55 protein-coding genes, 2 tRNA genes and 1 CRISPR repeat array (1 of these 58 running past the window's edge) are annotated in these 57,671 nt (G+C 40.8%); of the genes, 26 read left to right on the top strand and 31 right to left on the bottom strand.

The features are described 5' to 3' along the window. Nucleotides 1-873, bottom strand: partial view of a glycoside hydrolase family 15 protein gene (locus I8751_RS07330; RefSeq protein ID WP_214438514.1) — the start only. It extends 2,340 nt beyond the left edge of the window; only the first 873 of its 3,213 coding nucleotides appear in the window; it begins with the start codon at nt 871-873; the stop codon falls past the left edge of the window. 229 nt (nt 874-1,102) lie between these two features. Then, nucleotides 1,103-2,018: direct repeats of the CRISPR family, unit length 37 nt; unit sequence GTTTCAATCCCTGATAGGGATTTTAGTTAATTGGAAC. Nucleotides 2,019-2,406: 388 nt separating this feature from the next. Here I8751_RS07330 and I8751_RS07325 point away from each other — a divergent pair. The 3 genes from I8751_RS07325 to I8751_RS07315 all read left to right on the top strand — a co-directional run bounded on the left by I8751_RS07325 (nt 2,407) and on the right by I8751_RS07315 (nt 5,233). Then, complete coding sequence (locus I8751_RS07325; RefSeq protein ID WP_214438513.1) at nt 2,407-4,464, top strand: FAD-dependent oxidoreductase; 2,058 nt, start codon at nt 2,407-2,409, stop codon at nt 4,462-4,464. Between the two features lie 116 nt (nt 4,465-4,580). After that, entirely contained in the window at nt 4,581-4,904 is a 324-nt protein-coding gene (gene clpS, locus I8751_RS07320) for an ATP-dependent Clp protease adapter ClpS (protein WP_214438512.1), read from the top strand. Nucleotides 4,905-4,909: 5 nt separating this feature from the next. Further along, nucleotides 4,910-5,233: a DUF2103 domain-containing protein gene (locus I8751_RS07315; protein WP_214438511.1), complete on the top strand. Its 324-nt coding sequence runs from the start codon at nt 4,910-4,912 to the stop codon at nt 5,231-5,233. Nucleotides 5,234-5,253: 20 nt separating this feature from the next. On the opposite strand, the gene I8751_RS07310 is transcribed toward I8751_RS07315, so the two are convergent. From I8751_RS07310 to I8751_RS07295, 4 genes are all read right to left on the bottom strand, one after another. Beyond that, nucleotides 5,254-5,574 carry a hypothetical protein gene (locus tag I8751_RS07310; RefSeq protein WP_214438510.1) on the bottom strand — a complete coding sequence of 107 codons (321 nt, stop codon included), beginning with the start codon at nt 5,572-5,574 and terminating at the stop codon, nt 5,254-5,256. Between the two features lie 335 nt (nt 5,575-5,909). Next, nucleotides 5,910-6,992, bottom strand: coding sequence for a photosystem II q(b) protein (psbA, locus tag I8751_RS07305; protein WP_214438509.1), 1,083 nt, complete (start codon nt 6,990-6,992; stop codon nt 5,910-5,912). Between the two features lie 156 nt (nt 6,993-7,148). Beyond that, nucleotides 7,149-8,648, bottom strand: coding sequence for an MBOAT family O-acyltransferase (locus I8751_RS07300; protein ID WP_214438508.1), 1,500 nt, complete (start codon nt 8,646-8,648; stop codon nt 7,149-7,151). Between the two features lie 32 nt (nt 8,649-8,680). Further along, nucleotides 8,681-11,686, bottom strand: a complete 3,006-nt coding sequence (locus tag I8751_RS07295; RefSeq protein ID WP_214438507.1) for a DUF1574 family protein — start codon at nt 11,684-11,686, stop codon at nt 8,681-8,683. Between the two features lie 212 nt (nt 11,687-11,898). Between I8751_RS07295 and I8751_RS07290 the strand changes: the two genes are divergently transcribed. The 3 genes from I8751_RS07290 to I8751_RS07280 all read left to right on the top strand — a co-directional run bounded on the left by I8751_RS07290 (nt 11,899) and on the right by I8751_RS07280 (nt 15,705). Next, nucleotides 11,899-12,129, top strand: a complete 231-nt coding sequence (locus I8751_RS07290; protein ID WP_214438506.1) for a hypothetical protein — start codon at nt 11,899-11,901, stop codon at nt 12,127-12,129. Between the two features lie 109 nt (nt 12,130-12,238). Then, nucleotides 12,239-15,319: a phosphoenolpyruvate carboxylase gene (ppc, locus tag I8751_RS07285; protein ID WP_214438505.1), complete on the top strand. Its 3,081-nt coding sequence runs from the start codon at nt 12,239-12,241 to the stop codon at nt 15,317-15,319. A 131-nt stretch (nt 15,320-15,450) separates the two neighbouring features. Then, nucleotides 15,451-15,705 carry a hypothetical protein gene (locus I8751_RS07280; RefSeq protein ID WP_214438504.1) on the top strand — a complete coding sequence of 85 codons (255 nt, stop codon included), beginning with the start codon at nt 15,451-15,453 and terminating at the stop codon, nt 15,703-15,705. Between the two features lie 79 nt (nt 15,706-15,784). On the opposite strand, the gene I8751_RS07275 is transcribed toward I8751_RS07280, so the two are convergent. Next, nucleotides 15,785-16,171: a hypothetical protein gene (locus I8751_RS07275; RefSeq protein ID WP_214438503.1), complete on the bottom strand. Its 387-nt coding sequence runs from the start codon at nt 16,169-16,171 to the stop codon at nt 15,785-15,787. Between the two features lie 187 nt (nt 16,172-16,358). On the opposite strand from I8751_RS07275, the gene I8751_RS07270 reads away from it, so the two are divergent. Then, the gene (locus tag I8751_RS07270; RefSeq protein ID WP_214438502.1) at nt 16,359-16,664 is read left to right on the top strand and encodes a small RNA NsiR4-regulated ssr1528 family protein; all 306 of its coding nucleotides are present in this window, start codon (nt 16,359-16,361) and stop codon (nt 16,662-16,664) included. 76 nt (nt 16,665-16,740) lie between these two features. On the opposite strand, the gene I8751_RS07265 is transcribed toward I8751_RS07270, so the two are convergent. Next, nucleotides 16,741-18,162 (bottom strand): DUF3370 domain-containing protein, encoded by a 1,422-nt coding sequence (locus tag I8751_RS07265; RefSeq protein ID WP_214438501.1) that lies wholly within the window; start codon nt 18,160-18,162, stop codon nt 16,741-16,743. 230 nt (nt 18,163-18,392) lie between these two features. On the opposite strand from I8751_RS07265, the gene I8751_RS07260 reads away from it, so the two are divergent. Continuing rightward, a complete protein-coding gene (locus tag I8751_RS07260) occupies nt 18,393-18,779 on the top strand; it encodes a hypothetical protein (RefSeq protein ID WP_214438500.1) in 387 nt (128 codons plus the stop codon). Beyond that, nucleotides 18,779-19,111 carry a hypothetical protein gene (locus I8751_RS07255; RefSeq protein ID WP_214438499.1) on the top strand — a complete coding sequence of 111 codons (333 nt, stop codon included), beginning with the start codon at nt 18,779-18,781 and terminating at the stop codon, nt 19,109-19,111. The genes I8751_RS07260 and I8751_RS07255 overlap by 1 nt, the downstream gene beginning before the upstream one ends. Before the next feature lie 25 nt (nt 19,112-19,136). Here the strand turns inward: I8751_RS07255 and I8751_RS07250 are convergent, their stop codons facing one another. The 3 genes from I8751_RS07250 to I8751_RS07240 form a co-directional block, all read right to left on the bottom strand. Further along, nucleotides 19,137-19,568, bottom strand: coding sequence for an NUDIX hydrolase (locus I8751_RS07250; RefSeq protein WP_214438498.1), 432 nt, complete (start codon nt 19,566-19,568; stop codon nt 19,137-19,139). A gap of 8 nt (nt 19,569-19,576) precedes the next feature. Continuing rightward, a complete protein-coding gene (locus I8751_RS07245) occupies nt 19,577-20,029 on the bottom strand; it encodes a DUF3531 family protein (RefSeq protein WP_214438497.1) in 453 nt (150 codons plus the stop codon). A gap of 207 nt (nt 20,030-20,236) precedes the next feature. Further along, on the bottom strand, nt 20,237-21,175 hold the full coding sequence (locus tag I8751_RS07240) for a Sll0314/Alr1548 family TPR repeat-containing protein (protein WP_214438496.1): 939 nt from the start codon (nt 21,173-21,175) through the stop codon (nt 20,237-20,239). 306 nt (nt 21,176-21,481) lie between these two features. Here I8751_RS07240 and I8751_RS07235 point away from each other — a divergent pair, with 306 nt between their 5' ends. The 3 genes from I8751_RS07235 to I8751_RS07225 all read left to right on the top strand — a co-directional run bounded on the left by I8751_RS07235 (nt 21,482) and on the right by I8751_RS07225 (nt 23,491). Continuing rightward, nucleotides 21,482-22,156, top strand: a complete 675-nt coding sequence (locus I8751_RS07235; protein ID WP_214438495.1) for an ABC transporter ATP-binding protein — start codon at nt 21,482-21,484, stop codon at nt 22,154-22,156. A 51-nt stretch (nt 22,157-22,207) separates the two neighbouring features. Beyond that, nucleotides 22,208-22,945 (top strand): 16S rRNA (guanine(527)-N(7))-methyltransferase RsmG, encoded by a 738-nt coding sequence (rsmG, locus tag I8751_RS07230; RefSeq protein WP_214438582.1) that lies wholly within the window; start codon nt 22,208-22,210, stop codon nt 22,943-22,945. Between the two features lie 141 nt (nt 22,946-23,086). Beyond that, the gene (locus I8751_RS07225) at nt 23,087-23,491 is read left to right on the top strand and encodes a ChuX/HutX family heme-like substrate-binding protein (protein WP_214438494.1); all 405 of its coding nucleotides are present in this window, start codon (nt 23,087-23,089) and stop codon (nt 23,489-23,491) included. A gap of 15 nt (nt 23,492-23,506) precedes the next feature. On the opposite strand, the gene I8751_RS07220 is transcribed toward I8751_RS07225, so the two are convergent. Next, nucleotides 23,507-24,601: a toll/interleukin-1 receptor domain-containing protein gene (locus I8751_RS07220; RefSeq protein ID WP_214438493.1), complete on the bottom strand. Its 1,095-nt coding sequence runs from the start codon at nt 24,599-24,601 to the stop codon at nt 23,507-23,509. 493 nt (nt 24,602-25,094) lie between these two features. On the opposite strand from I8751_RS07220, the gene I8751_RS07215 reads away from it, so the two are divergent. The 6 genes from I8751_RS07215 (at nt 25,095) to I8751_RS07190 (ending at nt 32,622) form a co-directional block, all read left to right on the top strand. Continuing rightward, complete coding sequence (locus tag I8751_RS07215) at nt 25,095-25,898, top strand: DUF6816 family protein (protein ID WP_214438492.1); 804 nt, start codon at nt 25,095-25,097, stop codon at nt 25,896-25,898. Nucleotides 25,899-25,986: 88 nt separating this feature from the next. Further along, nucleotides 25,987-27,804 carry an ABC transporter ATP-binding protein gene (locus I8751_RS07210; RefSeq protein WP_214438491.1) on the top strand — a complete coding sequence of 606 codons (1,818 nt, stop codon included), beginning with the start codon at nt 25,987-25,989 and terminating at the stop codon, nt 27,802-27,804. 108 nt (nt 27,805-27,912) lie between these two features. After that, nucleotides 27,913-27,995, top strand: a tRNA-Tyr gene (locus tag I8751_RS07205). Nucleotides 27,996-28,056: 61 nt separating this feature from the next. Further along, a tRNA-Thr gene (locus tag I8751_RS07200) sits at nt 28,057-28,128 on the top strand. 208 nt (nt 28,129-28,336) lie between these two features. After that, complete coding sequence (locus tag I8751_RS07195; RefSeq protein WP_214438490.1) at nt 28,337-30,142, top strand: PmeII family type II restriction endonuclease; 1,806 nt, start codon at nt 28,337-28,339, stop codon at nt 30,140-30,142. Between the two features lie 425 nt (nt 30,143-30,567). Further along, entirely contained in the window at nt 30,568-32,622 is a 2,055-nt protein-coding gene (locus I8751_RS07190) for a glycoside hydrolase family 10 protein (RefSeq protein WP_214438489.1), read from the top strand. A gap of 45 nt (nt 32,623-32,667) precedes the next feature. On the opposite strand, the gene I8751_RS07185 is transcribed toward I8751_RS07190, so the two are convergent. After that, the gene (locus tag I8751_RS07185) at nt 32,668-33,063 is read right to left on the bottom strand and encodes a hypothetical protein (RefSeq protein WP_214438488.1); all 396 of its coding nucleotides are present in this window, start codon (nt 33,061-33,063) and stop codon (nt 32,668-32,670) included. Nucleotides 33,064-33,069: 6 nt separating this feature from the next. Beyond that, nucleotides 33,070-33,684 (bottom strand): hypothetical protein, encoded by a 615-nt coding sequence (locus I8751_RS07180; protein ID WP_214438487.1) that lies wholly within the window; start codon nt 33,682-33,684, stop codon nt 33,070-33,072. 646 nt (nt 33,685-34,330) lie between these two features. On the opposite strand from I8751_RS07180, the gene I8751_RS07175 reads away from it, so the two are divergent. Next, nucleotides 34,331-35,182 (top strand): universal stress protein, encoded by an 852-nt coding sequence (locus I8751_RS07175; protein WP_214438486.1) that lies wholly within the window; start codon nt 34,331-34,333, stop codon nt 35,180-35,182. An 82-nt stretch (nt 35,183-35,264) separates the two neighbouring features. On the opposite strand, the gene psbM is transcribed toward I8751_RS07175, so the two are convergent. From psbM to I8751_RS07150, 5 genes are all read right to left on the bottom strand, one after another. Continuing rightward, the gene (gene psbM / locus I8751_RS07170) at nt 35,265-35,381 is read right to left on the bottom strand and encodes a photosystem II reaction center protein PsbM (RefSeq protein ID WP_214438485.1); all 117 of its coding nucleotides are present in this window, start codon (nt 35,379-35,381) and stop codon (nt 35,265-35,267) included. 229 nt (nt 35,382-35,610) lie between these two features. After that, nucleotides 35,611-35,907, bottom strand: a complete 297-nt coding sequence (locus tag I8751_RS07165; protein WP_214438484.1) for a 2Fe-2S iron-sulfur cluster-binding protein — start codon at nt 35,905-35,907, stop codon at nt 35,611-35,613. Between the two features lie 191 nt (nt 35,908-36,098). Further along, a complete protein-coding gene (locus I8751_RS07160) occupies nt 36,099-36,236 on the bottom strand; it encodes a photosystem II reaction center protein K (RefSeq protein ID WP_006195022.1) in 138 nt (45 codons plus the stop codon). Nucleotides 36,237-36,308: 72 nt separating this feature from the next. Continuing rightward, nucleotides 36,309-37,439, bottom strand: a complete 1,131-nt coding sequence (tgt, locus tag I8751_RS07155; protein ID WP_214438483.1) for a tRNA guanosine(34) transglycosylase Tgt — start codon at nt 37,437-37,439, stop codon at nt 36,309-36,311. Nucleotides 37,440-37,705: 266 nt separating this feature from the next. Then, nucleotides 37,706-38,158, bottom strand: a complete 453-nt coding sequence (locus tag I8751_RS07150) for a hypothetical protein (RefSeq protein WP_214438482.1) — start codon at nt 38,156-38,158, stop codon at nt 37,706-37,708. A gap of 472 nt (nt 38,159-38,630) precedes the next feature. Between I8751_RS07150 and cobS the strand changes: the two genes are divergently transcribed. Then, entirely contained in the window at nt 38,631-39,401 is a 771-nt protein-coding gene (gene cobS, locus I8751_RS07145; RefSeq protein ID WP_214438481.1) for an adenosylcobinamide-GDP ribazoletransferase, read from the top strand. A gap of 16 nt (nt 39,402-39,417) precedes the next feature. Here the strand turns inward: cobS and I8751_RS07140 are convergent, their stop codons facing one another. The 5 genes from I8751_RS07140 to acs form a co-directional block, all read right to left on the bottom strand. Beyond that, entirely contained in the window at nt 39,418-39,876 is a 459-nt protein-coding gene (locus tag I8751_RS07140; protein ID WP_214438480.1) for a PPC domain-containing protein, read from the bottom strand. A 70-nt stretch (nt 39,877-39,946) separates the two neighbouring features. Beyond that, the gene (locus tag I8751_RS07135; protein WP_214438479.1) at nt 39,947-40,639 is read right to left on the bottom strand and encodes a ComF family protein; all 693 of its coding nucleotides are present in this window, start codon (nt 40,637-40,639) and stop codon (nt 39,947-39,949) included. 44 nt (nt 40,640-40,683) lie between these two features. Next, on the bottom strand, nt 40,684-41,172 hold the full coding sequence (locus I8751_RS07130; protein WP_214438478.1) for a GNAT family N-acetyltransferase: 489 nt from the start codon (nt 41,170-41,172) through the stop codon (nt 40,684-40,686). A 183-nt stretch (nt 41,173-41,355) separates the two neighbouring features. Then, nucleotides 41,356-42,024, bottom strand: coding sequence for a tetratricopeptide repeat protein (locus tag I8751_RS07125; protein ID WP_214438477.1), 669 nt, complete (start codon nt 42,022-42,024; stop codon nt 41,356-41,358). Nucleotides 42,025-42,148: 124 nt separating this feature from the next. Next, on the bottom strand, nt 42,149-44,122 hold the full coding sequence (gene acs / locus I8751_RS07120; RefSeq protein ID WP_214438476.1) for an acetate--CoA ligase: 1,974 nt from the start codon (nt 44,120-44,122) through the stop codon (nt 42,149-42,151). 237 nt (nt 44,123-44,359) lie between these two features. Between acs and I8751_RS07115 the strand changes: the two genes are divergently transcribed. Together I8751_RS07115 and I8751_RS07110 are read left to right on the top strand one after the other, a co-directional pair. Beyond that, the gene (locus tag I8751_RS07115) at nt 44,360-45,052 is read left to right on the top strand and encodes a hypothetical protein (RefSeq protein WP_214438475.1); all 693 of its coding nucleotides are present in this window, start codon (nt 44,360-44,362) and stop codon (nt 45,050-45,052) included. 69 nt (nt 45,053-45,121) lie between these two features. Continuing rightward, nucleotides 45,122-45,598: an acyl-CoA reductase gene (locus tag I8751_RS07110; RefSeq protein ID WP_214438474.1), complete on the top strand. Its 477-nt coding sequence runs from the start codon at nt 45,122-45,124 to the stop codon at nt 45,596-45,598. Nucleotides 45,599-45,929: 331 nt separating this feature from the next. Here the strand turns inward: I8751_RS07110 and rpsU are convergent, their stop codons facing one another. The 4 genes from rpsU to I8751_RS07090 form a co-directional block, all read right to left on the bottom strand. After that, nucleotides 45,930-46,124 (bottom strand): 30S ribosomal protein S21, encoded by a 195-nt coding sequence (rpsU, locus tag I8751_RS07105; protein ID WP_214438473.1) that lies wholly within the window; start codon nt 46,122-46,124, stop codon nt 45,930-45,932. A gap of 123 nt (nt 46,125-46,247) precedes the next feature. Continuing rightward, on the bottom strand, nt 46,248-46,562 hold the full coding sequence (locus I8751_RS07100) for an RNA recognition motif domain-containing protein (RefSeq protein ID WP_214438472.1): 315 nt from the start codon (nt 46,560-46,562) through the stop codon (nt 46,248-46,250). A 362-nt stretch (nt 46,563-46,924) separates the two neighbouring features. After that, entirely contained in the window at nt 46,925-47,776 is an 852-nt protein-coding gene (locus tag I8751_RS07095; RefSeq protein WP_214438471.1) for a 3'(2'),5'-bisphosphate nucleotidase CysQ family protein, read from the bottom strand. Between the two features lie 51 nt (nt 47,777-47,827). Next, complete coding sequence (locus I8751_RS07090; RefSeq protein ID WP_214438470.1) at nt 47,828-48,700, bottom strand: sugar kinase; 873 nt, start codon at nt 48,698-48,700, stop codon at nt 47,828-47,830. A 320-nt stretch (nt 48,701-49,020) separates the two neighbouring features. Between I8751_RS07090 and rsmI the strand changes: the two genes are divergently transcribed. After that, nucleotides 49,021-49,878 carry a 16S rRNA (cytidine(1402)-2'-O)-methyltransferase gene (gene rsmI / locus I8751_RS07085; RefSeq protein WP_214438469.1) on the top strand — a complete coding sequence of 286 codons (858 nt, stop codon included), beginning with the start codon at nt 49,021-49,023 and terminating at the stop codon, nt 49,876-49,878. Nucleotides 49,879-49,906: 28 nt separating this feature from the next. On the opposite strand, the gene I8751_RS07080 is transcribed toward rsmI, so the two are convergent. The 3 genes from I8751_RS07080 to I8751_RS07070 are packed head-to-tail and all read right to left on the bottom strand — an operon-like array spanning nt 49,907 to nt 51,829. Then, nucleotides 49,907-50,185, bottom strand: coding sequence for a hypothetical protein (locus I8751_RS07080; protein WP_214438468.1), 279 nt, complete (start codon nt 50,183-50,185; stop codon nt 49,907-49,909). 39 nt (nt 50,186-50,224) lie between these two features. Next, complete coding sequence (locus I8751_RS07075; RefSeq protein ID WP_214438467.1) at nt 50,225-51,265, bottom strand: ABC transporter permease; 1,041 nt, start codon at nt 51,263-51,265, stop codon at nt 50,225-50,227. A 45-nt stretch (nt 51,266-51,310) separates the two neighbouring features. Beyond that, the gene (locus I8751_RS07070) at nt 51,311-51,829 is read right to left on the bottom strand and encodes an adenine phosphoribosyltransferase (protein WP_214438466.1); all 519 of its coding nucleotides are present in this window, start codon (nt 51,827-51,829) and stop codon (nt 51,311-51,313) included. Nucleotides 51,830-52,275: 446 nt separating this feature from the next. On the opposite strand from I8751_RS07070, the gene I8751_RS07065 reads away from it, so the two are divergent. Beyond that, nucleotides 52,276-52,902, top strand: coding sequence for a DUF3038 domain-containing protein (locus tag I8751_RS07065; RefSeq protein WP_214438465.1), 627 nt, complete (start codon nt 52,276-52,278; stop codon nt 52,900-52,902). Next, entirely contained in the window at nt 52,899-54,353 is a 1,455-nt protein-coding gene (locus I8751_RS07060; protein ID WP_214438464.1) for a DUF4335 domain-containing protein, read from the top strand. The genes I8751_RS07065 and I8751_RS07060 overlap by 4 nt, the downstream gene beginning before the upstream one ends. Before the next feature lie 60 nt (nt 54,354-54,413). Here the strand turns inward: I8751_RS07060 and I8751_RS07055 are convergent, their stop codons facing one another. Beyond that, entirely contained in the window at nt 54,414-56,684 is a 2,271-nt protein-coding gene (locus I8751_RS07055) for a transglycosylase domain-containing protein (protein WP_214438463.1), read from the bottom strand. 442 nt (nt 56,685-57,126) lie between these two features. On the opposite strand from I8751_RS07055, the gene I8751_RS07050 reads away from it, so the two are divergent. After that, nucleotides 57,127-57,671 (top strand): hypothetical protein (locus I8751_RS07050; RefSeq protein ID WP_214438462.1); only part of this gene is annotated, 545 nt, incomplete at its 3' end.

Below are 57,671 nucleotides of genomic sequence, written 5' to 3'. Positions count from 1 at the left end.
TTGCAGTTTATTGATAATCTTATTGAGAGTGCGATCGCGTAATTGCTCATCTTCAACTGCAAAGGCAGGATAACTAATAATACTCAACAGTGCTGCGTCAATTTCTTTAGAACCAGATTCTCTCGGTAATAGAGATTCTAGGGTAATGCGGGCGCGGGCAACTTCATCTGGCAACACATGAATTACTGATGCTTGACTACCACGCACACCAAATAAATCTAACCCATTAATAGCTTCTAATGCAGCTTTTGCCATGCCTACAGAACTGGCATTTAACTCAGCATTGCCACGATTAATTTTGTTACCTCGTTCCCATATCCCGTAATCTGGTGTGCGATATGCTCGTCCAATGTAATAAACCAGATTTTGGACAAAATTTACTTCATCAAGTGTATAAATTATTTGCAACCCTGAAGCGGTCATTTGTGCCAGCATCAGTAAAAATATAGATGTGGCATCCAGTTGCAAATGTCCCCATTCGTCATCACCAACTACAATATCACCAGTAGCGGTGTTGTATTTAGCATGTAATCCATTCAGTGGCGACTGAGCGTGTTTAAATTGCTCTACTTTATGAGCTTGTCGCATCATGGCAAACAGCAAACCTCGCATCAGCTTGGTGACACTGTGTTCTAGCTCATAAGTGCGTCCCTTGTCTTCGTCAACTTTACGGTATGCCAGTGCTAAACCCCAAACACCTAAGATACTGTAAACGTTGTCTCGTACCCAAGCATCTGTATAATCACCGTGAGCAGTTATCGCCGTACTTGCAGGTAGCAAGCCAGTAATCGGATTCTGACGTGCCAGGATAATTGTCTTGATTTGCTGGTAGTAATGTTCCAGTCGAGCTTGCAATTCTGTGGCTGTTTTCATAATCTCGATTCAAGGCAGCTTGCGAAATTTTACCCTGTAGCTTAGCTGCGAGGTAAATTATCTTATACCGTTTCTTTGTGAAGCTGCAATATATCTACCCCTTGGCTAGCGCCGCCCCTCTCAGGCATTCTACGCAGAAGTAACGGAAAAACGAACCACAGAGGACGCAGAGTACACAGAGAAATGATGTTTTGAGAGATTATTTGCGTTTTTTAGCTTCTTTTTTGCGGTTTCAATCCCTAATAGGGATTTTAGTTAATTGGAACACTTCTTCATTAGCTATTGCGTCTGAAAACTTAGTTTCAATCCCTGATAGGGATTTTAGTTAATTGGAACTTAATATCATTTAAATTATCATTGGGTTGTATTTTGTTTCAATCCCTGATAGGGATTTTAGTTAATTGGAACTTACCGATTTCGTTCTCTAATGCACGTGTATGGTTGTATTTTGTTTCAATCCCTGATAGGGATTTTAGTTAATTGGAACCTAAATTACCTAGAGCAAAAGATTTTGCACCTCTTAAAGTTTCAATCCCTGATAGGGATTTTAGTTAATTGGAACTCGAGAGATTCTATTGCAACTAACTCTGTCAGCAAGTTTCAATCCCTGATAGGGATTTTAGTTAATTGGAACTGGAATGTAGAGTTTTTTATGCCCCATCCTGTCTGTTTCAATCCCTGATAGGGATTTTAGTTAATTGGAACCTGAATCAGCAATTGATGAAAATGGTCACTTCAGTTTCAATCCCTGATAGGGATTTTAGTTAATTGGAACCCCCCAAGCATAACCATTGGTTTGTTAATCCCAGTGGTTTCAATCCCTGATAGGGATTTTAGTTAATTGGAACTCATTTTTTTCATTTCCTACCAACTTTTATATAGTTTTCAATCCCTGATAGGGATTTTAGTTAATTGGAACGGAGCCATTCGCTCGCAAGATATTCGCGCGGTCGATTTTCAATCCCTGATAGGGATTTTAGTTAATTGGAACAAAGGAAAGGGAGAAATATCAAAAGGTTATTTTAGTTTTCAATCCCTGATAGGGATTTTAGTTAATTGGAACTTACTGGTCAGAATATGAATATCCTATGGATTGGGGTTATTTTAGTTTTCAATCCCTGATAGGGATTTTAGTTAATTGGAACAGCCCGGAGTCCAAAGCATTGATATATTTGGTTTTCAAGGTGCAGTTGCGTCAACCTCAAATCAAAATAGCTTTTTAGACATTGGGTTGTCAAGAGTGACATTTATGAAATCACCTCAAAAGCTTACATAGCAAGGTTTAGCGTATTTGCGTCAACCTAAATTTTGGTGTAAGAGATGCAAAACCAGAAGGGGTAAGCTTTTGGAACGCAAAATTTCATCCTTGCTGTAAAACACCTACTGGTTGACGCTAGGCTTAGGCAAAAAATACAACTAAAGTCTAAATCTGGCAGATATTTAGCCTTTATTGTCTGAAATACCCTTGTGATGAACATTTGCTGGATGCTACCGTCTACAAGTTGACATCAGGATTAGAAAGAGTTTTAAATCATGAAGCGCAGACACAAAGTGGCCGGTCTCCAGACATCACTCATCAGTCTCAGCTTAATATCTAATTTATTCATACCTTACTCTACTATTGTTGCCGCGCCACCAAGGAACCCAGACAAAACTGTAGATTGTGAGATTTTGGTTGTAGGTGGTGGACTCTCTGGCGTTGCTACAGCTTACGAGGGGTTACTTGCAGGAAGAAAAGTTTGCTTGACGGAAATTACTGACTGGTTGGGAGGACAAATTTCTTCTCAGGGAACATCAGCATTAGATGAACGACCAACTCAGCGAATGCGTCAATTCTATTCTCGCGGTTATTTGGAACTGCGCGATCGCATTCAACGCAAGTACGGTCAACTCAACCCTGGTGATTGCTGGGTAAGCGATTCATGCTTTCTTCCCCGCGATGCCCACAACATTTTGACTCAAATGCTCAAAGATGCTGAAAGACGAGGCAAAGGTAAGTTGGAATGGTTTCCCAATACAGTAGTTAAGGAATTAGAAATTTCACCCGCTAGTAAAGAAGATAGCAAAGTAGGTGGACAATTAATTAATAGTGCGATCGCCATCCAACACCAACCAGCAAAAAGCGCACCAGCAATTAACACCTTTCCTTTATCTAATACCATTGAAGATGCTTATCGCTACGAAAACTCTTCGCGATTTACCAAAAATATTATCCGTCTCGTTCCCAGGCAAAATAAAGGAAATGCTCCTAAGTGGTACGTTGTAGATGCTAGCGAAACCGGAGAAATAATAGCCCTTGCTGATGTCCCTTACCGATTAGGCATTGATGCTCGTTCTTACCTAGAACCTTCTGCTTCTAGCACCACAAATGACCCCTATTGTACCCAAGGCTTTACTTACACTTTTGCAATGGAGGCAACCAAGGAACCGCAACCGCAGAAAATGCCGCCATTTTATTTACAATATGCCCCATATTTCAGTTATGAATTACAGCGACTAGCTAACTTTGATTTACTTTTTACTTATCGCCGTATTTGGAGTCCCAAGAAAGGGCAAGCAGCAAAATTTGGTGGGGTCAATTTTACTACTCCTACGCCTGGGGATATCTCCATGCAAAACTGGACTTGGGGCAATGATTATCGTCCTGGCACTGCTAAAGATAACTTAGTTTACACTCGCCAGCAGTTGCAAGCCACGGGGCAGTTAAAACCAGGGGGCTGGATGGGGGGACTGCGAACAGCAACCCTAGATAAAGCAGAAGAAAATGCTCTCTCATTTTATTACTGGCTAGTCGCTGGCACTACAGATTCCCAACTGGGAGAGGGTGTGAAACAACAGCAAACAAATAACCGCTTGTTATCAGGTTTAAATTCCCCTATGGGAACGGTGCATGGTTTATCAAAATATCCTTATATGCGGGAAGGAAGGCGGGTCATTGGACGACCCAGTTGGGGACAACCTGGCGGCTTTGGAATTTGGGAAATTGATATTTCTCGCCGTGACTACAATGATGAGTATTATCGCAATACTCTACCCGCAGATATGTATCGCCGATTAAAAGCAGCACTTGCAGGTTTGGAAGCAGTATCGGTAATTGAAGGTAAAGTTTCGCCAGACCAAGCAATGCGGCGGACTCGTTCTACGATTTTCCCCGATGCTGTAGGTATAGGTCACTACGCAATAGACTTTCATCCTTGTATGACACAAAGCCCACCAGAAGCCCCTGGTAACACAGAACGCCCAGGTGAAAGACGCGGTGCTGGTCAAGCTTATCCCTTCCAAATTGCCCTACGGGCAATGATTCCCCAAAAAATTGATAATTTATTGGTGGGAGGTAAAAGCATTGCTACTAGCCATATTGCTGCTGCTGCCTATCGAGTACACTCTTTTGAATGGTCTGCTGGTGCGGCTGCGGGAACTGTTGCAGCTTTTTCTTTGAAAAATGCTGTTGCACCCTATCAACTAGTAGATGATTTACCCAAAGCAGAACCACAATTACAAGCGCTCAAACGTCTGTTAGAACAAAACGGCAACCCTACTGCTTTCCCTGATACGTCAATTTTTAACCAAAACTGGGATGATTGGAAGTAGTTAGTTGTCAGTTGTTAGTAGTCAGTTGTCAGTGGTTAATAGTAACTGGCAACTGACTATGGATTAAACTAGTTATTTGAATGTAATTTTGTAAAATTCTGTTGGTTAAGTGTTTTATGGTTACAAGACTTTCGGCTGTTTATGGGATGGGTACAGCACCAACTGTAGCTCCTGAACGGTCTAATCAAGTTACCCGTAAGCTTTATCCGAACTACAAAGTGATTGTTTTAAACGATGATTTCAACACTTTTCAACACGTCGCTGATTGCTTGACGAAATATATCCCTGGAATGACAAGCGATCGCGCCTGGGAACTAGCAAATCAGGTACACTATGAAGGGCAAGCGATCGTCTGGGTCGGCCCCCAAGAACCCGCAGAACTTTATCATCAACAGCTGCGCCGAGCTGGTTTAACAATGGCTCCTTTAGAAGCAGCTTAATTATCATGGGCAAACCCAAAGCAGAATCTCTCTCAACCGCTTCTCGCAAAGATGGCAGACTAGTCTGGAATCACTCAACTCATATTTCTGGTCTCATCCCCATTTTAGAACGGCTTTGTCAGCAAGACGGCATCCAAACTGTCACGCCAGGAGTGATTGGACGGGTGAGGGGTCATTGTCCAAAAATGCAACTGCGTGTGTCTGTGCCTATTCGGGGTGGTTATAAAGTTATTGCTAGACAAGGTAAAACAGTACAAGAGGTTTTTATCCTGACCACTTTAGATCAGGATAAATTTGAAGATGCTATTGCGATCGCCATGAAAAATTAACTAGTTTAATAGTCTAATGACTATTCTTCAACTTGATGTACTGCAAATTTGTGTAGTGGCAGACTCAGTATGCAAGAAAAAGTTAAAAAATATGACAAAGCTGTAGTTATCTTCAAAGTCATAACTAGATTTTCCCAGTCGGGTAAAATCATCTTCTCCATGCCAAAAGCAACACAATAAACTAACCAGTAAGAAAAGCTCATTCTAAACAGAATCTGTTCCGTTTCTTCTAAATCATCTTTTGACTGTTTGTCATTCCAAAGTAAGACTAAACCTACAATACAGGCAACGAAGGAAACAGCAACTACAAACTCGTGACACAAAACATTTATTGAATGCATTTGCGTTGATCCCAATCTTTTCAATTGAGATTCAGTCTAAAGGAATATTCCTTGGGGTTACACAAAACAGTAACAAACTGCAATAGAAGACTACACTTTATGTTAAAAAATGCAACAAATACGCTATTTTTATCAAGTTAAATATTTTTATAGCGCTTTCCTTGCCTATTGAATATACAAAATTATCTGCCTTGATCTTCTTTTCTCGGCAGTTAATGATTTATTGCTGTACCTCACGAATAAATTCTATGGTGTACACACCAGTTAGTGCTATCAAAACCAAAAAACGCCCCCCGTTACCGGGAGGCGTTTTTAATTTAGCTAGGACTTAAAGATTAGCCGTTGATTGCAGGTGCAGTTAAAGCAACAGGAGCAACATCACCAGCAGCCAAGTCTAAGGGGAAGTTGTGAGCGTTACGCTCGTGCATTACTTCCATACCCAAGTTAGCGCGGTTGATTACATCAGCCCAAGTAGCGATGACGCGACCTTGAGAATCAATTACTGATTGGTTGAAGTTGAAACCGTTGAGGTTGAACGCCATTGTGCTGATGCCCAAAGCGGTGAACCAAATGCCTACTACTGGCCATGCAGCCAAGAAGAAGTGCAGTGAACGGCTGTTGTTGAAGGAAGCGTATTGGAAGATTAAACGACCGAAGTAACCGTGAGCAGCTACGATGTTGTAGGTTTCTTCTTCTTGACCGAACTTGTAACCGTAGTTTTGTGATTCGGTTTCGGTGGTTTCACGTACCAAGGAAGATGTCACCAAAGAACCGTGCATTGCAGAGAACAAAGAACCGCCGAATACACCAGCCACACCTAACATGTGGAAGGGGTGCATTAAGATGTTGTGTTCTGCTTGGAACACGATCATGAAATTGAAGGTTCCGGAGATACCCAAGGGCATACCATCAGAGAATGAACCTTGACCAATTGGGTAGATCAAGAATACTGCGGTAGCTGATGCCAAAGGCGCTGAGTAAGCTACACAGATCCAAGGACGCATTCCCAAGCGGTAGGACAATTCCCACTGACGACCTAGGTAGCAAGCGCAACCGATCAAGAAGTGGAAAATTACCAATTGGTAAGGGCCACCGTTGTACAACCACTCATCTAAGGAAGCTGCTTCCCAGATTGGGTAGAAGTGCAAACCGATAGCGTTGGAGGAAGGTACAACTGCACCAGAGATGATGTTGTTTCCGTAGATCAAAGAACCTGCTACTGGTTCACGGATACCATCGATGTCTACTGGAGGTGCAGCGATGAAGGCAATGATAAAGCAGGTGGTAGCGGCTAGCAAGGTAGGGATCATCAATACGCCGAACCAACCGATATAAATCCGGTTTTCAGTGCTGGTGATCCACTCGCAGAACCGTTCCCATACATTGGCGCTAGAGCGCTGTTGTAAGGTTGTGGTCATTGTTTATAAGTGCGGTAATTTTTTACAAATGAATCAGGAGGATTAACTATCCGCCTGTCTTAATAAACTTAACATGAATTTACGTTTTTTTGGTAACAATTATTTTATGTCTTTTAATTTAGTAATTAGGTTTACTTATAGATTGTGTGCTTTCTGTTAAAAATCAAAATAGATGTAGGGTAAGCTGCCTTCAGGAGCTAATAGCCAAACCGCGTAGAGGCATAGGGGTACGAAGACAAGCTTGAGGGGCCAGTTTAATCCTAACTTCAGCCTACCGTTGAAAGCATAAAGTATACCCATCAGGGCAGCTAACATCAATAGCATCCCAGTAAGTTGGTATTGACTTATATTCAGGGCTTCTACATAGACCTTTTGAGCAAACTGTGCGTCGGCAGCATGACCCCAAAGGTGTTGAATTACTAAAGAAGAGTCTTGGAGGTTCGGTAGACGAAACCAAATCCAAGAAGTAAAAACCATTAATTGAGTCAAAAGCCAAGCTATGACTATACCTAAAGGATTTTGCCAGAAATGTTCTAATTTTTCATGGTGATCGCTCATTGCATCTGTTAGTCTATGCACTGCTAAAGCTAATCCGTGGTACGCACCCCAAACTACAAAGCCCCATGCAGAACCATGCCATATACCAGCTATTAGCATCACAACGAACAAATTCCAGCAAGTACGAGTCAAACCCTGACGAGAACCACCTAAAGGAAAGTAGATATAGTTACGTAGCCAATCTCCTAAAGTCATGTGCCAACGCCGCCAAAATTCTGCAATGCTAGTACTGAAGTAGGGAAAGTCAAAATTCTCAGGTAAAACTAAGCCGAAAAGCAAAGCACTACCACGGGCAATGTCTACATAACCACTAAAATCTAAATACAACTGCAACCCATAAGCAAATGTAGCTAACCAAAGATCAGCACTACCTGCTCTTTGCAAATTGCCAAAACACAAATCTACGAAAATTCCTAAATTATCTGCAAATATACCTTTTTTAACTGCGCCCCTAGCAATTAACCACAGTGCTTCAGCCACCCTGTCAGATGTGGGAAAGTGCATTGTATTAAACTGAGTTACTAAATTGTGGTAGCGAGTAATCGGCCCTGAGATCAGTTTGGCAAAAAATAATTTGTAGGTGGCAAATTTGAGAAATTGTTCAGTAGCAGGCGCACCACGATACACATCTATTAAATAAGCAATGCACTCAAAGGTAAAAAATGAGATTCCCAAAGGTGCAATAAATTTCAATGAACCTTCTGGCGAATTGATTTGCAGATGAAAAACCAACTTTAATATGGCGGGGAGATACTTAAAAATTAGTAACAATAAGACATTTAAAATTATACCCAGCCATAACAGTTTTAGACGGCGACGATTCCAGTCTGCTTGAGCAAACTGCCACTCTTCATTAGAAATTTGCCAGTCAAGAGAGTGTTGTCCTGGTGAAGTGTTGTTGCCAATTTCTCGACCCAAGCGGAAATTAATAAAAGTTAGGGCTAATAGTAAAGGTATATACTGAATACTTAAAGATGCATAAAAAACAAGGCTAGCAATCAGCAAAGTACATAGACGTAACCGCTGACGATCTAAAGACCAATAAATTACTAGTACACTCAGCAAGAACAGTCCGTAAGAAATTGAGATAAAGTTCATGGTTTAGTTAATGAGCATAGGGCATGGGGTGTTTACTTTGTAGACCAAGGAATCATTGGATCTTTAGCTAACTTTTTCGAGACTTCGTAAGCACCGAAACGATTGAGGTGGCTGGGGTCAGAAAAATAGTCATTTTCTTTTGGCCAAAGTTCGCTCAAATCTCGATAGATAAAGTTGGGGCTGGTAGCTAAACGCAACATATATTGCTGGAATTCTTGTTCATGCTTTGTGCGTACTATGTCTAAGTAGTCTGCGGTCAGAGGCATGTTAACAAATACTAGAGAAATTTTTTGAGATTGGGTAAATTGCAGCATTTCTTGGAAGGCTGCCTCTTGTTCTCCTCCTAATTGGAAAGACTTATAATCGTTATCGTAATTTCCTGTAACTCTGGAGTGTTTTTGATAGTATCTAACAGGATTAAAACGTACAGATAAAGGTAAGAAACCATCGAAATCGACTGCTTGTTCAGAAGTTTCTGCTTCTAAACTTTCAGTTTTAGATTGTGTTTGTGATGTCATAGTCTGATGACGATCGCTCACCAAAGGCAAAGATATCAACTGTTTGTACAGTAAATTTTTCAGATGGTCGCGGTTAGGATAGCTGGCAGAAATACCTGCTAATGCCTGATTTAACAACTGATCTAGAGCTTGATAGCTGCTAATCTCTGGCTTTTTATCTGTTTTAGTTTCTTCATCAGAGTTTGCAGGTTTTGGGAGTGAGTCATCACTAGTTGCAGTTGTTTCTGCTTTTTCCAACACTTGTTTATAACCATTTGAAGCAGCGATCGCATTAAATGTGATGTCTTCACGACCGCTATTAAAAGCACGGGAACCATCTGCCCAAATAATTAGTTTCGGTAATTCCGATGGTTTTAAAATCTGGCGAATCAAAAAATCTACAACTTGGGCTGTAGCACCATTAATACCAAAATTAAATACATCAATATTTGGATAACCTTGATTTGCTAAAGCTTTAGAAAGTGCAACCGGGTCAACTCCCCTTAAAGCGCGTGAAGAACCAATAATTAATACTTGTGGAGGATTACCTTTATTAGCTAGCCGCTGTTTATACAATGCTAACTGCTCATCTAATTGCCTAATATTAAAACTAGACCTTTGCGATCGCGCTGCTAACAAAATTGCTGCGGCGTTAGCTTTTTGTTTCAAGGGTGGCGCTGTTAAATTCCGGGGTTGGTTTTCATCATCTTGAGTAAAGCCAGAAGCATTAAATACATTACCTTTACTCTGAGAGGGTCTTGTTCTAGTAGTGCTGGTAAAAAAGACTTCGCTATCACTATGGCTATCTTCAGACCTAGATGATGGGGATGAAGTACTTGTTATCTGTGGTGAACTTGGTGTAGTACGAGCAATAATTCGACCTAAAATCCAATCAGTTTGCAGGGTGAGCAATAATCCCAGCGTTCCCCAAATCAGTGCAACATTCAGTCCTTGAGTATAAAGGTTTTGCTGGGCTGAAGAGTCAGTTGCGGTAAATATCTGGGTTGCTAGCAACCACTTTTTCACTTTGGCTGTTGCAGTTGTTGTCCAATCTCGCGCTACTTCTGTGACAAAATTTTGAACTTCTTCAGAGGTTAAATCAGCGCGGAAAATTGGTTCACTATTCTCAGTACTTAAAAGGTCATTAACGTATTCTGATGTTGCAGCAAATTCTGGGGTAGCTTCTGGAACTAAACGTTGGCGTTGTGACAAATCTACGCCATAATGCCAAAAAGGTTCTTTATTACCAGCACGGCGGCCGTAGACACGCACTCCTGTAATCCCAGGCAGTTTTAACTGGCGTACAAACTGGGTAACTTTATTGGCTACTTGTTTGCGTGTTGGGCAAACAGGGGCATCACACATAATATGCAATAAATCCCCCTTACGAAGCAGAAGTACACGAGTACCGCCTGTTTTCAAACGCCAATCCAAATCAGAATTGAGTAAACGCTCTAGTAAAAAAATAATCGCTGGTTCATCCCCAGTAATTGCTAACTCTAAAGCTGAAGTTGCTAAAGCTGGATGTTCCGCAGCAGGTAAAGATAGCCAGTCAATCCATGCTGGTTCTTTTTCGTCTGTTTTTTGACCGTAAACAGTAGCGGCAAGAATACCTTGAGGAGCGATCGCTTCTAGTTGAGGTAGAATCGCTGCTAAACACCGTGTCTTATCCGGCTCTGGGTTATCTTCTGAGGAGTTGGCTGCTGGGGTACAAAATATATGTAGAGTTGATTCTTTAAGAGAAGCTTGTACAGCCACCTTTAAATTAGACAATACCTCAGTTAATAACCTAGCGATCGCTTGTATATCTCCCCAACGTGCCCATTCCTTGAGCATCAACTCTGGCGGCGTTAAATCTACCCGTAGCAACCAATCGGGTGTGGTTTCGCCATTCACTTGCAAAGCAATTACCGCGTCTTGGTAGCCAGAAAGTTTCAGGTTTCGTAACTGCTGTGCTACTGGTTCTGCTAGCAAAGAGGGATCAGGACTATAGCTAGTCTGGCAAAATATCCATAGGCGATTTATCTCGGTTTGAGTGCCATCTTGAGGTTGAGATGGCTGAATTTTGACATGCACCGACACGCCCAATGGACTGAGAGTTTCGCTGAGATAGCGAGCAATGGCGTTTGGATCGCCTCGGCGTGCCAAACTTTCGTTAGAGATGATCAGCGCCCCGCCCACAGCCGTAGACTTTTCTGAGTCTTGTAAGGCTAGATCTACCTGCTCTATATGACGTTCTAGCTGATTTAAATAAACCCGATGACACCATTTGGGGCGATGTTCCCCTTTCTTCCGTCCATAGACAAATACTTGGTATATTGAGGGTTGTTCGTTACTTGTTAAGACATCCAAGTCTGTTTGCTGTAGGGCGCGAAGCAAGTCAGACAGAGTGCGCCAGCGTTGAGGACACTCTAAACCTTCACAAAGAATGTGGAGGTCGTTTCCCCGCAACCGGATTTTCACCCCGAAAGAGTTGATTCCTGTTGCTTGGCTGACCCATTGCACTAAGGATTGCTGGCTATCTGGTAACACTGTTTTCATGGGCAGTTAACTTTACAGGAAACGAATATTGGGGGGTAGTGCCTGCACTTGTAAACTAGAAACATAGGTTTATCATACTTTGCAGTTTTTTTTTAACACTTTTGTTACCTTCTTAGCTTGCAAAATAGACCAAGATAGTCTTGTATGGTTGCAAGTTGCACAGACATTGAGTTTTGCGTTTCATTTTACTGCCCAACAACTAAGAATTAGCAATGCCTCCTACAACCACAAACTCCTCACAGAATACCGAATCCAATCTGGCTTTTTTTAGCATTCCCCAATTTCTCCTCTCAATGGGTACAGGGTCTATACTACTGCTGCTGACCACAGGAAAAGTCACTGTAAAAGCACTAGAATCTATGGGACAAGCAAGTGAAGAATTGTTTCGAGGTGATCGCTTGCCCATTCTCCCTTTCCCCGATGACAACGAATTAAACCAGTAAAGCTAAAAATTATACTTAAAAATTAAATTGCCCCAGGTAATTAACCTGAGCATAAATCGCCAATACTAATTGAATGTAAACAGTCATCGGCTTTACAACAGCAAAAAATATGAGTTCTATTTTATACTCTTGGTCTCAAACTGTTAATTTCTATCCAGCGTCGGAATTATTTTTGCGCCATCGTCTCCAAATAGTGGAGGAATTGTGGGAGTCAGTACTCCGGCAAGAATGTGGACAAAAGATGGTGGATCTATTGCGGCAATTGCGCGATTTGTGTTCACCAGAAGGACAAGCTACAAATGACCAAGCCGATTCTGCCGTCAAGCTAATTGAGCAACTGAACATCAACGAAGCAATCAGGGCAGCTCGCGCCTTTGCTTTGTATTTTCAGCTGATTAACATCATAGAGCAGGAATTTGAACAACAGCAGCAATTAGCTCGCTATTCTCAAGTCGAAACAGAACTGGTGCATCAAGAAACCCAGTCAAATGTTACCTATTCCTCAAATCAAAAAGAAGATGATCCGATTGTCAATAGAGGTATAGGTGCGGACTTGCTAGCTAAAAGTTGGGTTGCCAAAACCCCCGAAAAACAAAAAGGTACTTTTGCTAACTTGTTTCCCCATTTATTTAAATTAAATGTGCCACCCCAGCAAATTCAACGCCTGATTTCGCAATTGGATGTGCGCTTGGTATTCACAGCTCACCCTACGGAAATTGTGCGTCATACTATCCGGGATAAACAACGGCAAGTAGTAGAACTCCTACAAAAGCTAGACACAGTGGAAAACCACTCTGATGGTACTTTAGGGGGTTATCCTTGGGAATCGGCTGAAATCCGAGAAAAATTGCTGGAAGAAATTCGCTTGTGGTGGCGTACAGATGAACTTCATCAATTTAAACCGACAGTTTTAGATGAAGTCGATTATGCTTTGCACTACTTCCAAGAAGTGTTATTTGATGGTATCCCCCAATTATATAAACGTTTAAAATATGCTCTAAATCAGACCTTTGCTTGGTTAGAACCGCCGAGTAAAAACTTTTGCTCTTTTGGTTCCTGGGTAGGTTCAGATAGAGATGGTAATCCATCAGTAACACCAGAAATCACCTGGCAAACAGCTTGTTATCAGCGCAAAATGGTTCTGGAGAGATACATCCAGTCAGTGAAGCAACTGATTGAGTTATTGAGTATATCAATGCACTGGAGTGATGTCTTACCAGACTTACTGGAGTCTTTGGAGTTAGACCAGTCGCAGTTAAGTGATGTTTATGATGCACTAGCGCTGCGTTATCGCCAAGAACCTTATCGACTGAAATTGGCTTATGTGTTGAGACGGTTGGAAAATACCCGCGATCGCAATATTGCTTTATATAACCGAGAAACCCCAACCAATGATGATACCCCGATGTATCGTTCGGGGTTAGAATTTTTGTCAGAACTGCGGTTAATTCAACACAATTTAACTGAAACTGGTTTAAGTTGTCGGGAGTTAGAAAATCTGATTTGTCAGGTAGAAATATTTGACTTTAATCTTACCCAGTTAGATATCCGCCAAGAATCATCTCGTCACTCTGACACACTGAATGAAATTCTAGAATACCTGCAAGTATTGCCCCAAGCTTATAACGATCTCTCAGAAGCACAGAGAGTTGCTTGGCTGACAAGTGAACTGCAAACCCGCCGGCCATTAATTCCAGCAGAATTGCCATTTTCTGAAAAAACCAACGATGTCATTCAAACTTTTCGTGTTGTGCGATCGCTGCAACAAGAGTTTGGTGTCAACATCTGCCAAACTTACATTATCAGTATGTGCCGCGAAGTCAGCGACGTACTAGAAGTTTTGCTCTTAGCCAAAGAAGCTAGGCTTTTCGACCCCGCCATTGCTGTAGGAACAATTCAAGTTGTTCCCCTATTTGAAACGGTAGAAGATTTGCAGCGCTCTAGAAGTGTGATGCGCCAATTGTTTGAACTACCGTTATATCGTGCTTTATTAGCTGGTGGCTACGAAAATATCCAAACAGCAGATTCATCCTTCCCTGCTCCCGTTACCTCCACTGCTCCCTCTTGTTCTCCTCTCTCCCCAAACTTACAAGAAGTCATGCTGGGGTATTCTGACAGCAATAAAGACTCTGGTTTTTTAAGTAGCAACTGGGAAATTCATAAAGCTCAAAAGTCACTCCAGACAATTGCCGAAGGATACGGTCTAAATCTGCGAATTTTTCACGGACGTGGTGGTTCTGTAGGACGTGGTGGCGGCCCTGCCTATGAGGCTATTTTGGCTCAACCAGGTCATAGTATTAATGGACGCATCAAAATTACCGAACAAGGAGAAGTTTTAGCTTCCAAATACTCCTTGTTGGACTTGGCTTTATACAATTTAGAAACCATTACCACTGCTGTAATTCAAGCTAGCCTTCTGCGGACTGGGTTTGATGATATCGAACCTTGGAATGAGATTATGGAAGAATTAGCAGTGCGATCGCGTCAACATTATCGCAATTTGATCTACGAGCAACCAGATTTTATTGACTTTTTCCACCAAGTCACTCCAATTGAAGAAATTAGCCAACTGCAAATTAGTTCCCGGCCGGCGCGTCGTCCATCTGGTAAAAAAGATTTAAGCAGCCTGCGAGCCATTCCTTGGGTATTCAGCTGGACACAAACACGATTTTTGCTGCCTTCTTGGTATGGTGTTGGCACAGCTTTGCAAGAATTCTTGAACGAAGAACCAGAAGAACACCTGAAATTGCTGCGTTACTTTTATCTCAAATGGCCTTTCTTCAAAATGGTGATTTCTAAAGCAGAGATGACCTTGGCAAAAGTAGATATGCAAATGGCACATCACTATGTCCAAGAATTGTCAAACCCCGAAGATATAGAGCGATTTGAGAAAGTTTTTGAGCAAATTGCTAACGAATTTTATCTGACAAGAGATTTCGTACTCAAAATTACTGGTCACAATCGACTTTTAGACGGTGATCCTGTATTGCAGCGTTCAGTACAGTTACGCAATGGCACAATTGTACCACTAGGATTTATCCAAGTTTCCTTACTCAAACGTCTGCGACAATCCCGAAATATTACTGCTACCTCTGGCGTAATTCACTCCCGTTATAGTAAGGGTGAGTTACTGCGAGGAGCATTGTTAACCATTAATGGTATTGCTGCGGGAATGAGAAATACGGGTTAAAAAGGCAGTGGTCAGTTGTTAGTGGTTAGTGGTTAGTTGTCAGTTGTCAGTTGTTAGTAGTCAGTTGTTAGTGGTCAGTGGTTAGTTGTTAGTGGAAAATAAGAAACAACTGATCACTAACATTTTAATAAATGGCTAAAAATCGAGTTTTAATTTGCACTTTTTTGGCACTGTCATCAGGATTTTTTGGTGGTTACATCGGTGGACAAATCACCCTAATGTTGCATAGTCAGAAGTGCCAAAGCCAGCCTTGGGGATTTCAACAGATGTGCAATGCTTGGGTGATGCCAGGGGCAACTTGGCAAGGTAGCACAACAGGCCTGTGGACAGGTACAATCCTAGGAGCATTTTTTGGTGGTTTGATCACACGCCAAGATCGCTATTAATCAAAAGTCCACACTAATTTTTCCTGACCACTGACCACTAACAACTGACAACTAACCACTGACAACTGACAACTGACCATTAACTATCTGTAGATGCAGTCCAAGATTGTAAATGATTCAAGGATTTCCAAGAGTTAGTGCTGGTATCAAAACATTGCCAAGTTCCATCTTTAACTTCCTGGTAGCAAAACAAAGTGCGATCGCAACCAGTGAGATTGTCAGTTAAATAGTATACAAGACCTCGAAAGGGATAAGTTTTACGGCTCAGACGTTTTGCAACTGCTTGATTTGGACATTCAACAATAATTACTGATTGTCCGTTCAGGTTAGCTAACGAAAATATACACATTCGCAAAATGGCTCTGAGCCAACTTTGGGTATTGTCAAAATAATCATCTATAATTTTGTTGGTCAGTGCTTTTTCGAGGATACGGTCTTCATTGTGAGAAGTTTGGGCGTTAGACACAGCATCACCTATCGTTACACCGTTGGTTTGAGATTAAACTAAAATCTTAAAAACTGACAAGTGTATACGCCCATATAGAATGTAACAGACCCAAAAATCATCTTTTATTTCCCAAAAAAGCCAGTGAAGCAGATCTGGTGTCAGCAAGGCTGGTAGAATCTACCCAGAGCTTTAAGAGCAAATTGCCATGTCTGCTGAAACTAACCAAGTAAATGCAACAACCAAGGGTGCTGATGCAATTGATGAAGCGATCGCCCAAGGAATTGATTTTGATGGTTCTCCCATTCCGTCTGCCAAGCTAGAACTATATAGCAAAGTCATGGCACTAGAAGCGAACAGACAACGCAGTGGTGTATCTAATACCATGCGATCGCGGATTGTGCGAATTGGTGCCAAGCACATTCCTCAGCCAGAACTTGACAAAATGCTTACAGATGCTGGTTTTGCCCCCTTAAAAGAGAAAGAGGTTGCTTTCTTTTACGGTGGTAAGTAAACGATAAATTCTATTTTATCTTTGTGACTTAGTGTTTGGTGTTAAACCACAAAGGCACTAAGGCACAAATTAAAATTCAATTTTCCAAAGTTCTGACAGTCAGCACTTGAGGCGGTGTCGAATCAGGTGGATAAATCAAATCTACCTGTATCTGGCGTTTAGTCGAGGGTGGCATTGTAACTTGTACCAATGGTTCTAATACTTGACCAGTTCTGTGCCAAAGATGCACGTAGCGTGTTTTTTGTTGCCCTTGGTCATCAGCATAACGTAACCTGACTGTGCCTCGGAAAAACGGAAAATCAAGGGATGGTTTGCGGAAACGCACGCCACCTTGAGATAATTTATTTTCCTTCAAGGGTGTTTCGAGGGTGACAGTAACAGTCTGGGTTTGATTGCTAGGATTGCTTAAAGGCAAACTGAGATTATATTCTACCCCATAGTTACCGTGCGCTTCGTATGCCGTATCTGGGTAGCGTGCCAGCATCTTGGCTGTTTGGATTTGTTCAGTACCCATTTGACCACCCCGCAGGGTATCTACAGTATAGGAAATGCCTTGACCACGCTGAGGAATTGTCAGATTACTAGCTTTAGCATTATCTTTAAGCATTGCTGACCACTGGGAACCTTGAGAAACACCAGCTACACGCCCATAAATCAGCACCCCACTGGTAGCATCTGGAGGAGTAGGGATTTTATCCCTTGACCCTGCAAAGTTTCCCGTATCTAGTAAAGTTTGCCATTCTGCGAGAGTAGGCGCGCGATCAGTACTATTAGAATTTTTTTTCGCAAACATTGCCAAACTAGCTGTATAAACTTTGCTGCTACTACGCAGCCGCATTAAGCTAGACCGACCATTTATAGGCTTTTCCAGATTCCCCACGGGAATAGGATGATTTAGCAACATCCGGCTTTTACCAGGAGGAATTACCAGCTTGGACGGAAAATCAGCTTGACGTACACCTCGTAGGATATCACTAACGGCACGATCGCCTGGCCCAGAGAATACCTTACCATCATTGTTTTCTACGTAAGGAGGCAAGGTGACAAAGGGTGCATCTTGCATCAAATAACTTGCTGCTTGCAACACATCTACTGTTACAGGTTTTTTACCTGGGTTGTGCAAAATTACCCCCAGATAAAGGGTTTGCAAGTCTTTGGGAGTATGAGAGTAGTGGTGGGCGAATAAATCAAAGCGCCCTTGGAAAGGAAAATTGAGGTGCGCGGCTGGGACTTTTTTCCCATTTGGGGGAAATGTAGAAAGTAAAATGCCTTCAGTTTTAACCCATTCTGGGCTATTGCTGTTAAAGACAGGTATGTTATCCAACTTGCCAGGTAAAGCCCTGACTTCCCCAGGTTGTACGATAATTTGGGGTGCTGGTTTGGGTGAAGTTTGGGCAACGACTGCTGAACTATTCTTATAAGTTGTACATCCCAAGCTTTGAGTAATAGCAAGTCCTAATAAAAGTGTAAATACAGGCGATGTTAGTTTAGCTGTCATAAATTTAAGATTCAAGCCAGTTGTGGTATCAAAGATGACTCATTCTAACTACAAGTTCCTAAAAGTGGATTTCTGATATCGCTTTTCGTAACTAACTGATGTATTTACACTCATCATTTTGTTGCTACAACTTGCTTTACTTGGATTACCATATTTAAAACACTTCAATTATCTATATCTCTACGTTAAATTTAGAGTAAATCGGGAATTTCAGCCTAGGGGCTAGTGCAATGGATATACTCATTGAATCCACAAAAGAATTTGAACAAGATTTAGAAAATTTTAGTAATACAGAAAAATTTAAGATTATTAAAAAGCTTAATAGATATGTTGAACTTATATCAATAGACAAAAAAATGTTCTACCAGAACAGTACACAATTAAGAAAAATTAGGCTAAATAAAAATTATGATTCTTCCATATATTCTCTGAAGATAAATGAAAAAATTAGGATAATCCTTACTATTGATGATGATCCAATTTTTGATCAAACAGTAATTACTTTATTTAGAGTAGTCAAAGCTGAAGACGCACCCAAAGCATATAATTCAGTTGCAGAGTTTATTTACCAAGACTTTACTGTAGAAAATCAAGAGCTTGAGGTTCATTCTACCTAATGTCACAAATCAAGCCTCTTTTAGATGAGTATGGCGTTATCCATGAAGCGATGAAGATTCTGCCAGAAGACCTAAAAATTGATTTTCTTGAGGCTATGGCTGAATTAGAAGATAATGAGTGTCACAGAACCAGAAATTTTCCTAAAACAAGACTGCATAAAGTAACAGGTATTAGACAAGCAATATATCGTGCCGACATAGATAAAATATCTGGATGGCGCATTCATCTTCAGTATATTGAAGGAAAAATTCATCTAAAAGACATCATCGAAGGTCAACAGCACGATGATATTATTAAAGTCATTAAATCAAAAAAGAATAGATATGAGTAGTAATTCGTAATTCGTAATTACACATTTACAAGTATTCAAAAAATACTTCTGGTACTAATCTAAATTCACCAGATTTAAAGCGATCAATATCTATCCAAAGTGCTTTGTGTTTATGAATTTCTGACTCAGAAAATATTAAGCTTTCTAATTGATAAAATTTGGAATCAGCAAAATCGCATTGATAAAGTTGAATAATTTCATGCCCTTGCCTACCGCTAAATGTAAACAAGTTTTCGATACAACCTAAATAGCGAATATTGGTTAAGTCTGCCTGAATTTCTTCTTGAAATTCCCGTTCTAAAGCTGCGCGGCTGGTTTCGCCGAAGTCAACCCCACCACCCAAAGCGCGATAAAATGTTTCTTGCTTTACGGGGTCGTAGCCTTCAGAAACAAAGATGCGTTCGCCGTCCCGAATCAGCCCCAAGGCTAACAACCGAATTTCACCTGGTTTGTTCATTTTTGCAATTAATTGTCGTACATAGAGTAAGAACGGCTGTCGCTATCTTCAACAGGCCAGTCTTCATTTTCCCCCCCCAAGTACAATTCTTCAATAGTTACATATTCTTCACTTACCTGTGTCAGGGCATTGATGAGAATATCAAGAGCGATCGCATCACTAGTTCCTAAGTCAAACCAGCAACGTGCCCATTGCCCCTCATATTCAAACTCGCCCATGTTGTGCATTAGTGCTAACAAGCTTTTGTTATACCCTTGTGGGTCATAAGGCATGTAGTTGAGATCAATTCCTGTTTCTTGCACCTGGAGATTTTCGGCATTAAATGCACCCAATTTACCCAGATAAAACCAGGAATTAAAAACCTCTTCTACATATTTCTTTTCGCGACCCGAAGGTATGGTGTTAAATTTCAGCCAAATCCATACATCAAATTGATTAAACTCGCGGAACTGAATTTGCATTGCGGTCAAATACTTTAATTACTCTCACTGAAAATTAGCATATCAAAGTAGGGCATGGGGAATAGGGATTAGGGGCTAGAGACTAGGGGCTAGTTAAAGGTAAATCACCCATGCTCCATGCCCCCTTCGGGTTCGCAGTCGCCTGCGGAGGGAAACCCTCCCGCAGCGCTGTTTCACCATGTCCCATGCTCTATGCTCCATGCTCAATTACCCACCAATATTTTTCAGACCATTAACAGCACCATTCCGTTCGCTTTCAATCTGTTTCACCAAATTGCCTGGAAGTTGGGACTTTTTAGTTAAGGCTTTGTCAAAATTGGCGATCGCTTCTTTCATGATTTGCTGGCTTTTTTCTCTTTTACCCTGTTCCTTGAGGATTTGGGCTTTGAGATAATAAATTTCTGGATTATTAGATGTTGATTTTAAAGCCCGGTTAGCATAATCCAGCGCCTGAGAGTACTGTTTTAAATCCCGGTAGGCAAGGGCAATGCCTCGATTAGCTAAATACTCAGGAGCCGCATTTGTCTCTAGCCGTTCAATCGCTTCATCTGGATTGGCAAAAGGTAGACTTACAGCTAACATCAAATCCATATAGCCCTTAACCAAATTCAATTCTGGATCTCTAGGAGAAATTGCTTCTGCTTTGTCTAAATATTGATACACTTGCCGTAGCCTACTTAAAGCTGTTGGCGCTCCTTTAACTGTACCTTCACGGTTAAGAACTGCTGCTCCCTCAAAAAAATGGCCAACAGCGGTGTATAAATTGCCTCTTAATGGATCAGCGGCAATCAACTTTTCTCCGGTTTCCAGGGTTTTCCGGCTGTAATTGTCTAATGCAGCCAAATCGTTATTAGCATAAGCTAAAGATGCCCTCATAGCATACGCTAGAGGTTCATTTGATTCACTAGATAGCGCTTCTTTCAAGTAACGCTCTGCCGCTGGATAGTCACCCTGTTGGAAAATTGCTTTAAAAGCTGCTTCTGTTTTGTCGCCAATTTGATGAGGTTCTCTAGTCCGAAATGGATCACCAGCAAGAGATGGATGTACCCACAGATTGAGTGCGATCGCAGCGCTAAAAGTTATCTGAGCCAGTCTAGTGAGTCTAGAAAACACCATTGGTTGGGAAATAGAAAACCGTTCAATCATTGCAGCCCTCAGAAAAATTGCGGTTGAAATAGTTGTATATGTTACTTAAAATGCAAAAAATATTCAGTCTTAACCTACTTCTGTTTCAGCCAAAAAATTCTATTAAGATTGACCTCGGTAATTTTTTCAAGTTCCCATAATTTTGGTGTAGCTATTGTTAATGGGTAGTCTGCCACAATGGGAGAAGACAAACCAACTTTTCCTGCTAAATTCAAGCATTAACGCAGGTAATGCGCTATGAATATCTTCAGTTTAGCTAATCTTAGTTAATGATTTCTTCACCAAATTCTTGGTAATCTTAAACAAATGCTCTATCTCAGAAATCTTATTTATCATCCCACAGCCTGCCCTTCAGCGATTCTCAAATCAATCAATCTAGAATTAGCACCCCAGAAGTTGGGTCTGATTATTGGCCCCAGTGGTTCCGGCAAAAGTACTTTACTAGAAATTTTATCGGGACTGGCTGAACCAACTTCTGGCGGAGTGTTTTGGCGAGAACAAGAATTGATAGCCGAACAGCTACAACAATTGGCTGGGTTGGTGTTTCAATTTCCAGAGCGTCACTTTTGCGGTGGTACGATTTTAGAAGAATTGCGTTTAGGGCATCCGGAGTTAGGGTCAGAGCGAGTCAGACAAGCATTGAGTGAAGTAGGGTTAGAGCATTTATCACTTTCCGCAGCACCCCATGCATTGAGTGGTGGTCAGCAGCGGCGTTTAGCTTTAGCGGTACAATTAATTCGCCAGCCAAATTTATTGTTACTGGATGAACCAACAGCCGGATTGGATTGGTCAATGCGTCGGCAACTAGTAAATTTATTGGCAAAACTCAAACAAGATTGGACACTGCTAGTAGTGACCCATGATGCTGGTGATTTATTAGCGATCGCAGATAATTGCTGGACACTTAACCACGGTGAACTACAATCAGTCGAGCCAGCAGTGTTAAGAGCCAAAATTAAAGAGCCTCAACCAGCAACATGAAATCCACTAGGGAGTAAGGGGACAACTAACAACTGACCAATGACAAACTCAATAACTCCCTCGTTGCCAGAAATGGCAGAAATTTGGCAGCAAACTCTAAATTGGCAACCCACGGCTCAACAGCAGGTACAATTCCAACATTTGTATGAATTGATTCTGGAAGGTAATCGTCAGTTTAATTTAACTCGCATCACTGACCCACAAGAATTTTGGGAAAAACATCTTTGGGATTCTTTGCGTGGAATTGCGCCACAAGGGCAATTTATCCCATCTCTTCAAAAAAATGCATCTGTGATTGATATTGGCACTGGTGGTGGTTTTCCTGGTGTTCCCGTAAGAATTGCTGCACCCAATTGCAAAATTACTCTGATGGATTCAACTCGGAAAAAAATTATTTTTCTTGAAAAAATCTTGAGCGAACTTGGATTAACTAATGCCGAAACTCTCATTGGTAGAGCCGAAGAAATAGGACAACAATCTCAATATCGGCAAACTTATGACCTAGCTTTAATACGTGCTGTCGGGCCAGCTTCTGTGTGTGCAGAATATGCACTACCATTACTCAAACAGGGTGGTTTGGCTGTAGTTTACCGTGGTAACTGGACAGGAGATGAAACAGTTGCTCTAGAAAATGCCCTTAAGCAGCTAGGTGGCATTATTGAATCCATTGAAAAATTTACAACTCCCCTCAGTGCAAGCACCCGTCACTGTCTTTATTTGCGTAAAGTAGCAACCACACCAGCTAAATTTCCCCGTGCTGCTGGTATCCCTACTCAAAAGCCGCTGTGACTTCCCGTCTCAGCTACACAAGAGATTCCAAACCAGTCGTAAGTATACGGAAAGCCCCAGCCTGTGGGAAAATAAAGCACAACTCACATAGAATTGGTACAAGTAGTACCTCAATAGATATTTAACTCTTGAATAAACATTATGAGTAATACTTTGAAAGATTTTTTAGAAGCTTGCGAAACTCTGGGAACTTTGCGACTAATTGTTACTAGTAGTGCTGCTGTATTAGAAGCACGCGGCAAAATAGAAAAGCTATTTTATGCTGAATTGCTCAAAGGCAAGTATGCCAATATGCACACCGAAGGCTTCGAGTTTCACTTGAATATGGACAAAATTACTCAAGTTAAATTTGAAACAGGTGAAGCTAAAAGAGGTAACTTTCCTACTTATGCCATCCGGTTTTTAGATGAGAAACAAGAGCCTGCTTTAAGCTTATTTTTACAATGGGGTAAACCAGGAGAATATGAACCAGGTCAAGTAGAAGCTTGGCAAGCTTTAAAAGAACAGTATGGAGAAATTTGGCAACCTTTACCAACAGAACTTTAATCCAAATAACTAGAATTATTTGGATAGGATAATATCACGAAACTGAATACTTTTGAGTGGTTTAGGCGGTGTAAGTGTATCTGCTTGAATATCAAGGACTTGTATTTGATTGATTTGTGAAGGAATTTCTCCAAAATTAACACTAAGCTTAACATTAGCATTTTGGATAAACTGTGTAGTAGCATAAGAAGTCTCTTTTACTGCATCAATCTCAATTGATTCAGCAAGATATGTGAGTCCCTCTATATCCAAAAATTTACTTTTACTATTAGGGTAATTAGCATATAACCTAAGTTCTCTATCTTTAAGGGTATTTGTAATTAATAAATCACATCTAACGTTTTGATTTGATCTTTTACAACCTTGAAGTTTAAAAATAAACCCTTCTACTTCAACAGTTTTTGGAGTGAGTGTTTCTTTTTGAGGAGTTGAGTTTACTTTGTCATTGACTATAGGTGTAGGAGTTGAATTTATCAGAGGGTTTTCAATAATAGATTGAGGTGTAGGTGTTGTTTGAATAGGATTTGGTGAATTAGTTTCAGAAGGTAATTGTGAAGTAGCCCCAGAAGATAAATTTTCAGGACATTGTAGTTTTAATAAACATCTAACTTCTGGAGTTGTAATGGTAAACACTACGCCTATACCTGTTAATAAAATACTAAGAATAGTGATAATTTGATTAAATCCTACTTTCTTACTGCGAGATTTTAAAACTTTGTCTTGAATAAGCCTCCAAAGTTTTACAATTTGTTCGTTTTCATGATCTCCATCCCAATTTATTAAATTAGCTGGTTGGATATCTAAAAATTCCCCAGGAATTCTAACACTTTGGATGAGGACAGGAATTAGTACCTTTTTATTTCTTTTTGCTTCGGAAGCTAAGTCTTTTAATAAAGCAGATTTAATAGAATTATTTGACCATAAAACTATAACAAATTTAGCTTTATTTAATGCCTCGATAGTTTCACTTATAATTTTACTTCCGATTGAAATATTTTTGGTTTTCCAAATATCAATACTGTAGTAGTTTAAAGCATCTTCCAGTAAATTTGCTATCGCTTTATCAGATTCGGAGTAGAGCAAACAAACTTCACTATTACGTGCGTTCATTCATTATTTCCTTAGTCTTTATGTACTTTGGTAAATCTAAAAGTCAATATTATTTTCCAATAATATAATTTGCAAAGCAATTACATTCGCTATTAAGAGGAGCATCCTCAAGATCAGACAACCGGTATTTTATGGAATTGTACACTATTGACATCCTCTTATTGCTAATCTCACTAACACCTTGTAGTGATAGCCTTTTTGGCAAAATTATGTAATAGTAGTCTGTCAAACTTATTTTGAGGATTAGAGACACACGATAAATTGATGTCTCTACAGAAAATCTATCCGTCAATTAGTCTTTGATGCACTAATAGTTCATTTTGGAAATGGTAAATCATCCTAACTTATATAATAGCTTTATGTATTGTAAAATACAGAAAATTATACTTTAATATGTAATTGGCTAGCTGCATAATAAGCAATAGCTCAAGTGCATTATTATCCTAAATAAATTTTTCTAAATAAAAAATAAACGTTAAACAAGAAACGGCTAATGGTTGCTATGAGATCAATTTGGAGTTTTTGTTTGATTATTTTATTCCTGCTGGGTGGGAGTGGGAAAGCCACAGCAGGGGAATTGTCTGAACGCCTAGCACACTTTCCTCAGTGGGAAAAATTGACTTCAGTGCAGCCAGCTTCAGGAGATTTGATTTATCCGGAATGGATGGCTGGTTCTTGGCAAGTTACAAGTACTTTGGTAGATTTGGCTGCACCTTTAGCACCAGATATAGTCACACCTGGATTTGAAAGTAATCGCCAACAATTAAATCAGCCTGTAAGTTTTTTAGTCAGATTTGTTTTAGAGAAACCAACTGTTACTGGTTTAAAGTTAATCCCTAAAATAAATAACAAATCATCTATTTTAATAGCAGATAGAGCGTTTAATAGCTTGAATTTGGCAAGAGCTTATCTAGGTGATGAAGCTGTGTTATCTGTCAAAGTAGACCCAGATTCACCTAATCGCCAGATTACATTTTTGCGCGGAGAACGCCAACTAGTTTCTATTGTCACTGCACGCAGTACGGAAAATACCTCTGATAGTAATTTCATCACCGCAGAAGTATTTCAACAATTATTTAAAGGTGGTTCCCGTCCTTATTTCAATTCTGTCGAATCAACTACCGCCTACCAAAAACTTGCTCAATCCAGTCCGGCAATAACAGCAGATCAAGTTACTGCTGTTTACCTTTCACCCCAAGACCCAGATTATTTTACCGCAGATTCTCGACCAGCTGCCCTTTACCGCTATCGTTTGGAATTTTTTCCTGCACAAGTACCAAATACTCCTCAAGAGTGATTTTAGAGTTGTGGTTCTTGACTACATTGTATTACGAATGTAGTATATAAATTCCAAGCTAACGATCGCGCTCTTGGAAAGGTGCATCATGGCAAAATTCAGAGATATTGTCAATTACTTCCGTCCCCACTGGAGGCTGAGTGTTTTTAGTATTGCAGCATCCAGTCTTTACGAAATTATTGATTTGGTTGTTCCCTATGCGATTGGACAGATTTTAAACGTTTTGTCTGGTCAACCTTTGGATAAACCACTTCAAGGAGCGATCGCAGGTTTTTCAAACATTACCAATTATCCAGTAAATAAGCCTCTATCTTTAGGGGTTTTATTGGGATTAATATTCATTGTCACCGTAGTTAGAGCGCCCACACAACCTTGGGTCACTAGTTGGTTTCACTGGGATATAGCCTTAAGGGCGCGTCGAGATAAGAACCAAACAGCTATTGAAAAAATTCTCACTCTCCCCCTAGAATTTTATGATGAAAATAACCCCGGACGCATTGCCGGACGAGTAGCAAGAGGTATTTCTAACCATACGTGGACATATCCCGAAATTGCTGGTCAGTTGATTCCTAAATTGGTGCGTGTGCTGGCAATTTTTGTGTTTATATTGTTGATTGAGTGGCGAATTGCGGTTTTATATTTGATTTCTTTTGTAGTTATCCTCAGCTTGAGTTTTAAAACTTTGAAACGGCTGATTTGGCACGAAAGCCGCCTAGATAAATACATGGAAGACACTGAAAGCCGTACTTCTGAACTAATCACCAATATTAAAACGGTGAAAGCATTTGCTACAGAAGCAAAAGAACTTAAACGACAAGAACAACGATTAGAACGTGAGCTAACAGTAGTGGATTATCGCATCCACAAAGGTTATGTCAAACTGTTGACTTGGCAAAAAGCTGTAATTCAGTTTTGTGTGTTTGCAATTTTGGGTTTAACATTAGCTGCAACAGTTAATGGTAGAATTTCTATCGGTCATTTTGTCATGACTTTAACTCTTTCAAGCATGGCTTATGCTGAATTGGAACCTATTAGCACCTTGGCAGAAGTTTTTGCCCGTCGTTATTCTTCGATGCTGCGGTTTCACGAATTTTTGCAAGAGCCAATCGGAGATGATTCAGCAGGACTTTTAGAAGATTTAGACCAGACAGAACCATATAAATTCACTGGCAAAGTTGAGTTATCCCATGTGAATTTTGGGTATGATGACAAGCGTCAAGTTTTGCAAGATATCAACTTATTGATTGAGCCGTACCAAACAGTAGCTTTAGTTGGGCGTTCTGGTTCTGGTAAATCTACCTTGGTGAAACTGCTGTTGCGGTATTTTGAGCCTCAAAAAGGTCAAATTTTGATGGATGGCCAAGATATTCGCACCTTGAATGTAGGTAAGTATAGACGAAGGTTGGCGATCGTTCACCAAGAAGTGGACGTTTTTAACGGTACTGTCTTGGACAACCTCACTTATGGCAGACCAAATGCTACTTTTGAAGAGGTTCAGGAAGCCTGTAGGATTGCCAGAGTTGATGAAGTAGTGCAGCATCTCCCTCAAGGTTATTACACTGTTGTCGGAGAACGTGGTGTAAGGCTATCTGGAGGACAAAGACAGCGTTTGGGAATTGCGAGGGCATTGCTAGTCGAACCAGATGTGCTGATTTTTGACGAGGCTACCTCCAGTTTAGATTACGAGTCTGAGCGTTCAATTCAGCTAGCAATGCGATCAATCCAGGGAACCTGTACCACAATCGTGATAGCCCACCGTCTGAGTACAGTACGGGAAGCCGATAAAATTGTAGTTTTAGATCAAGGCAAGATTGTAGAAGTAGGTAGCCACGATGAACTTTTACGTCATGAAGGTATTTACCGCCGCTTACACTCCCTACAAGAAACAGGAGAACTTCTGAATTAGCTGTGAGAAACCGGGTTTGCAAAAGCAAACCCGGTTTCTCACAAAGAATTTTTTAAGGGCTTGCAAGTTTTAAAAGATGATGCTACTATTGTCAATCGTAGGACATGCGGGTCGGTGTCCGAGTGGTTAATGGAGACGGACTGTAAATCCGTTGGTTTACGCCTACGCTGGTTCAAATCCAGCCCGGCCCACCTTCAATTTTTAGATTTTGAATTTTTATAAAATTCAAAATCTAAAATTCAAAAACAGTTTGCCCGTGTGGCTCAGTGGTAGAGCACACCCTTGGTAAGGGTGAGGTCACGAGTTCAATCCTCGTCACGGGCTTTTTAAATTATTTTTTATTGTGAAAGTTTCTCTAGCTGTAGTTCATTCTAAGTAATTAGAGTTCAAATGAACTAATGAATGTAATAGTACCTTGTTTTTTGCAGCACTATTATAGCGTTCTGTACACTTTTTAGGGTAGATTAGAACGCCGCATACTTGTTTTTAGTATATTTTGGCTAAGCAAAATTTCAGTCTAAGAAGTTTAGTTATGGTAGAAGCAGCACTAAATATTACCTTAGAATCTGAGGAAATTCTTATTCAGGATTTGGGGTTAATAGACCAGGATAATCCGCAAAGCTGGCAGAATAAACTTATTCTCGGTGATTGTTTAAAGACATTACAAAAGCTGCCTTCTGCAAGCGTTGATTTAATTATTACCTCGCCTCCGTATGCTGATAGTCGAAAACAAACTTATGGAGGAATTTCTCCAGATGAATATACAGACTGGTTCCTTACAAGAGCTTTAGAATTCAAAAGAGTTCTAAAATCAGAAGGTTCCTTCATCCTTAATATTAAGGAGAAAGTTGTTAATGGGGAAAGACATCCATATGTGTTGAATTTAATTTTAGGAATGCAGAAACAAGGATGGTTATGGACTGAAGAATATATATGGCATAAGAAAAATAGTTATCCTGGCAAGTGGTCTAATCGCTTCCGTGACTCCTGGGAGCGTTGTTTACACTTTAATAAGCAAAAGAAATTTAAGATGTATCAGGAATCTGTCATGGTTCCTATGGGAGATTGGGCAAAGTCACGTCTCAAGAATCTGAGTGAGACTGATAGAAGACGCGATAATTCTAAAGTTGAAAGTGGGTTTGGTAAGAATATATCTAATTGGGCGGAGCGTAAAATGGCTTATCCAACCAATGTTTTACATTTAGCAACTGAATGTGGTAATAAGAACCATAGTGCAGCTTTTCCTAAAACTCTTCCTTCATGGTTCATAAAGCTATTCACTGATTTAGATGATGTAGTTCTTGACCCATTTACTGGTTCAGGAACATCTTGTGTGGCTGCTAAAGAGCTGGGTAGAAATTATGTAGGAATTGAGATTAAAAGAGAATATTGTCAGCTTGCAGAAATAAATATTAAAAAAGCAGTTTCCAATACTCAAGTTTTGAAAAAAAATAACCAATACAATGAGGAATTAAATGTGGTCGGCTCAGGTTATGAAATCTATCATGACTATTTGATTCAGCATGTCCTTAAACCTTTCTATGACAAGAGATTTGAGAAATTGAGCAAATTAAAACTCAAAGATGTTATTAAGCGTAAAAACCCTTATTTATTTAAAGCCAAAAATATTGAACGTGGTCAAGATTTTGTTGACAGCATAATTACTGCATTTCTTTCCTCACAAGAAGAAACTATCTTTGGAAATTTATTAGAGGGCTTTGCAATACATATATCTGAATCTTTGTATGGTGGTTTTAAATCAAAACTAAACAGTATTGACTTAGAGTTTCAACGAGATGAAAATTATTATATTGTAGGTATCAAATCCGGTACAAATTGGGGCAATGCTGACCAAATTAACAAGATGAAAGACAATTTAAAAAAAGCAAGACATTCCTTGAGAACACAAGGCATAACTAGTAATATCATCGCTGTTAATGGTTGTATGTATGGCAAGGATAATAATCCTTTCAAAGAAGATATAGACTCCGAAAAAACATATTTTAAATACGCTGGTCAAGAATTCTGGGAATTTGTTTCAGAAGATGCCAATCTTTACCAAGCAATAATTGTTCCTATCGGAGAAGAAGCCAGAAAAAAGGATGAACTTTTTAAGTCTACTCTTGATGCAAAAGTTAATGAAATGACTTTTGAATTCATGCAATATTTTACTATAAACGGTCGTATTGATTGGATTAAGCTTGTTGATTATGTATCTAAGAAAGGTGATTTCAAATTAGAATCCGTATCTAGACAGATGACATTGGATTTGGAAGAGAGTGATTCAGATTTAGAAGAAACTCTGGATTTAGCAGATGCGTTTGATGTGGAAAAATAGAATGAGCATAATCCTGAATATGAGCTATCAAGTGAAGTTAGATATAGAACTAGAGAGCATTTTTAGTTAGAAAATTATTAACGAGTTAAGTAAATTAGTTGGTTTTACAAACGCAATACGATTTACGTCAAGCTCTTGAAAAAAACACAGAAGTTTACAATCAAATTCCTAAACTTCCATTTAAGGATGTAGCCTAAGATTATTTTCAAATCCTGAAGCCACTTACTTGAATACAGATTTTTATGTAAATCTGCGTCCTCAACGATCGCATAATTCTGCTAATAATTGGATAGCCACCTCATACGGATGATTATGGGAACATTACTAAATGTGAAAATTTATACGCTATTTTAGTGGCGATCGCTCTGAATATTGCTAGATTAACTTAGGATATTTAAGATCAAGCAAGTTAGCTGCAAGCAACAATGGTATCTACCTCTACACGCTTTTCGGATGTTCAAAACCATTGGGCACGTCTGTTCATTGAAGCCTTAGCGGTGCGGCGTATTTTGAATGGGTATCCTAATGGGACTTTTCGCCCAGATAACTCAGTCACTCGTGCTGAGTTTGCTGCCATCATTGGGGCAGTTTTTACAGTACCTTCTAAACGGCAGTATGTTCCTTTTATTGATGTCCCTGCTAATCATTGGGCAATCAGTGCCATTCAAAAAGTTTACGAAACAGGATTTTTGGTTGGATACCCAGATCAGCGTTTTCGCCCCAATGATAGAATCGCCAGGGGTGATGTCTTGGTGGCTATTGTTAATGGCTTAGAGATGGCTGCTAAGGTAGAAGCAGATTTGCTAAGCGCATTGCCGCAAATTTACCAAGATGCAGCTAAAATTGCCAACTATGGCAAAAATCAAGCGGCTATTGCTACTCGTGCAGGATTAGTAGCTAGTTATCCCAATGTAAAATTACTCAACCCCACTGTAGCAGCAACTCGTGCTGATGTCTCAGTGATGGTCTATCAAGCTTTAGTGTATTTAGGTGATGCACAAAAGATAGCTTCTATCTATCTTGTTGTTCCGCCGGGAACAACACCAACACCAACCCCAACCCCAACTCCGATACCAACTCCAACCCCATCAGGTAGCATCAAAGTAAGCCATCAACGGGAGTTTCGGGGAGCGTGGGTAACAACTGTATGGAATAGTGATTGGCCTTCCAAAACAGGACTTCCTGCTGCACAACAAAAAGCTGAACTCCTGGAAATTATCAACCAATTACAAGCACTGAATTTCAATGCTCTCATTTTACAGGTGAGACCGGAGGGAGATGCTGTATATGCTTCCCAGTTAGAGCCTTGGAGTGCTTGGATTACGGGAACTCAAGGTAAAGCACCAGAACCATTTTATGACCCTTTGGAATTTGCGATCGCTGAATGTCACAAACGCAATATTGAAGTTCATGCTTGGTTTAACCCCTACCGCGCTAAGACTAGCACCAAAGGTTCACCTAATGTCCGCCCCCACATAGCTGTGACTAATCCAGAGGTAGTTTACCAATGGGGCAATCAGTTGTGGATGGATCCAGGAGCCAAAATCGTTCAAGATAAAGCTTATGAAGTAATTACCGATGTTGTGCGACGCTATGATGTGGATGGCATTCACCTAGATGACTATTTTTATCCTTATCCCATTCAGGGTCAGGCTTTCCCCGATGATAAAACTTTTGCAGCTTATAGAGCAGCTGGTGGCGAACTCAGCTTGGATAATTGGCGGCGGGAAAATGTCAATCAAATGGTGTTGCGTCTATCCCAGGGAATTAAAGCTACCAAGTCCTACGTTAAGTTTGGCATTAGTCCTTTTGGCATTTACCGCCCTGGACAACCACCAGGAATTGCTGGTTTGGATGCCTACAGTGTCTTGTATGCTGACTCCAAAAAATGGTTAGAGCAAGGCTGGGTTGATTACATCGCTCCTCAACTGTATTGGCGCACTGACCAAACACAACAGAGTTATCCTGTATTGCTCCAATGGTGGACTCAAATCAATCCTAAGCAACGACACATCTATGCAGGTAACAATATCGGACAACTGGACGGCAAGGCCTGGAAAGATGAAGAGATTGAGAAGCAAGTTAAAATTACTCGCAATTTAGTGAGAGGTTTGTCATTGGGGAATATTTTCTTCAGTATGAGTTCTATTAAAGAAAATCGCCAGGGTATTTCTGATAAGTTTAAAAATTCGCTGTATTCTAGCCCTGCAATAGTACCTACTATGTCTTGGCAGAATGCAGTTTTGCCATCTCCCCCTAAAGAATTGCAATTTAATAGCCCTAAACTCAGTTGGCAGCGTGGTGATAATCAGCAGGTTCGCTCTTGGACACTTTATCGTCAAAGTGGTGATACTTGGGTTCTTCAACGAGTTTTGTCGGCTGGTACAAATTTTGCCACTGTTCAAAGCGGAACCTATGCTGTGTGTGCAGTAGATAGGTTAGGTAACGAAAGTTTGGGTACGGTAATTACAGTGAATTGATTATAAAGCTGCAATTCTAACTGCCCAGGTGACGAAAGATACCAACTATTGGAAAACCAACTCAAACTTAGTACCTTTAAGTTTGGGGTAGGGATATGTTTCAACATACGTTTTAACGATTTGTTGAAAAGCTTCTGCATAGCTCAATGCTGTTGCTAACTGTTCCCAACTAGGAGTACGAGAAAATTTAATTCCTCGTTCTTTAGCTACCTTGCGACAAGCATTGTAAGAACCATACTGTTTGAGTAGTTGAGCTTTATCAATTATTGGCGGTGTAGAAGGCAAAGCAGCTATAGGAGGTTCATCCATCTGCAAGCTTTGTTGTTGCAGTTCATTAACGGCAACCTGTGCAACTGTGTAGATAGCTGCGGAATTATGCAACTCATGCAGTTGATTTTCCTTTAGCCCCTCTAGTAGTTGAGTAATTCGTTTTTTCCCCATTGAATTTTACTTATCTAAAAGAGAGCGTCCTTGTGAAGCAGGATCTGTGTGCATTTGTGGTTTTTCTATGCGCTCCTCATTGGTTGTAACTTCAATTTCACTAGGAAGATAAGATTGAGAGACACTTGTAGTTTTCAGTGCTGCTATTTCTTCATCTTTATCTTCACGCCACCATAACACAATCGCTCTGATTGCTCCTATAAACTTAAAGAAGCGATTAGGAAAAGATAGATAACTCCAATGAGCTTTGTCTGGATTATCAATATCTGAGACAGAATCAAACGCCGTTGAAAGTTGATCTAAATATCCAGCCATCGAGCCAATTTCACGTTCTAGGTCTGTTACAATCTGCCGATTACCAGAAGCAAGCTGTTCTTTTTCTAGTTTAAGTTGACTCATCATAACTTGTAGACGTTCTACATCTGTTTTTAACCGCAAAGCAGATTGTTTATGTTCTTCATTTCTGCGGAGTAGTTGTGAACGACTGCGATTTGTAAAAATTAGACAGTCTCGCATTTCTTTATACAATTTATCAGCTTCAGTGTTGTTGAGGCGTTCGATTGTTTTAGGAAACTCTGTAGCAGAGCGAAAACGCGCAGACGATTGATTTTGTCCAGTCATAGTATCAGTAGATTAATTATGGTATGTTTTACAGCCAACTTTGGCTTAAAAGCTATGATGAAATATAGAAATTTAAACTTTATTGCGTAGTAGTAAATATACAGAAGTATATCAGGTGATTTCAAGAATAATGGTACATTTGTACCTCTAAAACTACGAAAATAAGTTTTAGGTAACTGGGACTGACTAAAGACAAAGCAGTATTCAGACAGTATGTGAGTATATTTGTGATTAGTAGACGAAGCGATCGCTATTCTCTGTTCCCTACGTCTACAAGTTAAGTTTAGGAATCGAAACCGGATCTATTGTACAGAGTTGGTATTACTAAGTTTGCAATATTTAACTTATTTATAATTAAAAATAGTAAATATAGATTAAAAATAATCACTAATATAATATTTTATAAAGTTTCCCAAGCTAAATTAAGAGTAAGCTTAAATTATTAGAAGCCTAGTTAAAAGTTGAGGGAACTGAGTACAAATAAACTTAACATTTCTTAGTTATCTGTGATGTGTTTGATTGCTAATAACTAAAGATTTATTTGTGCCAACTTTCTGACTAAGTTATTGAGTAAGGTGTTGAAAACCTAAACTGAGCGAAATACTAAGAGCAAACACCAAAGCAACCCTAACAACAAGAAGTGACAATGATAGAAAAAATTTTGCTAGCAGTTTCTGGCTTGGGTCATGCAGAAGAAATGCTCAAAACCTTAAAGGAAGTGCCGTCAATCCAACATGCAAAGGTCACTGTTTTGCATGTTGTTCCTCCCCAAAGTACCGCTGCGGCGATGACTGATAAGTGGGAAGAAGGTGGTAAAATTCTGGCTAATGCTATTCAGTCTTTGAATTTAGATCCTAGCCAAGTATCTTCAATTTTGCGGCAGGGTGATCCCAAAGATGTAGTTTGCCAAGTAGCAGATGAAATTGATGCTGATTTAATTATTATGGGTTCACGTGGACTTAAGCGTCTGCAATCAATTTTGGCGAACTCAGTTAGTCAGTATGTTTTTCAACTATCTTCTCGCCCCATGTTGCTGGTAAAAGATGACATTTATGTCAAAAAAATTAAGCGCGTGATGGTAGCGATGGATAACTCCGATTCAGCCAAACATTGTTTAAGTTTAGCTGTGTTCCTGCTGAGAGATATTCCTGGTGGTCAGTTAATTTTGACTAACGTTACTACAGATTTGCGCGGCAAAACAGCGGAAGTCAACGAAATTGTCCCAGATAAAAATTCATTTCTGGCTACAGCAGTTGCAGAAGCCCAAAAATACGGTGTGCAAACTCGCTGTTTTAGCAGTACCGGTAAGCCAGGCGAAGAAATTTGTCGCTTGGCAGAGGAATTGAATATAGACTTATTATTGCTCGGTTCTCCCGATCGCCGTCCATCAGTGGCCAAGAGTTTTGTTGATATAGACCGACTAGTAGGCGCTTCATTGTCTGATTACGTTCGAGTCAATGCTACCTGTCCAGTCTTGTTGGCGCGGACAGTCGCTTAATTTCTAAATTGGGTTTAGCGGTTGATAAATAAAAACCCCTGCACCACTGGTGTAGGGGTTCTTTACCTGATGCACTAAATACTTAAGAATCTTTTCCACCTTCGCGGCTAGCAGTTTGGATGTAAAGAATTATTAAAAATACAGAGGGAACTAGAACGAACAGAATGCTCGCTACGAACCCTAGGTCATTAACTTGCATAGCAAGAAAGCCTCTCTTTAATTTTGATTTCTAGTTAACAACTTTAGAATAGCATTATCGATGCTAGTGTTAGCCCTATTTTTTTTACTTCCTATCAAGAAAATGGGGAGGTAAGAGTAAGGAGTGAAGAAGAGATATTTTGTATACTTCATTGTGTACGAAATTTATTGGCCGCTATCTGAAAAATGGCCAATGAGGAAGACAAATTTTGATCTTGCGTTCTAAACAGTTAAGGTTTAGTTACTACACTGACTGGCCCATTCACCATCGTTTGACAAGCGAGGCGGTAATTATCAGGCTTTTTCTTAAATTTTCGATTTTCCACATCTGTGCGGGGAGAAAGATTTTCTATTCCTTCGACAATCTCAACAACACAAGTCCCACATTGACCATAGCCTCCGCAATTCGTCATTTTGCCAATCAATGTATATAAGTCAATGTTGTTTTGAATTGCTTTGAGTCGGAGATTAGCACCATCCGCTGCTACGACTTCTTTATCTTCCTTAACAAATTTAATATTACCCATAGCCGATTGATTCCTTGTTGACTGTAAGCTTGGCTGGAAAGGCTAAGTTTTAAATAGTCTTTATACTTATCTTACTTAATTTATAGAAGTTTATTACAAAGTATTAATAAATATCAATTTTTAAGTCAGATATTTTGCAAAAAAATAAGACAGGTATCTCAACCTGTCCTAGTAATTGGCAATAGATTAACTTACCTAAATCCGACAGCTGCTTGCCATACAAAAGCAAGCAACAAGAAGAAGACGGGAATAACTGGGAGAACATCTACCAAAGGATCAAAAATTTGGTATGCTTCAGGCAATTTTGCTAATAACAGTGCTGCTTCCATATTCGTTTAAATCTACCTAATCCAACACAGCTTTCATAATTGAAATGTATTTTAACATGATTTGGGCACTGGTTAATCTTCCTGTTCCTTTGTTCCTGATTCAGTTAACCAGTGTCCAAATTCGATGGTAAAGCGATCGCTTAATATTGCTTCGCGGATTTTTTGCGTAAAGCGAATTAGTTCGGTAATGTTGTGAATGCTCAATAATGTATAAGCCAAAATTTCTTGCGATCGCACTAAATGAGATATGTAAGCACGACTGAAATTTTGACAAGCATAACAATGACAAGTTTCATCTAATGGGGCAAAATCTTCACGAAATTTAGCATTTTTTAAATTCCAGCGATCACCCTGCACCATCGCCGTTCCATGTCTCGCCCAACGGGTAGGAATCACACAATCAAATAAATCTACACCAGAGGCGATCGCAATTGCCATTTCTCGGTAAGTACCCACTCCCATCAAATAACGCGGCTTTTCTGGTGGTAGCAGTGGCGCTGTTGTTTGGACAATCTGAGCCATCAGTTCTGCCGGCTCTCCTACACTTACGCCTCCAATGGCATATCCCGGCAGATCCAGCTTAGCCAAAGCCACAGCGGCTTGAGAGCGCAAATCCAGATACACACCACCTTGCACAATACCAAACAGCGCTTGATCGCTACGTTGATGAGCTACAATACATCGTTCTAGCCAGCGATAAGTCCGTTCAGTAGCAGCTTCCACTTCTTGGCGAGTAGCCGGGTAGGGAGGACATTCATCAAAGGCCATGATCACATCTGCCCCTAGAGCATTTTGAATCTCAATGGAGCGCTCTGGTGTTAAGTTAATAATTTGTCCATCGTGGGGTGAGCGAAATTTTACGCCTTCTTCTGTAATTTTTCGCATTTCGCTCAAGCTGAAAACTTGAAAACCACCCGAATCAGTGAGCATCGGCCCACTCCAACCCATAAATTTGTGTAATCCTCCACCACCTTTCACAATCGCTTCTCCTGGTTGGAGGTGGAGATGATAAGTATTAGATAATACCATTTGTGCCCCAGTATCTTTAAGCTGGGCTGGGGTCACAGTTTTGACATTTGCCAATGTCCCTACTGGCATAAATCTTGGAGTTTCTACAGGCCCGTGAGGGGTGAAAAATACCCCGGCTCTGGCTTTTGTCTGGCTACAGCGAGCTAGGGATTGAAAAGAAAATATAGCACTCAAAATTTAAGATGACTTTATTTAGCTAATTAACAACTTTGTGTAACGGACACTTTGCTCAAGTCGAGCCAGCCGCTTGCGGAGAGAAGTGCGGTCTTGGGCTTTGCCCCTCCGGGTTCGGAAGTTTCAACTCAACGGGAACCGCCAAGACTTGAACTTCCTCACCAAGTCGAGCAACTTCGGAGGGTTCCCCTCTTTATACGGACTAGCGTGGGAAACCCGCCCATGCAAGTGTCCTCCTTAGTGTCTTTGTGGTTTAAAAATGCTATTTAAAACGAATCAGAACAGTCATCATCAATTTCGGCATCCCATCGGGCTGACAGAACTTGCTCCATCATTGCTTCTATAGCACTGACATTTAAGCACCGTTCCTTTCGCTCTTGTAAAGGGGTCGAAAGCGGAACTAAGCTCAAACACATGCCTTCTTGCATCAAATTAAAGCAGGTTTCTTGCTGTGGGGACTGTTTCAGTTCCAGATAATCAAAACTACAAACATTCAAGTAAAGGGCACAGTTAGCAACTAGGGTAGAACGTTGCGGATTGGCAAACACTTCCATCACATCTCCTTCCCCCTCGCTTTGTAGCCTGCCTTCTTGGGTGTAGATGTACCGGACTCGACCTAAATCAGCCAGCAATCGGCGCATATCGAGCTTATTTACAATAATGCCCGTGTTCACAATGCACGGAGCTGGTATCCTGCTGTCGGGTAGATGATGACTCATAGGAAAATAGGAGATGAGCGAAGGTGAGGTACAACGCAGCTAACACACTCAATTGAACAGCTTGTTGGCCCCCTAACATTTAAAAAATATCAATTTTATGGGGCAATCGTCTAATAACCTAGAGTAAGTTTAATTTATTAGTTGAAGAATACAAAATATAGCTCCTATGGTAGAATTTTAACTTGACAATTGTTTTAATCTTTTGTTATAATTATCAGCTCAAAAAATTATTTCTACTGAAGCCAGCATAACAAAATTTTTTGGATGAGTCTCTAATCGCAAGCAATCTTATTTAAAGCTTTAAAAAAATGTGCTGCTACTAACATTGTGATGGGATTATGAGCATTAGCATAACTCACAATTCGATAATTCGTAATTTCTAGGTCTGAACAGATAGTAAACTGCTCTGTCTTCAATCACAAATTAGTAATTTGCTCATTCCACAACCGGCTCTTACTTAAAATAACTAACTATGACGAATCAGCCTTGGTGGTGGAAATTTTTAGGAAAGCTGCTTGCTAGTGTATTATTTTACACTTCTATTCCTCTGCCTTATGTGAATGGGCTAGATTTTCGAGGAGTGGCGCAACTTGCACCTTTAGTGGGGTTAGTAATTGGGGGAACTTTAGGTTTATGTGATGCGGTAATGAATTATCTGGGGATAGCAGTGCTAACTCGTAGCGCTTTGGTAGTAAGTGTTTGGATTGCTATAACTGGAGGATTACATTTAGATGGGGCAATGGATAGCGCCGATGGTTTGGCAGTAGGCGATCCAGAACGGAGACTAGAGGTGATGACAGATAGTGCTACGGGTGCGTTTGGGGCAATGGCAGCGATCACCATAATATTGCTCAAAACGACAGCCTTGACAGATATTGGGGAAAACCGATGGCTAGTGATAATGGCAGCTTGCGGATGGGGGCGCTGGGGACAACAACTGGCGATCGCGCGATATCCTTACTTAAAACCTACAGGCAAAGGCGCATTTCACAAACAAGCTATTCGTTCTCATAAAGATACATTACCAGGAATCATCTTGCTGTTCAGTTTAAGCGTTTTAGTTTGGTTATTAAATAGCAAGCAGCTATTTTTCGCCCTGGTCATGATATTTGCTGGGAGTGCGATCGCTACTCTTAGTGGAGCATGGTTCAATCACAAATTAGGCGGTCATACAGGAGATACCTACGGCGCAGTCGTTGAGTGGACTGAAGCCTTATTTCTCTGTGTAATAACCGCTTTCTAACTCCCAACTTTTAGCTTCATTTAATTGGTTGTAGCTTTGTTACCTTGAGCTTAAACGCTCCAACTCCAGTTTCCCCAAAAGACCGGACACGAATGATGTATGTACCTGTCTCGACGATGCGGGTAAAAAGTAGAGAATTGCTAGTACCATCAGGGCCATCATCATTTTCTGCTAATGTTGAACCATTCGGTGCTAGCAGTGTAATGATGCTGTCAAAGTTTTCCGAGGTTAGATCAACCGCTAAATTATCACCCTTCTCTAACTTCACTGTATAGTCACGAGCGAATCCACCTTGACCTGTGGGAATGTCTTTATCTGAGAGCATATCCGCAAGTTCAGCACTGTTAGTTGTTAGAGGAATTGGACTGTACAACTTATTTTGAGCAAATGCTGCTTTTGTACTTATGCCAATTGCCAACAATGTGGCAGGAACGATGATTACTTGTCTTAAACCCGCCGCAAAAGCTTTATTCATACATTTCAAACAGTGTTGCCACAAACACAGGGTAATCTGGTCAATTATAGATTTCTCAGGGATGGCTTGCCTATGATTTCTTAGTGTGTGTGTCTTTTACGGCAGTAGCAACTGCTGCTAATCCTAAGACCGTAATTCCACACTGACGAAGTGTTTGCATGGCAGAAGACGCAGTAGCACCAGTAGTATAAATGTCGTCTACTAGCAACACTGGAGCATCTAAGCAGCGATGGTGAAGTTCTTGCTCAACAGCAAAAGCTTCAGCCAAATTATTTTTTCGCTCAGACACCGATAAACCAAACTGCGCTTTAGTCTCTCGCACCCTTTCTAAACCATTTAGTTTCAATCTTAACCCAGTTGTTTGACAGAAGCTTTGCGCTATTAACGCAGCTTGATTGTAGCCGCGTTGTTTTTGCTTACTTGCGTGCATGGGAACGGGTACGACTACAAGCTTTTTGTCATGATTTGGCGAATTTAACAACCATGCTTCTCCTAACCATTGACCCAGAGGACGAGCAACTTGGGGTTGATTTTCATATTTCATGACTGCGATCGCTCGTTTGAGAGAACCGCCATACACCCCCCAGCCAAATACGGGGATTGGTTTTTGCCACAAAATAGTCGGGTCTTTATGGTGACAGGTTTGCAATTGCCTAGTGCAGTATTCACATAAGTTACAAGTCGTGGAGCGTTGACACAAAGGGCAGTTGGATTGTAGGAAAAGGTTGAGTAAGCCTGAAAAGTTTTTAGTCCAACTTGGCATTTGAGATTGTCCTTGGTCATTTGTGAGTTTTCCTCACTGAATCACTAACCATTAACTATTGACTTAAAATACACACGATCGCAGCGAGTGGTTTCCACACCTGTTGCTGGCTGGTAGCCGTTACTTTCATACAACTTGACTGCTTCCACCAAAACACTGGCGGTTTCAATCCAAATTTGCTGAAAACCACGAGAGGCGATCGCTGCTTCTAGTTGTTGTAACAAATATTTCCCTAATCCTAAACCCCTGACGCTTGACAAAAGATACATTTTACGAACTTCTACCGCTTTTTGACCACGATTTACTGGGTAGTATGCCCCCGTACCTACTATCTGGCTTTGGTGTTCAATTACCCAAAACTCGCCCCCAACTGCTAAGTAAAATTCTTCTACTTGTAGCACATCTCGATCAGCGCCGTTTGGTTCCCAACCCAAACCGTATTCTGATAATACATAACTGATGACTGCGGCGGCTCTTGTACGATCGCCCACTTCCCAGTTACGAATTAAGAAATCTTGATAAAATTCTCTCATTATCATTTGTGGGTCAGGTTTGCACAGAAAAATTTTCTGTATCTATATCCCAATTTACCCACTGAATAGCAATTCTTGCAGATTTGATCTCAAGGAGAATTTTGAAGAGGGTGTTTGTATGTCAACTGACAACTGACCACTGACCACTGACAACTGACAAAACCCTATTTCCTTAGCAGTTTTTTATGAAACACCAGGATCATCTGAAGATTTCATCTGTTGTAACATCCGTTCGACTTGGTAGACTCTTTGATTTCGACTTTGTGCTTTGAAGATATTTAAAGCTTTTTCAAGAGATGCTTTGGCCTCATCTCGTTTATTTGTTTGCCACAATGCTTCTCCCAAGTTGGCTAGTGCATCACCATAATCAGGATTAATTTCTAAAGCTTTTTGATATTCAGTAATAGCTTCTTCCCAGCGATTTTGGCTAGCGTAAACAGCACCGATCGCATTGTAAGCTAAAGCATATTGTGATTGGAGACGAATTGCTTCTTGGTAAGAGCTAATTGCTGCTTCTGATTTACCTTGACGCACCAGTACATTTCCTAATTGAAAATGTCCAAATGCATCTTTGGGGAACTTTTTAGTGAATTTACGTAAATTTTCTTCTGCACCTGTCCAGTTTTCTTGTTCATATAAGGCTTGAGCTTGTTGCAAAAGCTGCGATCGCTCTGGTTGATTTGTCTCTGAAAACTGCGCCAGTTTTTGTGGTTGTTTCTGCGCCGATTGTTGAGGCGAATACCGAGAAACCTTTACAGGAGCCGCTAAAACTAATGGTGATGATATACCAATTACAGTTAGAATACTCAACGTCACCCAGCTCAGAGGTTGAACAAATACTGTCCGCTTCATTGTCCTCAATACCCAAATAACTTTCTCATCCCCATCATAAAATGAGGTGCGTTAGCAAATGCATAACGCACCACGATTAGTATTAATTTACAAGCTTGCTTCTAACTAAGTCATGTTGAATTGTTTACGTACCTTGGCGTAACTTATCCAAAACACTGCGATCTTCTAATGTTGAAGTGTCACCAGATACTTCTTGTCCAGATGCTAGATTTCGCAACAGCCGCCGCATAATCTTACCAGATCGCGTTTTAGGCAAAGCATCGGTAAAGCGAATTTCTCCCGGACGAGCGATCGCACCTATTTCTTTGACAACATGTTGCTTGAGTTCTTTACTCAATTCTTCGCTTGCTTGATACGTACCTTCTAGAGTAATAAAAGCAACTACTTCCTCACCTTTAAGATCATCTGGCTTACCTACTACCGCAGCTTCTGCCACGGCTGGATGCGAAACTAAGGCTGATTCTACCTCCATCGTCCCAAGCCGATGTCCTGAAACATTCAACACGTCATCGACACGACCCATCACCCAGAAGTAGCCGTCTTCATCTTTTCTGGCTCCATCCCCAGCAAAATAAGTATATTTGCCATCTTTGGGGGGAATGTGTTCCCAGTAGGTGCGGCGAAAACGTTCTGGATCGCCGTAGACTGTCCGCATCATCCCCGGCCAAGGATGGCGTACAGCTAAATAACCGCCTTCGTTTTCGGGTACAGAATTGCCTTCTAAATCTACGATATCTGCAATAATTCCAGGAAAAGGAAGAGTTGCAGAACCGGGTTTGGTGGAAATTGCTCCTGGTAAGGGCGTAATCATGATACCGCCTGTTTCTGTTTGCCACCAAGTATCAACAATTGGGCAGCGTTCACCGCCAATCACTCTGTGATACCACATCCAGGCTTCTGGATTAATTGGTTCGCCTACGGTTCCCAATAGACGCAACGAAGATAGATTTCGCCCATTTGGATGTTGTTCACCCATTTTAATAAATGCCCGAATTGCTGTAGGAGCAGTGTAAAAAATATTAACGCCATATTTTTCAATCACATCCCAAAAACAGCCAGGATTGGAAGCACGGGGCGCACCTTCATACATTAGTGTCGTTGCACCGTTGGAAAGAGGCCCGTAAACAATGTAGCTGTGACCAGTAATCCAACCGACATCAGCAGTACACCAATATACATCAGTATCTTGCAGATCGAAGATCCATTTAGTGGTGATATGGGTGTACAAGTTGTATCCAGCGGTTGTATGCACAACTCCCTTTGGTTTGCCAGTACTACCGGAAGTATAGAGAACAAACAGCATATCTTCGCTGTCCATTGGTTCGGCGGGGCAATCGGCTGATACCTCTTTTTGTAAATCATGCCACCAATGATCCCGTCCGCCCAATTGCATATAGGTTTCTTGCCCAGTGCGCTTGACAACTAAGACGTTTTCTACACTGGGAACAGCACCATCAGCTAAGGCTTTGTCTACTTGTTCTTTTAGGGGAACGATCGCATCTTTGCGCCAACCACCATCAGCAGTAATGACTAGCTTTGCTTGAGCATCGATGAGGCGATCACGCAAAGCTTCGGCACTGAAACCACCAAAAACTACACTGTGGGGTGCGCCAATTCTGGCACAAGCTAACATTGCGATCGCAGCTTCGGGAATCATTGGCATATAGATACCAACGCGATCGCCTTTTTGTACCCCCAATTGTTTTAATACATTAGCAAATTGGCACACTTCCCGGTGTAATTGGGCATAAGTTAAAGTCCGTGAATCTCCTGGCTCTCCTTCCCAAATCAGCGCCGCTTTATTCTTACGCCAGGTGGTAAGGTGTCGATCAAGGCAGTTGTAAGAAATATTAATTTTGCCACCGACAAACCACTTAGCAAACGGCGGTTGCCAGTCTAAGATTGTATCCCATTTTTGGAACCATTCTAATTCTGTTTCAGCCAAATTTGCCCAGAATTGCTCAGGATTAGCTTTTGCCGTATCATAAAAGCGTTGGTAATCTGCCATACTTTTAATATGGGCATTTTGGGAAAATTCATTACTGGGCTGAAATAAACGTTTCTCTTGTAAAATTGATTCTATAGTTGGCTGAGACATGGTGATGACTATTACTAAATTTGTACTGAAAACTATTTTTAGCGGCTCTGTAGCAGATAGTGTTTAGATTTTCATTAAGTTAATCAGTTTACACCAACAAAAAGCCTGCAACAAAGAAAACCCATATAGCGGTTTTTATATAACGTAGTACAATGTGAAAATCGATATACTCTGTTAACAGAGTTATTAGTTGCAAATTTTTCAAAAAAGCTTTATTTACTAGATTTAGGGCATCGTTTGCAAGCACAAGAGATTAAGGATAAGTTAAAGTCCCTCATCGAGCAAGCCTCCTCGATAGATTGTAATTTAGCAAGAAGATTGGATGAAATCAATCGCTGGGTAAAGCATATCAAGCCAGGGTCACTAACTGCTAAACCATTTGTCCTGGCTTTTCTCTTAGAGGTAATTACAGATTCTACAATTTGGCTGATTATTAAATCCTTACCTTCACAAGAGGAACAACAAGCCAAGTTTGAGCAAATGACACCTAATGAAAGATACTGGTACGGTTATCTCTTTCCTAGGTGGATCAATGCCAGTGACTCCAAATTTTATATTTGGAAGCAAAAACTCATGGCAGGAGATTTTAATCAAGTCGATGATGATATCATTAAAGCTATAGCTCAAGATATTGTCAGTCGTGAAGGTAGTTTTTGGCAGCGTTATATCGCCGACCTTTCAATGGCAACGGATTTAATTGTTAGTAGTCGTCAACAAAAACCACTATGTATTCAAGTTACCAGTGTATCTGAAGAATTTAATCACCAAAAGTATCATTATTGGAAAAATACACTGCATTCGTGGGAAATAGAAAGAGGACTGTTCTTCAGCTATAGCCCCAAGGAAGCTAACTTTATCAATCAATTAGTCAATGTGGCTCTACATAACAGCGATTATCTTGCTGGTGGCAAGTATCTAAAATTCTCGTGATTATTTCAAGAATTTGAGCTTTAAAATTTGTGTCTTAGCCTACATACTTACCTAGTCATCCCAGCTTTTATGGCTAATCAAAGAGAAACTAACAGTTACGAGAATCAAGTGGACGAGTTTACTGAGGCTTTAGCAACAGCCCGAAAAATGCAGCAAGACTGGTTAAATTACGGGTTAAATTTTATCCATCTGTACGTTGAAGATGTGGATGGAGATTGGCTAGAAACCTGGAGAAATGAAGAAATATTAAATAGTCCACTGTTAGATACTATTAAAGAATTTCTAGGAAGTAATGATGATGTAGCAGTCAGGATAAGACAGTATTTAGGGGAGCAATCCTCCGTCGCCGGAGCTTCGCTAGCGCTGTTTGATTTAGCCGTGAACTTAGAAGAATGTTGGAGAATCCGTGAAGCACATAGTCGCCTATCTGCTGTAAAAAATCTGTTAGCTTTAGCTGGTAACAGAAGTGATCTTGATATCAACGATGATGTAGAGCTATGGCATTTGACAAATATTTTGTTAGCCAAACTGGCAGAAATTTTGTGAAGCTACGCATTGCATAATAGCGTTTAGTTAAGCCAAACAGCCTCATATAGAGACGCGATTTGCCGCGTATGATTAAAACAAATTATCTACATGACTAAATTACAGCAAATTTCATTTGTATGAGGTATATTACTCTCGCCTTAGCCCCTTTCTTCTTAATAGGTGTACTACACCCAACCGAAAAACGCTGTATATATTAATCTATAAATATTAGATAGTAGCGCTATTTTTACACAAAAGCGCTACTACAAACATCTGGATGATTTCTGTTTACCTAATTATTTAAGGCTTGCTAGCTCAAGAAGTCGAAGAGAAAATCACCTTCTAGGTGTTATCTGAAGCGAGAACGATTTCTACGACTTTGTTTGTGCCTAGCAACTGCTTTACGCTTCTCTTTTTCTAAAGGAGTCTCGAAGTGACGCTTTTTTCTCATGTCTTGGAAAATTCCAGCTTTAGAAACTTCCCGCTTAAACCTTCGCAAAGCTGACTCAATACCTTCATTTTCCCCCAAAACTACTTGTGTCATTCTTATTTTTCTCCATATTCAGTGAACACTTGAAGACTAGAGACAAAAAAATATTCCAGCAGAACCCAGCCTTTGGCTTTATCTGCTGGAAACTCTAGATGTTAAATTATTCTGGTTAAAAACTTAGTAGCGATTACCGCCGCCGCGACGAGCATTATTTCCACCCCAGTAACCACGAGGGGAAGAACTTCTTTCCTCACGGGGTTTAGCCTTATTAACTTTTAAATCACGCCCCATCCACTCAGCCCCATCAAGTGCTTCAATGGCAGCTGTTTCTTGAGCGTCTGTTTCCATTTCTACAAAAGCGAATCCACGAGGACGTCCAGTTTCCCGGTCGGTAGGTAGCTGAACTCGATTAACTGTTCCATACTCAGCGAAAGCTCTCTTCAGGTCTTCTTCTGTGACCTGATAGGATAAATTCCCGACATAAATTGACATAAAAAAGGTGTCTCCGAATTCAGAGAGTGTAGAGAGTTAAATTCGGAGAGACGGTTTTTGGAAATCAAAACTAGTTACTCAACCGAAAATAATCTTTATATGCAAGATTATAGCACAGCTTATCAGTATCTTCTCATACGGGATAGCTTTCAAAGATAGAGCTTTTAGGGCAGGTTACAAAATCTGCCAACAAAAGGCTTATACTGCCTATTTTAAGTTGTAAGTTCAGGACAAATAGCGATCGCCCAGGTGTTGTTACTTTGAAATTAGATCGAAGGATTTACAAATTTCAGAGTCTTCCTTGGTGCTAATCATATCATAATAATTTATCGTAAAAGCATATTTCACAAATTTCCCTGACTTTAGCTATTAACCAGCTGTGCTAATATCTGCTGCGCTTGCTGACATAGTATGTCATGATACTCACTATTACTGGCAAGCAAACCACCCCACTGATTGATATCATCAGTGTTGTACTGTAATGGTGTGCCTTCAAAGTGGGTAAATTTACCGCCAGCTTCTGTTAAAATCAGTTCAGGAGCAGCTATATCCCAGTCTTTAGGGGCAGATTTGCCAGAAAGAGAAATATAAATATCTGCCTGTTGTTCCAGAATAGTGGCAATCTTGCAACCTACACTACCAACAGATTTTTGATTTTGACAGGGTAGGTTTTGTAGTAAATAATTTAACCGTTCATTGCGATGAGAACGACTAACAACTAAAGTTAAATCTTCGATACGCTTACCTGATGAAACTTGTAAAGGAATCGAACCATTACGAGTTTCCCTGAATGTACCTCCACTCTTGGTGGCGTAATACAACTTTTCAGCTTCAGGTACTACTACTACTGCTAATATAGGTCGTCTTTCCTTAATTAAAGCAATGTGAATTGCATAGTCACCAGTTTTTTCAATAAAGTCTTTTGTACCATCTAAAGGGTCAATAATCCATACTAAATTAGAAGCTAACTTACTTTGTGACTTGTAAGTTTCTTCACTAATATAAGCAAAATCTTCGTTGCCCAAAGCTGCTTGTAACTTCTCTAAAATGTATTGACTAACAGCTATATCCGCAACAGTAACAGGCTCATTTTGTTTATATTGCACATCTAAATTAGAGTCTTTTATAGTTCCGTGGTAGTACGATCGCAGTATATCTGCTGCACCCCAACCCACTTCACGGGCGATCGCTAATATTTCTTGCAGGTCTTTCATTCATTTAGCCTTGTTCTAACTTAACTTGTACAAATGGGACATGACCCATCTTTACTTTGATTCCATCCAGCGGCGCGTGCCAAAAAATCGACAGGAATCAGCAGCAATCTGAGCGGCCTGTGCTAGTGCATCAGTAAAACTTTCCTGTAAAATATAATTGCAGAAAGCACCGTGAAAAATATCTCCAGCCCCCAGTGTATCAACTGCCTGAACAGAAGGCACAGTTAAAGTACCAGCTTGACCGCTACTCAAATATGCAATTGGTTTCTCGCCATGTGTAATAGCAATGTGAGGAATTTTAAATGCATCTAGATATGCAAAAACTTCTTGCTCTGTGTGGCAGAAAGGAGGATGAAAATTAGCAGAACAAACGGCATAATCTGTAAAAGGCAAAACTTGCTCAAAACCAGTTTTCCAACTACCACCATCAATAATTACTGGTATATTCTGAGCTTTAGCCATTAGGGCTATGTCATAACTAACCGCCATCTGGTGTCCATCAATCAGTACAACATCAACATTTTGCAAAATATCTGATGGGATAGATGTGTGGCTAGCTTGAGTTTTGACAGCATTAATCGAAACCACAGCCCGTTCGCCCGTAGCTTGGGTAACAATTATAGAAGATACAGGCGGTGGTAAGGTGGTATTAGGTTCAAGGTCAGCGATCGCAACTTTGTATTTATTTAAATCCCCTCGAATTAACTGTGTCATCGGGTGAGAACCTATCACACCCAAGACTTGAGCTTGATTTCCTAAATGACTGAAAGTCACAGATGCATTTGTCGCTGGGCCACCTGCGGCCACAGTATAGTCAGTGGCGACAATCTTTTGATTATTTCTAGGGGTAGAATCAGCAAGATAAATCAAATCTAAGGTTACTAAACCCACAAATAATCCACGAAAAGATTTAGGATTTGTCATTTGTCAGTTGTTAGTTGTCAGTGGTCAGTGGTCAGCGATACATTGAGCTTGTCGAAGTGTGTTTTTGATCTGGTTTAACACTCTATCCCCTTGAGGGTGGTCTTAAAACATCTTCAAAGAAAAGTTCTTTGGAGGTATTCCCCAGCAACGCCAGATGCTATATTTGCTGAGATACCAGACGCTCGCAGACTCGCTCTCAGCGTAGCCATACCACAGGCTTTACACTGCGCGATCACGCAGCATCTCCCCTTGAGAGAAGACCGCACTGGCTTGACTTTTCGCTTTACTACTAACCACTGACCACTGACAACTGACCACTCATGCAGACTGATCCCAAACCAGGAACACTTTACGTTGTCGGCACACCAATTGGCAACCTGGAAGATATGACCTTTCGGGCGGTGCGAATTTTGCAAACAGTGGATATAGTTGCTGCGGAAGATACGCGCCACACAGGAAAACTCCTACAGCATTTTCAAGTAAAAACGCCCCAGGTAAGTTACCACGAACACAATCGTAGCAGTCGTATCCCAGAATTATTAGAGCATTTAGTTAACGGCAAAGCGATCGCCTTAGTTAGCGATGCAGGGATTCCTAGCATTTCTGATCCTGGTTATGAACTAGTGAAAGCTTGCATTGAAGTAGGGATAACCGTAGTTCCTATTCCTGGTGCTAGTGCAGCAATTACAGCTTTGAGTGCTGCGGGATTACCAACAGATCGGTTTGTCTTTGAGGGTTTTTTATCGGCGAAAACTCAACAGCGGCGAGAACATTTAGAATCTCTGCAATCAGAACCGCGCACATTGATTTTTTATGAGTCGCCGCACCGCCTTAGAGAAGCTTTGCAAGATTTGGCAGAAGTTTGGGGAAGCGATCGCCAAATTGTGTTAGCAAGGGAATTAACTAAATTGTATGAGGAATTTTGGCGGGGAACAGTTGCCGAGGCGATCGCCCATTACAGCCAACGTGATCCTCAAGGTGAATATACGCTTTTAGTCGCAGGAAATCCACCAAACCAAACTCAACTTACAGAAGCACAACTAAAAGCCGAACTGCAACAGTTAATTAATCAGGGGATATCGCGATCGCAAGCCAGCCGTCAATTAGCAAAGTTTACTTCCCTTCCACGTCGCCAAATTTATCAACTAGCTCTTTCTATCGTCCTCAATCCTGACTAGGTTGCAAGCCACTTACTACGAAATGATTTCAATGCTGTAAAAACTCCACTTTGGGCAATAATGGGTCAGTCACAATACCCACGCCGGTATAACCCCATCGTTTTAACAAGCTGCCTAACTGTGTACCAGCAATAGACTCTACAGCAAAACGGTTTGCCACTTCTGCCGCATGGGTGTTGAGATAACTTAAAGCATCAAAATTTTCTCGAAACAGCAACAAATAACCTGATGTTTCAGCATTAGGACGAGCTATGAGATAACGGCCGTCAGTTTGCGATCGCGCTATGTAATAAACTTCAGACAGCATGGAAACTAAAGACAAAGGGACAAAGAAACAACTAACAAATTAAGATTCCAACCGAATCCGAGGGTCGGCCACCTTCAATAACAAGTCTGCGAGCAAATTGCCTACATTCAGCAATACTGCGCTCATGACTAGGCTAGCCATAACTAAATATTGGTCTTTAGCTATTACCGCCTGTAAAGTCAATCTTCCAAGACCCGGCCAGTTGAAGAATTGTTCAGCAATAAATGCACCGCCTAATAAACCAGCTAACTCGAAGCCCAACAAAGTAATCAAGGGGTTAATAGCATTGCGGAGGGCGTGAACATAAATCACGCGATTTTCTGGCAATCCTTTGGCGCGGGCTGTTTGAATATAATCTTGACGCAGAACATCCAACAATTCACCGCGAGTTATTCGCTGCAAACCAGCAAAACTGGTGATACTCAAAGCGATGGTAGGTAAGATCATGTGCCAGCCGACATCAATAATTTTACCAAACCACGATAAATCCGCGTGATTGATACTAGTCATGCCACCCACTGGGAACACAGGTGAAGTCATTTGAGCCACTATTAGCAAGAATAAGGCAGTGATAAAACTAGGAAAACCTTGTCCGGTATAGCTAATCACCTGTAAAATTCTGTCACCAGCTCGATTTTGCTTCACCGCCGCGAAAATTCCTAAAGGAATGGCCACCGCCCAGGTGAAAATTAAAGAAGTGATCGCTAACAACAAGGTTGCTGGTATTCGCTCCCACAACAAAGAAGCTACTGAACGTTGGTAAACAAAACTCGTGCCAAAATCTCCTTTTGTCAGGATTCTCCACAGCCACAGCCCAAATTGTTCCGGCCAGGACTTATCCAGACCAAACTGTCGCCTTAGTTCCTCAATTCGTTCTGGGGAGATTTTTGGGTTTTGCCGCAAAGTATCTACATAATCTCCTGGAGACAACTTCATGATGAAAAATGACAGCGCTGTTGCCAAAAATAAGGTAAACAGCGCCTGCAATATTCGCTTCACTACGTAAATAAAAGTTTCGTTCGTAACTAAGCTGATGAGCCAGTTCCGACTTGTCTCCAAGGAAATTTTCGTAGAAGTCATTTATTCTTTGTCCTTTGCCCTTTGTCAATTACTAATGACCAATGACTAATATTCAACAAGGGAGATAATTGGCACATCTGGTAGATGTTTACGCCCTTGTAAATCCAGTAGCTCGATAATAAACCCAAAGCCCACTAGTTCACAGCCAATCTTTTGTAACAGCTTTGCTGTTGCACTTGCTGTCCCACCTGTAGCAATTAAATCGTCTACAATCAAAACTCGGCTACCTGGATGCAAAGCATCTTGATGCACTTCTAAACAATCAGTACCGTACTCTAACTCATATTCAATTGCATGAACGGCTGCTGGTAACTTACCCCTTTTACGAATGGGAATAAAACCAGATCCTAGTTTATAAGCCAGGGGAGAGCCAAAAATGAACCCCCTCGACTCCATACCTACAACGTAATCTGCCTTTAAATCAGCCTCTATGCATTTTTGTGTAAAAAAGTCAACAGTATAGCGCAGTCCCTCTGGATCGCGCAGTAAAGTAGTGATATCCCGAAATAAAATTCCGGGTTTGGGAAAATCTGGGATATCACGAATTAGAGATTTTAAATCCATAAAATAGGGAATGGGGAATAGGGAATGGGGCATGGGTAAGAAGGGGTAAAGGGGAATGGGTAAGGGGGAAAGGGTTTATCTTTTCGTCCTTTAGCCTTTACCCTCTTGTTGCTCCCCTGCTTCTTATAGAGTCCCAAATTCTGCATACCTGAAAAATCGTACACTATAATGTCATACGCTTGGGTTTGAAGCTTCTATTGCACTATCCATTGACGATACTTAGAATCTACACCAAGCTAAAGATGGACTTGTATTAACAAATGAAAAGGATAAACTTATGTTTTAAAAATCTGAATTTAAGTAGAAGAAAACTTTTAAGTAGAACCAGTAAGTAATGTATATATCAGGTAGTCGTAATACTGCCGTAAGTCGAATGTTCTTCTTTGGCTACTTATCTAAAGTTAGTTTTATCTAGTTTATTAGAACTGCACAGGGTATTTTATAGAATGAGTGTCTCCGCAAGCATAACGCCGTTCAACAGTCCAAATCCCCCATCATTGCCCATGATTTTGGACACTTTACCAGATCCTGCGATCGCAGGACAGACATGCCCCCCTAGAGCTAGGCTACAAATTGATTTAATTTTACTGGCGATTGAAGCTTTAGAGCTTGGTAGTTCGGAAGCAATTCTGGCTTTTGCCCAAGAGTTGGAATTGAAAGGAATTATTAAAGATCGGGTAAATTTATGGCGGATGCGTAGTTCTAATCCCATGCGACGAGCGCATATCCGTCGACCTTTAACCATTATGGAAGCAAAAGCTTTGGTAGTAATTGCTTGCTACATCGCGCGTCGCTTAACAGTCGTGATTCGCCAAATGCTGATGATTTGTCAACAAATGAATGACAAGCAGATACCGCTAGAACAAAATTTGCGTTTGTCTAATTATCTAGAACGGTTTCGAGTACATTTTAAAAGCAGGATGAACGTCCGCCGTTCTGGTCTTTTGGCATTGAGTTCTGATGAAAAATTAGATGAGTTAGCTATAAATTTGTTAGGACAATTATTATTTTGTACTGGTACAGCTGGAATGCAGCGTTTCTGGATTAGTCTTTTTGACGGTGAAGTAGAATGAACATCCAACGTAAGTACAGTTTACCTAACTGTACGCTGCTTTTAGAAGGTTTAAGCGATGCTGCAAGATCTGCACAGTTTCAAGAACTGCGCCCTGAACTGTCAATTTTGGTAAATGCAGAATGCTATTTGCCTAGTTATAACAAGCCTCTAGTTGGAGGACGGGAATTTTTTGAAAGCTTAGTCAGAGCAGTTAGCGGCTATGCCCAAGAGTTTTTGAGCAATGTGCCAAACCCACAAGCTCACAACGAAGAATCAGAACTTGTGGAGTTGCAAAAGATTGGGGCTAATCGACACAGACTCATTGTGCATTCTGAGGGCAATTCAGAAGGTTTTGAGTCTAATCCCAACTATAGTAAACAGCCTATTCAAATAGAGTTGAATACGGTGCAGCTATTTGATTTAGTAGAAGCTGTAGATCAGTTTTTTGCTGATTCCCAAACTTTACCAGAGTTATCACTAGAATTACAACCAGTAACTGGACGTTATGGTGGCGCTAGTCAAGCTCTGCTCAAGCAGGCAGTACCAGCGAGTATTGGAGTTTCAAGTTTAGCAGTTGCAGCGATCGCTTTTAGTTTGATTCCAGCTCCAGAGGTGCGTCCACCCCAGCCAAAACCAGAGGAACAGACTAGCTCTGCAATACCTAGTGCCAATCCTTCAGCACCTCCTACAACAGCATCCACAGACACTGTAACTCCTGTACCAACTCCAACTCCCATCGCTGTTGAGACTCCCGCCACAGAGGCAAAGCCCGCAGTTAAAGATTTAGAAGCGCTTTTAAATACAGTTACTGAAATTACTGATCCATCACAGCTACGAGTCTTGAATCGCCAAGTTTACAACCAACTTAATCCAGCTTGGAATAATCGCTCAGCATTGAAACAGGATTTAATGTATCGTGTGGGTGTTGCTGCGGATGGTGCGATCGTCGGTTATAAAGCGTTGAATAAAGACGCGAACCAAGGGATAGAACTAACTCCTTTGCCTAACCTAATTTATAATCCTGCTAAGCGTCCTACCATTTCTAATGAGCCAATTGCTCAATTTAAAATAGTCTTTACTAACCAAGGTGTGTTAGAAGTTAGCCCTTGGCGAGGATATGCTAGAACACCTGAAGTAATCGGTTCAAAAATCACCGAATCTAACACAGTTAAAAATTTAAACCAAAAGCTTTATGGTTCGCTTCGCCAAAGTTGGGGTGGTACTCCTACCTTCAAGCAAGATTTGCTGTATCGGGTAGCAGTTAACAAAGATGGCACGATCGCCGACTATGAACCGCTTAACCAAGTCGCTTTTGACTATTTCCGAGAGACACCCTTACCCAAGATGTTTCAAGCCCTTTATGGCTCAAATTTAGCGGCTCCCAACAATAAAGAGCCTCTGGCTCACTTTCAAGTGAAATTTAAACCTAGCGGTAAACTCGAAGTAACTCCTTGGCAGGGATACCAGTAATAATTCGTAATTACTAATTCGTAATTCGTAGTTAACAATTACGAATTACGAATTAATAACTTACCTTGTAATTCTCCTCATATAATTGCCCCACAACTGAGCTGCTTGAGCGCTACTACCAGATGTGGGGGAATTATTGTCATTTCCTAACCAAACACCAGTTACAAGTCGCCGACTGGGAATAAAACCAATAAACCATAGATCCACATTTTTATCGGTTGTCCCAGTTTTACCAGCTTCCCCTAATCCAATAGCAGCACTACGACCAGTACCTCTTGTTACCACTCCACGCATCAAACTAGTCATTTCGTCAGCGACACCATTTGATATTACTCGCTTGTTCGCATCTGGATTTTGTTGGAAAGAATAGACAACACGGCAGGTTTTTAAATCTTTGCGATCGCTACAGTCACTGCTGTCTAAAATCCTGTTAATTGCATGGGGAGGATTCCATTCGCCACGATTAGCAATAGCGCCAAAAGCACCAGTCATTTCTAAAACATTAACCACACTCTGACCCAGCACCAAACCAGGAACCGGATCAAGGCTTGACTTAATCCCTAAACGCTTTGCCATAGTTACTACTTTATCTAGTCCTATGGCTCTAGCAACTCGTAAGGCGATCGGATTTTCTGAAAGGGCAAGTCCAGTGGCAACATCTAAATTGACATCAGCGCCAGCACGACAAGGTTTGTAGGTAAAGCCTTGCCAAGGTAAAGCAGCGCAAGAATAACTTTTGGATGCAGAAATACCCTGTTGAAGCGCAGCGGTGTAAGCAAAGATTTTGAAGGTAGAACCTGGTTGTCTTTGAGCTTGGACAGCACGATTGAACTGGCTTTTTCTATAATCAGTTCCGCCTACCATGGCCAGAATACTGCCAGTTTTAGAATCTAGAGTTACGATCGCTCCTTGAGAAAATCTAAAAGTTGCACCAGCATTATTCACTGAGTTACGCAACGATTCTTCTGCTTGGGCTTGAATAGCTGGATTGAGATTGGTTTCGATAATATAGTTGCCTTCTTTTGCTGCTCCTTCGCCCAAAATAGATTCCAATTCTTGGAACACATAATTATAAAAATAAGGAGCAATAATTTTTGCCTGTTGTTCGCAAACTTTAGGGCTGATTTGGACAGTTGAGCGCCTTGCTCGGTTTGCCTGTTCGGGGGTGATTTTACCCATCTCCTGCATCCGCTTAATCACACGATTGCGGTATTCAGCTGCTTCTAGTTTATTTGGGCCATCTCCACAAAAATCGAAAGCATTGGGAGCAGGTAAAATTCCTACTAAAGTTGCTGCTTCAGAAAGAGTTAATTCTTTAGCTGATTTTCTAAAGTAATACTGGGCAGCATCTTCAAAACCAGAAGTATCTGCACCCAAAAATACCCGATTTAAGTAAGTCAGTAAAATTTCATCTTTGCTGTAAAAAGTTTCTAACTTCAGAGCAACTATTGCTTCTCGCAATTTGCGTCCAAGGGAATCTTGAGTACCAACATATTCCCGGAATAAACTGCGGGCTACTTGCTGGGTAACTGTACTGGCTCCTTGCTGCACATCTCCACTACGACTGTTAATTAACACAGCTCGTAAAATTCCTAATGGATCAACCCCAAAATGCCAATTGTAGCGACTATCCTCTGATGCCACTACAGCGGCAGGTAAATAAGGGCCAAAGTCTTGCAAACGCTTCATATCTACGTGAGAAGTAGTTCGAGGCTCACGCAACGGAGTAGCGCCATCACGAGCATAAACGATTATGGGAGCGCGAGTGGCTGTAGGTAGGGGTCTTACCGAAAACCTCATCCATTCAACACCAATCACCAACGCAAAAAGGGTGCTTGCACCTGCAACGCCATAAGCCGTCATAGTTGCAGCTTTATGGTACCAGGGGGGTGGATCAACGTATTGCAGCCGCACTGAAGCTGCGAGTTCTGGTGGCCCTAATGTGAGAATATCGCCATGACGTAGTTCTAAAGAGTTTACCCGTCGCTTACCACGATAAATACCATTAGTGGAATTTTCATCTTTGATGACGAAAACAGGGGTGCGCTGAGTAGAATCTCGTGACAGTGATAGGTGAATTTGGCTGACAACTGGGTTCCGAATGACTATATCGCAGGATTTAGAACTGCGACCGAGTATGTAGCGATCGCCCAATAACGGATATATTTCTGCCTTATCCGCCCCCGCATCCTGCACCCAGATTTCCGGTACTTTGGCATTAGGCTTGAGCGCCAGTTTAGAAAAGTCAACCCTAGCTTGAATTGTATGTACTGCTTGAGTCAGTTGACCTAGTAACGTTTGAGGCTTTTGAGGGGGTTGGGGGGAACTCATTGGCTAATCACATCATAGTTAATTAAGTGAAGAATCGGGCGAATGGCATTCTCAATACAGGTCTTTCATCATTTTACTCATAAGCTCAACCAGAAATTAGTTGTACGGAATTATTGCCGATTCGATCTTACAACAAGAAAATATCTCTTCAGGGAAATTGTTGTTTTATATTGTTATTTTTTTTACATAAATCAAAATTTTGACTCTGATTTTGTAATGCTTATTTTAACTACCACTACTTGTTTTATATAAAGATGTAACAATTATGTTTTTGTACTTCTGTAAGTTAACAATTAATACACAAACAATTTAAAATTTACTGCTTTTATATGCTGATGCATTGTGCCGCAAAGATAAACATCTACATTTAGGAAGATTTTCTATAACGAATTGTCTGGTTTAATGGGCTGGATGTTCCGTTTCCGTTGAGGTTAATTTCAGAATGAAGGGAAAATATCTGACCCTGATTGGTACAGCCCTGACTTTGGCACTCACCGCTAATGCCGCTGTTGCCCAGTCCAGTAAATCCTACTTAGCCCAATCCAGCGACTCATCCACGAGTTCAACAACGGAAATTGAATTATCACCAGAAGGATTTAAAATTCTGTGTGAGAAGTCCCCTCTAAATTCCCGTTGTCCAGGTGGTACAGCAGTTACTCCTAGCGCCCCTGCTCCTAGCGATACTACAGCACCAGCAACCGAAACTCAGCCTTCTGATAGCAGTACTCCTGACAGCATGACTGCACCAGAAACTCCAGTAGCACCTGATTCGACTAATCCTAGTAACTTAACTCCAGTACCAGGAAGTCCAATCACACCTGATACTACCAATCCTGAAAACTTAACTCCAGCACCAGAAACTCCAGTAGCACCTGATTCTACCAATCCTAGTAACTTAACTCCAGTACCAGAAACTCCAGTAGCACCTGATTCTACCAATCCTGAAAACTTAACTCCAGCACCAGAAACTCCAGTAGCACCTGATTC

Origin of the sequence: Atlanticothrix silvestris CENA357, assembly GCF_016056295.1 — a bacterium.
GTDB classification, from domain to species: Bacteria; Cyanobacteriota; Cyanobacteriia; order Cyanobacteriales; family Nostocaceae; genus Atlanticothrix; species Atlanticothrix silvestris.
This window is presented reverse-complemented; position numbering and strand designations above follow the sequence as displayed.

Coding starts and splice junctions, on each gene's coding strand:
- I8751_RS07325 (WP_214438513.1), top strand. CDS start 2,407: ATGAAGCGCAGACACAAAGTGGCCGGTCTCCAGACATCACTCATCAGT.
- clpS (WP_214438512.1), top strand. CDS start 4,581: ATGGTTACAAGACTTTCGGCTGTTTATGGGATGGGTACAGCACCAACT.
- I8751_RS07315 (WP_214438511.1), top strand. CDS start 4,910: ATGGGCAAACCCAAAGCAGAATCTCTCTCAACCGCTTCTCGCAAAGAT.
- I8751_RS07310 (WP_214438510.1), bottom strand. CDS start 5,574: ATGCATTCAATAAATGTTTTGTGTCACGAGTTTGTAGTTGCTGTTTCC.
- psbA (WP_214438509.1), bottom strand. CDS start 6,992: ATGACCACAACCTTACAACAGCGCTCTAGCGCCAATGTATGGGAACGG.
- I8751_RS07300 (WP_214438508.1), bottom strand. CDS start 8,648: ATGAACTTTATCTCAATTTCTTACGGACTGTTCTTGCTGAGTGTACTA.
- I8751_RS07295 (WP_214438507.1), bottom strand. CDS start 11,686: ATGAAAACAGTGTTACCAGATAGCCAGCAATCCTTAGTGCAATGGGTC.
- I8751_RS07290 (WP_214438506.1), top strand. CDS start 11,899: ATGCCTCCTACAACCACAAACTCCTCACAGAATACCGAATCCAATCTG.
- ppc (WP_214438505.1), top strand. CDS start 12,239: ATGAGTTCTATTTTATACTCTTGGTCTCAAACTGTTAATTTCTATCCA.
- I8751_RS07280 (WP_214438504.1), top strand. CDS start 15,451: ATGGCTAAAAATCGAGTTTTAATTTGCACTTTTTTGGCACTGTCATCA.
- I8751_RS07270 (WP_214438502.1), top strand. CDS start 16,359: ATGTCTGCTGAAACTAACCAAGTAAATGCAACAACCAAGGGTGCTGAT.
- I8751_RS07265 (WP_214438501.1), bottom strand. CDS start 18,162: ATGACAGCTAAACTAACATCGCCTGTATTTACACTTTTATTAGGACTT.
- I8751_RS07260 (WP_214438500.1), top strand. CDS start 18,393: ATGGATATACTCATTGAATCCACAAAAGAATTTGAACAAGATTTAGAA.
- I8751_RS07255 (WP_214438499.1), top strand. CDS start 18,779: ATGTCACAAATCAAGCCTCTTTTAGATGAGTATGGCGTTATCCATGAA.
- I8751_RS07250 (WP_214438498.1), bottom strand. CDS start 19,568: ATGAACAAACCAGGTGAAATTCGGTTGTTAGCCTTGGGGCTGATTCGG.
- I8751_RS07245 (WP_214438497.1), bottom strand. CDS start 20,029: ATGCAAATTCAGTTCCGCGAGTTTAATCAATTTGATGTATGGATTTGG.
- I8751_RS07240 (WP_214438496.1), bottom strand. CDS start 21,175: ATGATTGAACGGTTTTCTATTTCCCAACCAATGGTGTTTTCTAGACTC.
- I8751_RS07235 (WP_214438495.1), top strand. CDS start 21,482: ATGCTCTATCTCAGAAATCTTATTTATCATCCCACAGCCTGCCCTTCA.
- I8751_RS07225 (WP_214438494.1), top strand. CDS start 23,087: ATGAGTAATACTTTGAAAGATTTTTTAGAAGCTTGCGAAACTCTGGGA.
- I8751_RS07220 (WP_214438493.1), bottom strand. CDS start 24,601: ATGAACGCACGTAATAGTGAAGTTTGTTTGCTCTACTCCGAATCTGAT.
- I8751_RS07215 (WP_214438492.1), top strand. CDS start 25,095: ATGGTTGCTATGAGATCAATTTGGAGTTTTTGTTTGATTATTTTATTC.
- I8751_RS07210 (WP_214438491.1), top strand. CDS start 25,987: ATGGCAAAATTCAGAGATATTGTCAATTACTTCCGTCCCCACTGGAGG.
- I8751_RS07195 (WP_214438490.1), top strand. CDS start 28,337: ATGGTAGAAGCAGCACTAAATATTACCTTAGAATCTGAGGAAATTCTT.
- I8751_RS07190 (WP_214438489.1), top strand. CDS start 30,568: ATGGTATCTACCTCTACACGCTTTTCGGATGTTCAAAACCATTGGGCA.
- I8751_RS07185 (WP_214438488.1), bottom strand. CDS start 33,063: ATGGGGAAAAAACGAATTACTCAACTACTAGAGGGGCTAAAGGAAAAT.
- I8751_RS07180 (WP_214438487.1), bottom strand. CDS start 33,684: ATGACTGGACAAAATCAATCGTCTGCGCGTTTTCGCTCTGCTACAGAG.
- I8751_RS07175 (WP_214438486.1), top strand. CDS start 34,331: ATGATAGAAAAAATTTTGCTAGCAGTTTCTGGCTTGGGTCATGCAGAA.
- psbM (WP_214438485.1), bottom strand. CDS start 35,381: ATGCAAGTTAATGACCTAGGGTTCGTAGCGAGCATTCTGTTCGTTCTA.
- I8751_RS07165 (WP_214438484.1), bottom strand. CDS start 35,907: ATGGGTAATATTAAATTTGTTAAGGAAGATAAAGAAGTCGTAGCAGCG.
- I8751_RS07160 (WP_006195022.1), bottom strand. CDS start 36,236: ATGGAAGCAGCACTGTTATTAGCAAAATTGCCTGAAGCATACCAAATT.
- I8751_RS07150 (WP_214438482.1), bottom strand. CDS start 38,158: ATGAGTCATCATCTACCCGACAGCAGGATACCAGCTCCGTGCATTGTG.
- cobS (WP_214438481.1), top strand. CDS start 38,631: ATGACGAATCAGCCTTGGTGGTGGAAATTTTTAGGAAAGCTGCTTGCT.
- I8751_RS07140 (WP_214438480.1), bottom strand. CDS start 39,876: ATGAATAAAGCTTTTGCGGCGGGTTTAAGACAAGTAATCATCGTTCCT.
- I8751_RS07135 (WP_214438479.1), bottom strand. CDS start 40,639: ATGCCAAGTTGGACTAAAAACTTTTCAGGCTTACTCAACCTTTTCCTA.
- I8751_RS07130 (WP_214438478.1), bottom strand. CDS start 41,172: ATGAGAGAATTTTATCAAGATTTCTTAATTCGTAACTGGGAAGTGGGC.
- I8751_RS07125 (WP_214438477.1), bottom strand. CDS start 42,024: ATGAAGCGGACAGTATTTGTTCAACCTCTGAGCTGGGTGACGTTGAGT.
- acs (WP_214438476.1), bottom strand. CDS start 44,122: ATGTCTCAGCCAACTATAGAATCAATTTTACAAGAGAAACGTTTATTT.
- I8751_RS07110 (WP_214438474.1), top strand. CDS start 45,122: ATGGCTAATCAAAGAGAAACTAACAGTTACGAGAATCAAGTGGACGAG.
- rpsU (WP_214438473.1), bottom strand. CDS start 46,124: ATGACACAAGTAGTTTTGGGGGAAAATGAAGGTATTGAGTCAGCTTTG.
- I8751_RS07100 (WP_214438472.1), bottom strand. CDS start 46,562: ATGTCAATTTATGTCGGGAATTTATCCTATCAGGTCACAGAAGAAGAC.
- I8751_RS07095 (WP_214438471.1), bottom strand. CDS start 47,776: ATGAAAGACCTGCAAGAAATATTAGCGATCGCCCGTGAAGTGGGTTGG.
- I8751_RS07090 (WP_214438470.1), bottom strand. CDS start 48,700: ATGACAAATCCTAAATCTTTTCGTGGATTATTTGTGGGTTTAGTAACC.
- rsmI (WP_214438469.1), top strand. CDS start 49,021: ATGCAGACTGATCCCAAACCAGGAACACTTTACGTTGTCGGCACACCA.
- I8751_RS07080 (WP_214438468.1), bottom strand. CDS start 50,185: ATGCTGTCTGAAGTTTATTACATAGCGCGATCGCAAACTGACGGCCGT.
- I8751_RS07075 (WP_214438467.1), bottom strand. CDS start 51,265: ATGACTTCTACGAAAATTTCCTTGGAGACAAGTCGGAACTGGCTCATC.
- I8751_RS07070 (WP_214438466.1), bottom strand. CDS start 51,829: ATGGATTTAAAATCTCTAATTCGTGATATCCCAGATTTTCCCAAACCC.
- I8751_RS07065 (WP_214438465.1), top strand. CDS start 52,276: ATGAGTGTCTCCGCAAGCATAACGCCGTTCAACAGTCCAAATCCCCCA.
- I8751_RS07060 (WP_214438464.1), top strand. CDS start 52,899: ATGAACATCCAACGTAAGTACAGTTTACCTAACTGTACGCTGCTTTTA.
- I8751_RS07055 (WP_214438463.1), bottom strand. CDS start 56,684: ATGAGTTCCCCCCAACCCCCTCAAAAGCCTCAAACGTTACTAGGTCAA.